The organism is Sphingomonas lycopersici, from assembly GCF_026130605.1.
GTDB classification, from domain to species: domain Bacteria; phylum Pseudomonadota; class Alphaproteobacteria; order Sphingomonadales; family Sphingomonadaceae; genus Sphingomonas; species Sphingomonas lycopersici.
Window position 1 is genome coordinate 749,728 of record NZ_JANFAU010000001.1, and the last position, 45,988, is coordinate 795,715.

45 protein-coding genes (1 of these 45 cut by a window edge) are annotated in these 45,988 nt (G+C 66.9%); 19 read left to right on the top strand and 26 right to left on the bottom strand.

Annotated elements, in window-relative coordinates:
* Together NED98_RS02995 and desA are read left to right on the top strand one after the other, a co-directional pair.
* A protein-coding gene (locus NED98_RS02995; RefSeq protein ID WP_265311887.1) for an alpha/beta fold hydrolase crosses the window boundary here: on the top strand, positions 1-57 show its 3' portion. It extends 657 nt beyond the left edge of the window; 57 of the gene's 714 nt are visible here — the last part of the coding sequence; its start codon lies beyond the left edge, outside the window; it ends in the stop codon at positions 55-57.
* Entirely contained in the window at positions 54-1,451 is a 1,398-nt protein-coding gene (gene desA / locus NED98_RS03000; protein WP_265311888.1) for a syringate O-demethylase, read from the top strand. The genes NED98_RS02995 and desA overlap by 4 nt, the downstream gene beginning before the upstream one ends.
* A gap of 40 nt (positions 1,452-1,491) precedes the next feature.
* Here the strand turns inward: desA and NED98_RS03005 are convergent, their stop codons facing one another.
* The gene (locus NED98_RS03005) at positions 1,492-2,235 is read right to left on the bottom strand and encodes an IclR family transcriptional regulator (protein ID WP_265311889.1); all 744 of its coding nucleotides are present in this window, start codon (positions 2,233-2,235) and stop codon (positions 1,492-1,494) included.
* 64 nt (positions 2,236-2,299) lie between these two features.
* Here NED98_RS03005 and NED98_RS03010 point away from each other — a divergent pair, with 64 nt between their 5' ends.
* From NED98_RS03010 to NED98_RS03030, 5 genes are all read left to right on the top strand, one after another.
* A complete protein-coding gene (locus NED98_RS03010; protein ID WP_265311890.1) occupies positions 2,300-2,743 on the top strand; it encodes a MarR family winged helix-turn-helix transcriptional regulator in 444 nt (147 codons plus the stop codon).
* Between the two features lie 22 nt (positions 2,744-2,765).
* The gene (locus NED98_RS03015) at positions 2,766-3,164 is read left to right on the top strand and encodes a nuclear transport factor 2 family protein (protein WP_265311891.1); all 399 of its coding nucleotides are present in this window, start codon (positions 2,766-2,768) and stop codon (positions 3,162-3,164) included.
* A 77-nt stretch (positions 3,165-3,241) separates the two neighbouring features.
* Positions 3,242-3,631: a nuclear transport factor 2 family protein gene (locus tag NED98_RS03020; RefSeq protein ID WP_265311892.1), complete on the top strand. Its 390-nt coding sequence runs from the start codon at positions 3,242-3,244 to the stop codon at positions 3,629-3,631.
* Positions 3,632-3,639: 8 nt separating this feature from the next.
* Positions 3,640-4,389 (top strand): SDR family oxidoreductase, encoded by a 750-nt coding sequence (locus tag NED98_RS03025; protein ID WP_265311893.1) that lies wholly within the window; start codon positions 3,640-3,642, stop codon positions 4,387-4,389.
* Positions 4,389-4,892, top strand: coding sequence for a DUF3237 domain-containing protein (locus tag NED98_RS03030; RefSeq protein WP_265311894.1), 504 nt, complete (start codon positions 4,389-4,391; stop codon positions 4,890-4,892). Before NED98_RS03025 ends, NED98_RS03030 begins: the two co-directional genes overlap by 1 nt.
* A gap of 46 nt (positions 4,893-4,938) precedes the next feature.
* On the opposite strand, the gene NED98_RS03035 is transcribed toward NED98_RS03030, so the two are convergent.
* Positions 4,939-5,976 (bottom strand): aromatic ring-hydroxylating dioxygenase subunit alpha, encoded by a 1,038-nt coding sequence (locus NED98_RS03035; RefSeq protein WP_265311895.1) that lies wholly within the window; start codon positions 5,974-5,976, stop codon positions 4,939-4,941.
* A gap of 45 nt (positions 5,977-6,021) precedes the next feature.
* Between NED98_RS03035 and NED98_RS03040 the strand changes: the two genes are divergently transcribed.
* Positions 6,022-6,594, top strand: a complete 573-nt coding sequence (locus NED98_RS03040; RefSeq protein WP_265311896.1) for a TetR family transcriptional regulator — start codon at positions 6,022-6,024, stop codon at positions 6,592-6,594.
* Here NED98_RS03040 and NED98_RS03045 read toward each other — a convergent pair.
* Together NED98_RS03045 and nov2 are read right to left on the bottom strand one after the other, a co-directional pair.
* The gene (locus tag NED98_RS03045; RefSeq protein WP_265311897.1) at positions 6,591-8,975 is read right to left on the bottom strand and encodes a TonB-dependent receptor; all 2,385 of its coding nucleotides are present in this window, start codon (positions 8,973-8,975) and stop codon (positions 6,591-6,593) included. The two genes, NED98_RS03040 and NED98_RS03045, sit on opposite strands and share 4 nt — an antisense overlap.
* A 108-nt stretch (positions 8,976-9,083) precedes the next feature.
* Positions 9,084-10,550, bottom strand: a complete 1,467-nt coding sequence (gene nov2, locus NED98_RS03050; RefSeq protein ID WP_265311898.1) for a lignostilbene-alpha,beta-dioxygenase NOV2 — start codon at positions 10,548-10,550, stop codon at positions 9,084-9,086.
* 114 nt (positions 10,551-10,664) lie between these two features.
* On the opposite strand from nov2, the gene NED98_RS03055 reads away from it, so the two are divergent.
* Positions 10,665-11,207 carry a MarR family winged helix-turn-helix transcriptional regulator gene (locus tag NED98_RS03055; protein WP_265311899.1) on the top strand — a complete coding sequence of 181 codons (543 nt, stop codon included), beginning with the start codon at positions 10,665-10,667 and terminating at the stop codon, positions 11,205-11,207.
* A gap of 144 nt (positions 11,208-11,351) precedes the next feature.
* Here NED98_RS03055 and NED98_RS03060 read toward each other — a convergent pair whose 3' ends face one another.
* Positions 11,352-12,833: an aldehyde dehydrogenase gene (locus NED98_RS03060; RefSeq protein ID WP_265311900.1), complete on the bottom strand. Its 1,482-nt coding sequence runs from the start codon at positions 12,831-12,833 to the stop codon at positions 11,352-11,354.
* Between the two features lie 29 nt (positions 12,834-12,862).
* Positions 12,863-13,375: a nuclear transport factor 2 family protein gene (locus tag NED98_RS03065; RefSeq protein WP_265311901.1), complete on the bottom strand. Its 513-nt coding sequence runs from the start codon at positions 13,373-13,375 to the stop codon at positions 12,863-12,865.
* Positions 13,376-13,443: 68 nt separating this feature from the next.
* On the opposite strand from NED98_RS03065, the gene NED98_RS03070 reads away from it, so the two are divergent.
* Positions 13,444-14,358 carry an NAD(P)H-binding protein gene (locus NED98_RS03070; RefSeq protein WP_265311902.1) on the top strand — a complete coding sequence of 305 codons (915 nt, stop codon included), beginning with the start codon at positions 13,444-13,446 and terminating at the stop codon, positions 14,356-14,358.
* Positions 14,355-16,541 carry a PQQ-dependent dehydrogenase, methanol/ethanol family gene (locus NED98_RS03075; protein WP_265311903.1) on the top strand — a complete coding sequence of 729 codons (2,187 nt, stop codon included), beginning with the start codon at positions 14,355-14,357 and terminating at the stop codon, positions 16,539-16,541. Before NED98_RS03070 ends, NED98_RS03075 begins: the two co-directional genes overlap by 4 nt.
* A gap of 222 nt (positions 16,542-16,763) precedes the next feature.
* Here NED98_RS03075 and NED98_RS03080 read toward each other — a convergent pair whose 3' ends face one another.
* From NED98_RS03080 to NED98_RS03090, 3 genes are read right to left on the bottom strand one after another with little or no spacing between them, the layout of a single operon-like run.
* Positions 16,764-18,191, bottom strand: a complete 1,428-nt coding sequence (locus tag NED98_RS03080) for an aldehyde dehydrogenase family protein (protein ID WP_265311904.1) — start codon at positions 18,189-18,191, stop codon at positions 16,764-16,766.
* A 26-nt stretch (positions 18,192-18,217) separates the two neighbouring features.
* Positions 18,218-19,039 (bottom strand): glutathione S-transferase, encoded by an 822-nt coding sequence (locus tag NED98_RS03085; RefSeq protein ID WP_265311905.1) that lies wholly within the window; start codon positions 19,037-19,039, stop codon positions 18,218-18,220.
* A gap of 9 nt (positions 19,040-19,048) precedes the next feature.
* The gene (locus tag NED98_RS03090; protein WP_265311906.1) at positions 19,049-19,807 is read right to left on the bottom strand and encodes a glutathione S-transferase family protein; all 759 of its coding nucleotides are present in this window, start codon (positions 19,805-19,807) and stop codon (positions 19,049-19,051) included.
* Between the two features lie 158 nt (positions 19,808-19,965).
* Between NED98_RS03090 and NED98_RS03095 the strand changes: the two genes are divergently transcribed.
* Complete coding sequence (locus NED98_RS03095; RefSeq protein WP_265311907.1) at positions 19,966-20,634, top strand: glutathione S-transferase family protein; 669 nt, start codon at positions 19,966-19,968, stop codon at positions 20,632-20,634.
* Positions 20,631-21,485, top strand: coding sequence for a CmcJ/NvfI family oxidoreductase (locus NED98_RS03100; RefSeq protein ID WP_265311908.1), 855 nt, complete (start codon positions 20,631-20,633; stop codon positions 21,483-21,485). The genes NED98_RS03095 and NED98_RS03100 overlap by 4 nt, the downstream gene beginning before the upstream one ends.
* 21 nt (positions 21,486-21,506) lie before the next feature.
* Here the strand turns inward: NED98_RS03100 and NED98_RS03105 are convergent, their stop codons facing one another.
* On the bottom strand, positions 21,507-22,331 hold the full coding sequence (locus tag NED98_RS03105; protein WP_265267548.1) for a helix-turn-helix transcriptional regulator: 825 nt from the start codon (positions 22,329-22,331) through the stop codon (positions 21,507-21,509).
* A gap of 101 nt (positions 22,332-22,432) precedes the next feature.
* Between NED98_RS03105 and NED98_RS03110 the strand changes: the two genes are divergently transcribed.
* A complete protein-coding gene (locus tag NED98_RS03110; RefSeq protein ID WP_265311909.1) occupies positions 22,433-23,308 on the top strand; it encodes a beta-keto acid cleavage family enzyme in 876 nt (291 codons plus the stop codon).
* A gap of 21 nt (positions 23,309-23,329) precedes the next feature.
* Positions 23,330-24,268 carry an SDR family NAD(P)-dependent oxidoreductase gene (locus tag NED98_RS03115; RefSeq protein ID WP_265311910.1) on the top strand — a complete coding sequence of 313 codons (939 nt, stop codon included), beginning with the start codon at positions 23,330-23,332 and terminating at the stop codon, positions 24,266-24,268.
* Positions 24,269-24,335: 67 nt separating this feature from the next.
* Here the strand turns inward: NED98_RS03115 and NED98_RS03120 are convergent, their stop codons facing one another.
* The 9 genes from NED98_RS03120 to NED98_RS03160 all read right to left on the bottom strand — a co-directional run bounded on the left by NED98_RS03120 (position 24,336) and on the right by NED98_RS03160 (position 35,941).
* Entirely contained in the window at positions 24,336-25,016 is a 681-nt protein-coding gene (locus NED98_RS03120; protein WP_265311911.1) for an alpha/beta fold hydrolase, read from the bottom strand.
* A 1-nt stretch (position 25,017) separates the two neighbouring features.
* On the bottom strand, positions 25,018-26,421 hold the full coding sequence (gene ligM / locus NED98_RS03125) for a vanillate/3-O-methylgallate O-demethylase (RefSeq protein WP_265311912.1): 1,404 nt from the start codon (positions 26,419-26,421) through the stop codon (positions 25,018-25,020).
* 170 nt (positions 26,422-26,591) lie between these two features.
* The gene (locus NED98_RS03130) at positions 26,592-27,341 is read right to left on the bottom strand and encodes an SDR family NAD(P)-dependent oxidoreductase (protein ID WP_265311913.1); all 750 of its coding nucleotides are present in this window, start codon (positions 27,339-27,341) and stop codon (positions 26,592-26,594) included.
* 27 nt (positions 27,342-27,368) lie between these two features.
* Complete coding sequence (locus tag NED98_RS03135) at positions 27,369-28,241, bottom strand: amidohydrolase family protein (RefSeq protein ID WP_284699340.1); 873 nt, start codon at positions 28,239-28,241, stop codon at positions 27,369-27,371.
* Between the two features lie 19 nt (positions 28,242-28,260).
* Positions 28,261-30,393, bottom strand: coding sequence for a PQQ-dependent dehydrogenase, methanol/ethanol family (locus NED98_RS03140; protein WP_265311914.1), 2,133 nt, complete (start codon positions 30,391-30,393; stop codon positions 28,261-28,263).
* Positions 30,394-30,410: 17 nt separating this feature from the next.
* Positions 30,411-31,976, bottom strand: a complete 1,566-nt coding sequence (locus NED98_RS03145; RefSeq protein ID WP_265311915.1) for an AMP-binding protein — start codon at positions 31,974-31,976, stop codon at positions 30,411-30,413.
* Between the two features lies 1 nt (position 31,977).
* The gene (locus NED98_RS03150; protein WP_265311916.1) at positions 31,978-32,727 is read right to left on the bottom strand and encodes a glutathione S-transferase family protein; all 750 of its coding nucleotides are present in this window, start codon (positions 32,725-32,727) and stop codon (positions 31,978-31,980) included.
* The gene (locus NED98_RS03155) at positions 32,724-33,500 is read right to left on the bottom strand and encodes a glutathione S-transferase family protein (RefSeq protein WP_265311917.1); all 777 of its coding nucleotides are present in this window, start codon (positions 33,498-33,500) and stop codon (positions 32,724-32,726) included. Before NED98_RS03155 ends, NED98_RS03150 begins: the two co-directional genes overlap by 4 nt.
* 68 nt (positions 33,501-33,568) lie before the next feature.
* Entirely contained in the window at positions 33,569-35,941 is a 2,373-nt protein-coding gene (locus tag NED98_RS03160) for a TonB-dependent receptor (protein ID WP_265311918.1), read from the bottom strand.
* A 212-nt stretch (positions 35,942-36,153) separates the two neighbouring features.
* Here NED98_RS03160 and NED98_RS03165 point away from each other — a divergent pair, with 212 nt between their 5' ends.
* A complete protein-coding gene (locus NED98_RS03165; protein ID WP_265311919.1) occupies positions 36,154-36,966 on the top strand; it encodes a CmcJ/NvfI family oxidoreductase in 813 nt (270 codons plus the stop codon).
* Between the two features lie 2 nt (positions 36,967-36,968).
* On the opposite strand, the gene NED98_RS03170 is transcribed toward NED98_RS03165, so the two are convergent.
* Entirely contained in the window at positions 36,969-37,895 is a 927-nt protein-coding gene (locus NED98_RS03170) for an SDR family oxidoreductase (protein ID WP_265311920.1), read from the bottom strand.
* Between the two features lie 69 nt (positions 37,896-37,964).
* Between NED98_RS03170 and NED98_RS03175 the strand changes: the two genes are divergently transcribed.
* On the top strand, positions 37,965-38,678 hold the full coding sequence (locus NED98_RS03175) for a nuclear transport factor 2 family protein (protein ID WP_179514199.1): 714 nt from the start codon (positions 37,965-37,967) through the stop codon (positions 38,676-38,678).
* Positions 38,679-38,711: 33 nt separating this feature from the next.
* The gene (locus NED98_RS03180) at positions 38,712-40,028 is read left to right on the top strand and encodes an MFS transporter (protein ID WP_265311921.1); all 1,317 of its coding nucleotides are present in this window, start codon (positions 38,712-38,714) and stop codon (positions 40,026-40,028) included.
* A 3-nt stretch (positions 40,029-40,031) separates the two neighbouring features.
* Here NED98_RS03180 and NED98_RS03185 read toward each other — a convergent pair whose 3' ends face one another.
* The 5 genes from NED98_RS03185 to NED98_RS03205 form a co-directional block, all read right to left on the bottom strand.
* Positions 40,032-40,460 carry a pseudoazurin gene (locus NED98_RS03185; RefSeq protein WP_265311922.1) on the bottom strand — a complete coding sequence of 143 codons (429 nt, stop codon included), beginning with the start codon at positions 40,458-40,460 and terminating at the stop codon, positions 40,032-40,034.
* Between the two features lie 16 nt (positions 40,461-40,476).
* Positions 40,477-40,839 (bottom strand): hypothetical protein, encoded by a 363-nt coding sequence (locus NED98_RS03190; protein WP_265311923.1) that lies wholly within the window; start codon positions 40,837-40,839, stop codon positions 40,477-40,479.
* Positions 40,836-41,246 (bottom strand): c-type cytochrome, encoded by a 411-nt coding sequence (locus tag NED98_RS03195; protein ID WP_265311924.1) that lies wholly within the window; start codon positions 41,244-41,246, stop codon positions 40,836-40,838. The genes NED98_RS03190 and NED98_RS03195 overlap by 4 nt, the downstream gene beginning before the upstream one ends.
* Positions 41,243-42,820 carry an FAD-binding oxidoreductase gene (locus NED98_RS03200; protein WP_265311925.1) on the bottom strand — a complete coding sequence of 526 codons (1,578 nt, stop codon included), beginning with the start codon at positions 42,818-42,820 and terminating at the stop codon, positions 41,243-41,245. Before NED98_RS03200 ends, NED98_RS03195 begins: the two co-directional genes overlap by 4 nt.
* A gap of 139 nt (positions 42,821-42,959) precedes the next feature.
* The gene (locus NED98_RS03205; protein ID WP_179514193.1) at positions 42,960-43,406 is read right to left on the bottom strand and encodes a Saro_0803 family transcriptional regulator; all 447 of its coding nucleotides are present in this window, start codon (positions 43,404-43,406) and stop codon (positions 42,960-42,962) included.
* A 104-nt stretch (positions 43,407-43,510) separates the two neighbouring features.
* Here NED98_RS03205 and NED98_RS03210 point away from each other — a divergent pair, with 104 nt between their 5' ends.
* The gene (locus NED98_RS03210) at positions 43,511-44,995 is read left to right on the top strand and encodes a lignostilbene-alpha,beta-dioxygenase (RefSeq protein WP_265311926.1); all 1,485 of its coding nucleotides are present in this window, start codon (positions 43,511-43,513) and stop codon (positions 44,993-44,995) included.
* A 108-nt stretch (positions 44,996-45,103) separates the two neighbouring features.
* Here NED98_RS03210 and NED98_RS03215 read toward each other — a convergent pair.
* Positions 45,104-45,988, bottom strand: an 885-nt coding sequence (locus tag NED98_RS03215; RefSeq protein ID WP_489886380.1) for an MFS transporter, incomplete at its 5' end; no start/stop codon positions are given.

Below are 45,988 nucleotides of genomic sequence, written 5' to 3' on the forward strand. Positions count from 1 at the left end.
GCCGATTGGCTCGCCTTGCCCATCGACCCTGATCTTCCTGAAGGAGAGGAAAAGTGACTCAACAGACGCTGCAACAATTGCTCGACGCCAATGGCGATATCGTCGAGTTCCTGCGCAATCAGCAGAGCGGGCCCAACGTCTATCCCGGCGTCCCCGCGGAATATTCCAACTGGCGCAGCGAGCAGCAGGCGTGGGCGAAGACCTGCGTGCTGTTCAACCAGTCGTTCCACATGGTCGATCTGGCAGTCGAGGGGCCGGATGCCTTTGCCATGCTCAACTATCTGGGCATCAATAGCTTCAAGGGCTTCGTGCCCGATCGCGCCAAGCAATTCGTGCCGGTGACGCCGGAGGGTTATGTCATCGGCGACGTGATCCTGTTCTATCTCGACGAGCAGAAGTTCAACCTGGTCGGCCGTGCGCCGACGATCGAATGGATCGAATATCACGCCGCGACGGGCAATTGGAACGTCACCGTCACGCGCGACGAGCGCACCGCCGTCCGCCCCGATCCGGAAAACCGCCGCTCGTATCGCTTCCAGCTCCAGGGGCCGAACGCGATGAAGACGCTGGAAAAGGCGATGGGAGCGACCCCGCCGGACCTCAAATTCTTCCACATGACTCGGCTGTCGATCGCCGGGCGCGAGGTGCGCGCGCTGCGTCACGGCATGGCGGGGCAGCCGGGTTACGAGCTGTTCGGGCCGTGGGCGGATTATGACGTGGTGCGCAATGCCCTGATCGAGGCGGGGCGCGAATTCGGCCTCGCGCTGGTCGGCGGGCGGACCTATTCGTCGAACACGATCGAATCCGGCTGGATCCCGTCGCCTTTGCCGGCGACCTATAGCGGGGAAGGGACCCGCGCCTTCCGCGAATGGCTGTCGGCCAACAGCTATGAGGGCAAGGCGTCGATCGGCGGCAGCTACGTGCCCGATACGATCGAGGGCTATTATCTGACGCCGTGGGATCTGGGATATGGCCCGTTCGTCAAGTTCGACCACGATTTCATCGGCCGCGACGCGCTGGAGCGGATGGCCGGGCAGCCGCATCGCCGCAAGGTGACGCTGGCGCTCGACAATGAGGATCTGATGCGGGTGATCAGCTCGCAATTCACCAAAGGCGACCGCGCCAAATATATGGAATTCCCGTCGGCGGTCTATTCGATGCACCCTTATGACCAGGTGCTGAAGGACGGGAAGCTCGTCGGGCTATCGACGTGGATCGGCTATAGCGCCAACGAAGGCCGGATGCTGACGCTGGCGATGATGGACGCCGATCACGCCGAGGCCGGCACCGAAGTGACCTTGCTGTGGGGCGAACCCGACGGCGGCACGCGCAAGCCGACCGTCGAGCGACACGTCCAGACCGAGATCAAGGCGGTGGTCAGCCCGGTGCCTTATTCGGAGGTCGCGCGCGATTCCTATGCCGAAAGCTGGCGCACGCATCAGACCGCTTAATTGCCGGCGCGCGGCGGGGAGGGCGTTCCCTCCCTGCCGCTCAGCCTGCGAGCAATGCGCAGGTCTTGCCGAGCAATTCCACCGCGCGCTGCTCGACCGCGGCATCGAAGCGCACGGTGGGGATCGCGATGCTGAACGCCCCGACCAGCACGCCGTCGAGAAACGCGGCGCGGCCGATCCCCTGGATGCCGGGGGTATGTTCCTCGCGGGTGCGTGCGATGCCGTCGCGACGGATCGCCGCGATCTCCTTGCGCAGCGCCGCGGCCGACACGATCGTCGTCGGGGTGAAGGCCGCGCGTTCGGTTTCGGCGAGAAACGCTTCCACCTCCTCATCGGGCAGCGCGGCGAGGATCGCCTTGCCCGCCGAAAAGCCGTGAAGCGGGGTGCGGGTGCCGATCTGCACCGCATAGCGCAGCGCCTGTTCGCTCGTCTCGGTGACGAGCGCCTCGACCTCCCAGCCGTGGCGGACGAAGAAGGAGACGGTCTCGTCGAGCTGCACCCTGAGCGATCGCACCAGCGGCGCGGCGCGCTCCGCCAGCGAAAAGGCGTGGGTGCGCGATTGCAGCCGCGCGAGGCCAGGGCCGGCGGTATAGCGCCGCCCGCTCCGCGCGAGATAATCGCGCTCGACCAACGTGTTGAGCAGATAGGACAGGCTGCTGACCGGGATCGCCAGCGCGGCGGCAATCTCTTGCGCGACGACCGGCCGATCGCGCGCGACGACATATTCGATGATGTCGAGCGTGCGGGTCGCCGATTTGACGGGAGCGGGCGTTGCGTCTGCCATGAGGCGCTATACCATTGCGCGCCACAACTGCCAGTCCGCGTAGACTTCAGGGAACAACAACCGCATGAAACAGGACGAAGTTCTAGATACTTTACTCGGCTATCAGGTCCAGCGCGCCGATCTGCTGATGACGGGGGACGCGCGGCAGGCGCTCGAACCGCACGGACTAACCCCCGCCAAGCTCACCGCGCTGCTGCTGATCCGCGCCAATCCGGGATGCGATCAGACCGCGCTCGGCCGCGCGCTGAGCGTCAACCGGTCGAGCGCGATGAAGCTGGTCAATTCGCTCGTCGCGCGCGAACTGATCGAGCGGCGGCCGGGGCGCGATCTGCGGACCAACGCGCTGCATCTGCTGCCGCGCGCGGAGGAGCGGCTGGGCGTGGTGCTCGATGATCTGCGCGGATCCGATGCGCGGATGAGCGAACGGCTGACCGCGAACGAGAAAGCGACGCTGCGCGCGCTGCTGCGCAAACTCGGCCCGGGCCGCGCGCGCCGTGCGTCGGCCTGAACGTCCGGGAAGGGAAACGACGATGACGACGGAACAGCGCCACGCGATCGAATGGGAATGCGCGCGGCTCATCAACCTCTATGCCACGCTCAACGATGCGGCGCAGTGGGAAGAGGTGGCGGCGCTCTACACCGAGGATGGCGTGATGACGCGGCCGAGCGCGCCTGACGCGCCGATCGCCGGTCGCGCCGCAATCCTCGCCGCGTTCCGCGCGCGGCCGCCGCGCACCACGCGGCACCTTACCGGCAATATCGTCGTGACGGTGGAGGACGAAGCCAATGCCGCGGCGACCAGCGCGATGCTGCTGTTCACCGCCGCCGCGACCCCGCCGCTGGTCGGCGGGTTCCGCGATCGCTTCCGGCTGGTGCCCGGCGTGGGCTGGCGCTTCGCCGCGCGACACGGCTGGCTGGATTTCGCCTGACCGTCGCGGCTTGCGGCAAAAGCTAACGATCGTTATTGTTTCGCCGAATCCTTGAACAATATGGAGGGGAGCGGCGAATGGCGCGGAGCGCGCAGGAACAGCGCAATCTCGATCTGGTGCTGGCGATGTTCCGCGAGGTGCTGGTGCCGCTCGATTCCGCGGCGGTCGATCGCTTCATCGCCGCCGATTACATCCAGCACAGCCCGCTCGCCGCGCCGGGGCGCGACGCGCTGAAGGCGTTTCTCGACGAGATCCGGCCGAGCCACCCCGATGCGCAACATGACCTGAAGCGCGCCTTCGTCGATGGCGATCATGTCGTCCTGCATTATCGCGTCCGCCGCTGGCGCGACGATCCGGGGATGATGGTGTGCGATATCTTCCGCGTCGCCGACGGGTTGATCGTCGAGCATTGGGACGTGATCCAGGATATCGCGCCCGCCGGCCCCAATCCCAATCCGCCGTGGTGAGCGCCGCGATGCGTTTCCGGGACAAGACCGTGCTGGTCATCGGCGGCAACAGCGGCATCGGGCTCGCGGCGGCGTGCGCCTTCGCCGGGGAGGGCGCGCGGGTGACGCTGACCGGGCGGGACCGTGCGACGATCGACAGCGCGGTGGCGGCGATCCCCGGCGCGGTCGGCCATGCCTGCGACGTTGCCGATCTCGCCGCGACGAGTGCGCTGATCGACGCGCTGGCCGCGGCGGGCGAGCGTGTCGACGTGCTGTTCGTCAACGCCGGTGTCGGTGGGTTCGCGCCGATCAGGAATGTGACCCCGGCGCAATGGGATCAGGTTCACGGGATCAACCTGCGCGGCTGCTTCTTCGCGATCCAGCAGGCGTTGCGGCTGATGGACCGCGGCGGCGCGATCGTCGTCACCGGGTCGATCGGGGCGGATGCGGCGCTGGCCGGCAATGTCGCTTATGCCTCGGCAAAGGCCGGGCTGCGCGCGACGGTGCGGATCCTGGCGAAGGAACTGGTCGGCGACGGGATCCGCGTCAACATGGTCAGCCCCGGGCCGATCGAAACCCCGCTGATTAACCGCAATCCGGGTATGGATGCGGCGGCGGTCGAGGGATTGCGCCAAGCGATGATCGCCGCGGTTCCGATGCACCGCATGGGCGCGGCGGACGAGGTGGCCCGCGCCGTCCTGTTCCTCGCCTCCGACGAGGCTTCGTTCATCACCGGCGCCGACCTTCGCGTCGACGGCGGCACGCTGGAGCTACGCTGATGACCGCGCTTTATTCGACGATCGACAATCCCCGGCTGGAATTCGCGATGGAGGTGCGGCTCGCCTTTCCGCGCGTCCAGACGATCGTCGGCACCCCGATGGGCGGCAATCGCAGCGCGGTCTATGTCGAAAGCGGTACTTTCGAGGGGCCGCGGCTGCGCGGTCGCGCGGTGCCGGGGTCGGGCGGCGACTATGCCTATTTCCGGCCCGACGACGTGGCGGTGTTCGACGCGCGCTACATGCTGGAGGAGGAGGACGGCACGCTGATCCTCATCAACAATCGCGGCTTCCTGTGGGGGCGTAAGCCGGACACGATGCAGCGGCTGCGCGACTGGGCGTTCGGTGGCGGCGCGCCGGTCGAACAGCAGGACTATTATCTGCGCGGCAACCCCACGTTCGAAACGCCGGTGGGCAAGCACGACTGGCTGACCAAACATGTCTTCATCGGCGTGGGCGAGCGGCGGCCGGACGGCAATGTGCTGCGCTATTACGCGTTGACCTAGGGCCTAAACTCAATTGGAACGACGCCGTTCCAATTGAGTTTAGGCCCTAACGCACGCGCCCCGGCTGCTCCTCGCGCGCGAGCCGTTCGACCAGCCGCTGGTAGAGCACCACGCCCTTGTCGAACGTCGCCGGCATCGCACGCCGCGCGGGATCGAGATCGATCACCCGCTGCTGCGCCTCGATCATCGTCTTGTCCTCGGCGAAGGCCTTGTCGGCGAGCCCCATCAGCACATCGCGCAGTGCTTCGTCGCCGTGATCGCGGTGCGGCCCCCAGCTGAAGAAATAGCGGCTCGTTCGATCGGTCAGCGCGGTTACCGCCTGGCTGGTGAAGGTCACCCCGGTGCGCGGCAGGTCGGGGGGCGGCGGAGCGTCGCCGAGCCGATCCGCCGTCCCGACCGGGAAGGAGGCGGTCGGCATCAGCAGCACGCCCGGCACATGATATTCATAGCTCGACCAGACATCCACCGGCCCGCCGCGCGATCGCCCGCCCGATTGCGCGCGGACCCAGCGCTCGAACCTGATGCCGCGCGGCAATGGCGTCACCTTCGGGCGGGTGTTCGCCCATTCTGCATCCGCGCCGAAGCTCGCCGGATGGACGAACGACAGATGCGTGAAATCGCACAGATTGTCGTGGATCAATTGCGCATTGGCCTGATAGTCGAGCTGGCCGCGCCCCAGGATATAGTCCGGATCGTCGAAGCCGACCGCCGGCGGGATCAGCGCCGGATCGGCCTTCGCCGGATCGCCCGGCCACACCCAGATCCACGAGTGACGCTCCACCACCGGATAGGCGCGGACGCGCGCGGTCGCGGGGATCGTCTCCTGCCCCGGAATTTCGACGCAGGCGCCGTCTGCCGCGAAACGCAGCCCGTGGTACATGCAGCGCAACGTCTCGCCTTCGCAGCGCCCCAACGAAAGCGGGGCGAGCCGGTGGACGCAGCGATCCTCCAGCGCCGCCGGCATGCCGCTTTCCGAGCGGAAGATGACGATCGGATCGCCCGCGACGGTGATCGCGAACGGAGCCTTCGCGGCGAGGTCCATCGACCAGCAGGCGACATGCCAGGCGTTGCGGACGTGCAGCATGATCCTCTCCTCCGTCTCGATGCGACTTTACTTAACGGCGTTAAATTGTCAAACCCGCGCGACATGGCCCGGCTGCGCGACATTTCGATCGATCGGGAGACGATCCTGCGCGCGGCCTTCGGGCTGCTCGACGAGACCGGGCTGGACGGGATCACGATGCGCGCGCTTGCCGCGCGGCTGTCGGTGCAGGCGCCCGCGCTCTACTGGCATGTGAAGGACAAGGCCGAGCTGATCGCGATGATGGCGCAGGATCTCTATCTGCGCGGGCGCGAGGAATGCCGCGGCAGCGCCGATGCGCGATCATGGCTGCTCGCGCTGGGGCAGGGCTTGCGCCGCGTGCTGACCGGTCACCGCGACGCGGGGCGCCTGCTGGCGATCGCCCGCCCGCTGACCCCCGCCGACGCGGCGCTCGCCGAGAGAATGGCCGCGCCGCTCGGCGTCTTCGGCTTCAGCGTGGCGCGGGCGCTGGAGGCGCAGGCGGCGGTGCTGTCGCTGACGCTGGGCTGGGCGCTGTATCGCGAAAATGCCGCGATGGCCGAGCACCTGCTGCGGATGTTCGACCTCGACGCAAGCTATGAGAAAGGCTTGCCGCTATTGGTCGACGGCCTCGTCGCCTAGAATCTCCGCCGCACCGTGACCGACCATTCGCGCGGCCGGCCGAGGATGCCCGAATTGACGCCGTAATTGGCGATATTTTCGCTTTTCCCGACGAAGTAGAATTTGTCGAACAGGTTGGTGACCGCGGCGCTGATCTGCCACCCGTCGTCGGGCGAGGCATAAGTGACGCGCAGGTTGAACAGGCTGCGTCCCGGCACCTCGTTCCCGGCATTGTTGGTGGAGTTGAAGAAGAAGCTCGATTGGTAGTTCCAGTCGAGCCGCGGCGTCACGCTGCCGATATCGCCGAGCTCGGCGCGATATTGGATTCCGGCATTGGCCTGCCACGCGGGGTTGAACGGTGCCTTGTCCGCCAAGGTTACCAGCGTGGTGGGGTCGACGCGGGTATATTTGAAATGGAGATAGCCGAAGCCGCCGTCGAGCGTCAGCCCGTCGACCGGTTGCGCCGAAAGCTCGCCCTCCACGCCCCAGACATGCGCGTCGCCGGCATTGGCGGGTTCGGAACAGGTCCGGCTCGCGCTTTCCGGGCAGACATAGCGATTGATCTGGATATCCTTGTAATCGTTGTAGAATATCGCACCGTTTACACGGAGCCGGCGGCCGAACAGATCGGATTTGAAGCCCGCCTCATAGGCGGTCAGCGTCTCCGGCGCGAAGGCGACGATCTGATCGGGGACATAGGGGCGCGGGTTGACGCCGCCGCCCTTATAGCCGGTCGATACCTGGGCATAGGCCATCAGCGTGTCGCTGAAGCGGTAATTGGCGCCGATCCGGTAATCGACGCGGTCGCCCTCGAACGTGCCGATGCGGCCGTCGAGACCGACGAGCAGCCAATTGGTGGTAAAGGGGATGCCGCTGGGCAGCGTGCCGTCGGGGTTGCGGCGGTGGAACAGATAGGTCTTGCGGTCGTGCGTGTAGCGCAGCCCGGCGACGATGTTGAAATTGGCGAAGGGATGCAACTCGACGTGCGCGAACAGCGACTTGCTGTTGTTGGTCACCGGATCGTCGGGCAGGAAATCGAACTGCACATTGGGGATCTGGCTGCGCCCGCCCAGCCAGTCGCGCGCGTCGTAGAGGAAACCGCCCAGGGTGAAATCGGCGATCGCGCCGATCTTGCCCGACAGGCGAAGTTCCTGGGTGAACTGGCGGTGGCGATAATCGAATTGCTGGAGCAGCACGGCGAGCGGCGATCCGTCGAGATCGATCCCCGCCGTGCCGGATGCCGCGCGATAGGCGGTGATCGATTTGAGGCTCAGCGTATCGCTCAGCGCGTAATCGATCGTTCCCGAAACCCCCCAGCTCCGCGCGGTGCTTTTCGGGCTGGAGCGAAAGCCGCCCGGCGCCACCTGATAGGGCACGCAGCCGCCACCCGGCGCGCAGAACGGCGTGGTGTAGTTGCCGCCGGTGTCATAGGTGGCATAGGAGGTGTAGCTGCGCGCGCCGGTGAGGAAGCGGCTGTCCAGCGGCACCCCGGCGAACGGATCGCCCGCGACATAGCTGCGCACATTGGGATTGTTGGCGTAGAGCAATTTGGTCGCGACCTGCTCCGAATCGTTCTGCGAGAAATCGCCGCTGAGATTGAGTTCGAGCCGGCTGCCGTCGGGCGCGTAGCGCAACGCGCCGCGCACGCCCTTCACGTCGATTCCGCCTTCGCTGCCCGTCCGGCAATTGCCGCTGCGCTGCGCCGGAATGCCTTGCCCCGGATTGACGCAGCCGAAATCGAGCAAGGTCATGAAGCCGTCGGTATGTTTCGAGACGCCGGAGAGCCGCGCATAAAGCCCGTCGGCGATCGTGAAATCGGCGCTGCCGCGGAAATCGACGCGGTTGAAACGCCCCAATGTCGCCTCGACGAACCCGCCGCCGTCCGCGTCGGGTTTTTTCGAGAATAGTTTGACCGAGCCGCCGATCGAATTCTTGCCCGCCAGCGTGCCCTGCGGCCCGCGCAGCACCTCTACCCGGTCGAGATCATTGAGATCGAGGATCGCGCCGAAGGTCGTGCCGTAATAGACGTCGTCGATATAGATGCCGACGCCGGGTTCGAGCGCGAAGCTCGAATCATTCTGCCCGATGCCGCGGATATAGGCGTTGACCGCGCTGCCGTTCAGCCCGCTCGCGCTGGACAGGTTCACATTGGGTGCGGTGGCGGTGAGATCGGTGACGCTGGTCAGGCTGCGCGCTTCCAGCGCCGCGCCGGTGGTGGCGGTGATCGCGATCGGCGTATCCTGCAGCCGCTGCGCGCGGAACTGGGCGGTGACCACGATGTCGTTCACCGCCTGATCCGCCTGGCCCGCCGGCGCCGGCTCGGCGGTCTGCGCCAGCGTTGGCGTGGCGAGGCACAGCGCGGCGGTCCCGGCGCCGGTCAACAGCTTGCGAGTGAAAAGCATCGGCCCCCTCCATTGTTCGCCGGCGATGTCGGGGCGATCGCGATCGTTGCGCGTGCCCGCAAAGCCGGTCTGTATCCTTAAGCAACAATAACGATCGTTATTATTTGGTCAAGGGGCCTTGCGCTGCGAAAGCTGTGCCGCGGATACCCAGGCGCCGTGCACCTGTGCGCGCATCCGCACCGGCACGGAGATGCGGGCCACCGCCCCGGCGGGGATATCGGCGGCGTCGATCACCCATAGTTCGGAGTCGAACGCCTCCTCGCCGGTGCGACGATCGACCACCGCCAGCAGCCAGCCGTCATGGCCGTTACGCGCAGAAGGGATGTGGACAGGTTCGCTGACCGCCATATCGGGCGCCAGCGTCATCATCTCGACGCGGCCGTTGCCCGGCTCGATCCGCACCAGCGCATTGAACGCCGCGCCGACCGGCCCGCCCGGCAGCGGCGGGCCGCCGGCCGGGTTCATGCTGCAATAGAAAGCGTAGCGATACGGCCGCCCCTGATCGGCATCGCGTAGCCGCGGCAGATCGCCCGGCGGGCCGATCGGGCGCTCTTCGAACGTCTCTCCCGCGCTGGAAAGATCGAAGGTCCAGCGCGTCAGCGCGCCGTTGACCTCCCACGGCATACGGTGGATGCCGCCCGCCTCGCGCATGAAGGCGAAGGCATTGGTATCGGTGAGGCACAGATCGAGATGGACCAGATCGCCTTCGTCGAACGCGTTGACGAGGTGGAAGGCGGAAACCCCCTTCGGCCCGCGGAACCAGCGCATCTCATCGGTCTTGCCGTAACGCGGCATGATCCCGATCCAGCTTTCCAGCTCCTGCTGATGCGCCCAGTGCGGCCCACCCGCCTTGAGCCGATCGAGATCGGCGGTGGTGGGGAAGATCGGGAAGACCGCGCGCGTCTCGGTGATCGCGAAATCGTGCACGCTGGCGCAATAGGGTGCCTCGAACCATTGTTCGGAGACGAGCTTTCCGTCGCGATCGGCGATGCAATAAGCGATGTCGCGCGAACAGAGCCCGCCCGCTTCATAGCCGAAGAAGAACATCTCCCCCGTCGCCGGATCGACCCGCGGATGCGCGGTGAAGGTTTCGGAACGCAGCGCGCCATAATAATCCCAGCGGCCGATCGTCTCCAGCGAGACCGGATCGATCTCATAGGCGAGCCCGTCTTCCTTGGTCATGAACAGCCGCCCGGCGTGCCACACCGGGGTCGTATTGGCGACGGTGCGGTCGCGCCCGGCGACCGCGGGATCGTCGGTGAAGGGGTTGCGATACCGGCCGAACAATGCGCGCCGCGCCTCCCGCTCCAGCATATAGCGCTCGGTGCGGACGTAGCGGATGTCGTAATCGACATGCCCGTCGGCGATCAGGAAGCGCGAGATCATCCCGTCGCCCGACAGCACGATATCGTCCGCGAACATCGGCGGATGCGCGGGATCGGGCACCGCGCGGAAGAATGCGCCGGATATTTCGGGCGGGATCGTGCCGATCACCTCCAGATCGCGGATCGCGCATTCGGTGCGGACGGGGGTGTTGAGTCCGGTGAAGTGAATCGTCGTCGGGAACGCGCCCATCTGGCTCTCCTAATCTCCGCCGAACGATAACACTCGTTATAATTCGCGCCAAGATGCTTTGGAGCCGCCAGGAGTGGTTGACGCCCGCGTCGTCACATGCGTTAGAGTGTGCTTATGGCTGATCCTACCGCCCCGCGCGATCGTCCCGCGCCCACGCTCGCGCAATATGGCATCGACTCGGCCGATACGCTGCACCGTATCCTCAAGCTGTCGAACAAGCTGATGGCGCCCTTCTCGGCCAATCTGGAGCGGCAATATCGCATCAGCATCAACGAATTCCGGCTGCTGATGATGATCGGCCGCTATGGCAGCGCCGCGGGCCACGAGCTTGCGGCGATGACCGGGGTGAACATCATGAGCGTCTCGCGCGCCGTCTCCGCGCTCGAGCGGCACGGGCGGATCACCGTGACGCGCGATCCCGCCAACCGCCGGCGCAAGACGCTGCGGCTGACCGAGGAGGGCGAGCGGCTCTATGCGATCATGCGGCCGCAAAGCGATCTGGTCGGCGATTATCTGCTGTCCGCGCTGCGCCCCGACGAAGTGATGGCGCTCGACCGCTTTCTCGATACGCTGATCGACACGCTGGAGGCGACCGACGAAAAGGGCCGCTCGCTGTTCATGGAGCGTACTCGGCCCGCGGAGGGGGATCGCCCCTGATATCGAAATCCGCGCCGTCGCCGCGCAACATACAAGCCGTTCGCCCTGAGCCTGTCGAAGGGCGTCCGTTCGAGCGTTGGGGCCGCCCTTCGACAGGCCCAGGGCGAACGGGGAGGGGGGATTTCGATTTAAGCCGCGACGCCGCTAAGCCGCCGCCTCGCTCTCGATCTGCATCACCTTCGTCTCCAGATACGGCATCAATCCTTCGACGCCGCCCTCGCGACCGACGCCAGACTGCTTGAATCCGCCGAACGGCAGGCTGAAATCGGCCTTCATGCCGTTGTGCCCGACATTGCCCGCGCGCAGCCGCCGGCCGATGCGATAGACCGCGTCGCGATCATTGGTGAGCACCGCGGAATTGAGGCCATAATCGCTGTCGTTGGCGATCTCGATCGCATGGTCGGCGTCGCGCGCGGCGATCAGCGTGAGGACGGGGCCGAAAATCTCTTCCCGCGCAATCGTCATCTGATTGTCGACCTCGGCGAACAGCGTCGGCTCGAAATAATAGCCGGTGGAAAGATGCGCGGGTCGCCCGCCGCCGGTCACCAGCCGCGCACCCTCGCGCTTGCCGGTTTCGACATAATGTTCGATCCGTTCGAGCTGGCGCTTCATCGCGATCGGCCCCATTTCGGTCGCCGGGTCGAGCGGGGAGCCGATCCGCACCCGCTGCATCTCCGCCGCGATCGCCGCCGCGATGGCGTCGACGCGATGCGCCGGGACGATCGCGCGGCTCAGCATCGCGCAGACCTGGCCGGAAAGCACGGTGATCGTCCGCGCCAGGATCGCGCCCGCGGCTTCGGCGGGCATGTCGTCGAGCACGATCGCGGGGGATTTCCCGCCCAGTTCCAGCGTGACGCGTGCGATCCGTTCCCCCGCGACGCTGGCGATGCGGCGGCCCGCGACGGTCGAGCCGGTGAAGCTGATCTTGTCGACGCCGCGATGCCGCACGAGGTGATCCGCCGCGTCGCGATGCGCCGGCACGAGATTGAGTACGCCCGGCGGCAGTCCCGCCGCTGCCGCCGCCTCGGCGATCAGATAGGCCTCGAGCGGGGTTTCCGGCGCGGGCTTCATGATGACGGTGCAGCCGCAGATCAGCGCCGGGGCGATCTTCTGGATCATGATCGAATAGGGCATGTTCCACGGCGCGATCGCCGCGACCACGCCGACCGGTTCGCGCACCAGCACCGACAGATTGCCCGGGAGCGTAGAGGGGCGGCGCGTCTCCCATTCGTAACGCTCGCCGATATCGGCATAGCCGGCCAGCGTCTCGGTCCCCTGTGCGGCGGCGACCGGCGCGAACGAGGCGAGCGCGCCGATCTGCGCGACGAAGGCGGCGGCGAGCTCGGCCTGCCGGCCGCGCAAATGGTCGGCCATCCGGCGCAAAACGGCGGCGCGCTCGGCGACCGGCATCCGCGGCCACGGCCCGGCGTCGAACGCGTGACGCGCCGCGTCGACCGCCGCATCCATATCGGCCTCGCGCGCCTCGGCGACGATCGCGGCGAGCTGCTCGTTATGCGGGGAGACGATCGCGATCGTCCCGCCCGCGGCCGGCGCGATCCATTCGCCGTCGATGAACAGGCGGTCGGGGTGGGCGAGGCGGACGCCGTCGGGCTGGGTGTTGGCCATGCTGTCTCCGTGGGATCGGGTAATGCGTGTCAGTTGGCGGGCTGCTGCTGTCTGATCCGCAGCGATTCGGGGCGCTTGCGCGGAGTCCACTCGCCCCGGCCGGGGAAGTTCTTCAGCACCTCACCGTCCCACAGCCGCACGGTGCGGCTGCGGAAGCGCCAGCGGCCGTCGGCGCCCTTCACCGCATGATCCTGATACCAGCCGGTGAAGCGCAGCAGATAGGGCGGCTCGCCGTCGCATTCGGTGACGAAGGCGAAGGCGCGCAGCCGCACGCTGCCGTCGTCCTGCGGCAGATATTGCACCTGCGTCACATGATGCTGGCGGCCGGGAAAGCCGGGGGCGTTGAAATAATGCGCGGCGAGCGCGCGGATGCCGTCATGCCCCTCCCACACGTCGGGGTCCTCGAACACTTCCTCCACCATCCGCGCATCGGCGGTGAAGCAGGCGACCAGCCCCTCGACATCGCCGGTATCGAGCGCCCAGCTATAGGCGGCGATCAGATCCTGCAGCGCGATACGATCTTCCAATGCCATGTCGGCCATCATCCTCTCCCTTGCCACAACAATAACAATCGTTAGTATTGTCGGCAAGAGTGGCAGGAGGGGATAACGTGAAGATCGTGGTCACCGGCGCGTCCGGCGCCTTTGGCGGGGCGGCGGCGGCAATGTTGCTGGAACGGATCGCGCCGGGCGATCTGATCCTGCTGTCGCGCACCCCGGCGCGGCTGGCGGATTTCGCGGCGCGCGGCGCATCGGTGCGGCACGCCGATTTCGACGATCCGGCGACCTTGCCCGCCGCCTTCGCAGGCGCGGAACGGATGCTGCTGATCAGCACCGCGCGGGTCGGGAGCCGCGTCGGCCAGCATCGCAGCGCGGTGGCGGCGGCGGTCGCCGCCGGCGTGCGGCATATCGTCTACACCTCGCTCCTCGGGGCCGACGCGCCCGACAATCCGGCGATCGTCAAGAACGATCACCGCGCGACCGAGGAAATCATCGAGGCATCCGGCGCGACGTGGACCTTCCTGCGCGACAGCCAATATGCCGAGGCGGTCGCGGGGCCGATGGTGATCCCCGTGTTGCTGTCGGGCCAGCCCAAGCCGGACAATTGCGGGGCGGGGCGGGTGGCGTTCGTGTCGCGCGACGATTGCGTCGCCACCGCGGTCGGGGTGCTGACGCAGGGCGGCCACGAGAACCGCGCCTATGATCTCACCGGCCCCGAGCTGTTCACGATTCCCGAGGCGCTGGCGCTGGCGGGCGAGATTGCCGGGCGGCCGCTGGCGGTGGCGCCGACCGACGATCGGGGGATGTTCGCCTATTTCGATTCGCTCGGCGTGCCGCGGCATGCGTCGGACATCGTACCCGACGGCCCGATCCCGTGGAGCAGCGACGATATGGTGACGTTCGGCCAGTCGATCCGCGAGGGCTTCTTCGACCGCGTGACCGATCATGTCGCGCGGATCACCGGCCGCGCGCCCAAGACGCTGCGCGAGGTGATGCTGGCGCATCGCGCGAGCTGGCCGGCATGAGGCGGGGGTGGATCGCCGCGCTGGCGCTGATCGCCCTCGCCGGCTGCGCGCGGACCGGCACCGACACCGCCGCCGGGGCGGGGGACGACTGGCCCACCCCGGGCGGGGATGCGGGGAAGACGCATTTCTCCCGCCTCGGCGAGATCACCCCGGCGAATGTCGGCACGCTCGGCTTCGCCTGGGCCTATGATCTCGGCACCGGGCGCGGGCAGGAAGCGACCCCGGTGGTGATCGACGGGGTGATGTACACCAGCGGCCAGGCCGGGCGCGTCTATGCGCTCGATGCGACGAGCGGGCGGGAATTGTGGAGCTTCACCCCCGATCTCGACATGCAGGCGGCGCGCGCCGCGTGTTGCGACATGGTCAATCGCGGGGTCGCGGTGGCGGCGGGCAAGGTGATCGTCGGGGCGCTCGACGGCTGGCTCTATGCGCTCGACGCCAAGACGGGGAAGGTCGCGTGGAAGGCCGATACGATCACCGATCGTACGCGCGGCTATACGATCACCGGCGCGCCCGAAGTGGCCGGCGATCTGGTGGTGATCGGCAATGCCGGCGCGGAATATGACACGCGCGGCTATGTCACCGCCTATCGCATCGCCGACGGCAAGACGGCGTGGCGTTTCTTCACCGTCCCGCACGATCCGAAACAGGGGCCGCAGGAAAGCCCCGCGCTGGATGCCGCTCTCAAGACATGGGATCCGGCGAGCCGCTGGGATATCGGCGGCGGCGGCACCGCCTGGGATGCGATCGCTTATGATGCGGCGGCCGACACGCTCTATGTCGGCGTGGGCAACGGCGGGCCATATTCGATCGCCGAGCGGTCGCCGAAGGGCGGGGACAATCTCTATCTCTCCTCGATCGTCGCGCTCGACCGCAAGAGCGGGCGGCTGAAATGGCATTATCAGGAGACGCCCGGCGACAGCTGGGACTATACCGCGACCCAGCCGATGATCCTCACCGAGCTGACGGTGGACGGGCGCCGTCGCCCGGTGATCATCCACGCGCCGAAGAACGGCTTCCTCTATGTGATCGATCGCGAGACGGGAAAGCCGCTGGCGGCCAATGCGCTGGTGCGGACGAGCTGGGCATCGGGCTATGACCTTAAGACCGGGCGGCCGCGGCTGACCCCGGCGGGATCGGCATATTGGCAGGGGCCGAAGATCGTCTTCCCCGGCTCGCCCGGTGCGCGCAACTGGATGCCGGGGGCGTGGGATCCGGCGCGCAGGCTGTATTTCGCCTCGGTGCTCGACATGGGCAATCTGATCTTCCCGACGGTCAGCGGCGCGCCGCCGCGCCGCGCGAAGGCGCTCAACACCGGCGCGGCGCTGATCTTCACCCCCGATCTCGTCGAGGCGCTCCCCACGCTGCCGCCGCCGGTGCGCGCCGCGGTGGAGGCATTGCCGGAGATGAAATGGGTGCGCGAAAAGCCCTATTCGGCGGAAATCCGCGCGATCGACCCGCTCACCGGCAAGACACGCTGGGCGGTGCCCACCGGCGGGTGGCAGGATCGCGGCGGCGTGCTCGCCACCGCGAGCGGGCTGGTGTTCCACGGCATGCTCGACGGCCGGCTGGTCGCGCGCGATGCCGGCACCGGGCGGGCGCTGAAGGCGATCGATACCGGCAGCTCGATCATGGCCGCGCCGATGACCTATCGCGTAAAGGGGGTGCAATATGTCGCGGTCGCGACCGGCTTCGGTGGCGGGGGCTGGCCTTATGTGCCCGATTATTCGGCGGCCTATCGCTACGGCAATGCCAATCGGCTGATCGTCTTCAAGCTCGGCGGCGGGGCGGTGCCCAAGCCAGCGCCCTCACCGCCGCTGGAGGTCGCGCCCGCGCCGCCGCCGCAGGCCGCCGGCACCACCCCGGCGGTGATCGCGCACGGGCAGCAAATATTCTTCCAGAATTGCGCGATCTGCCATTCCAACCAGCCGCGCTCCACCGCCCCCGATCTGCGGCGGCTGGACGGCGCAGTGCATGCGATGTTCGACCGCATCGTGCTGGAAGGCGCGCTCAAGGACGCCGGGATGCCGCGCTGGGACGACGTGCTGACGAAGGCGGACGCCGCCGCCGTCCACGCTTATCTCAAGGAGATGCAGGCCAAGACCCGCATGCGCGAACTCGCGCTGAAACGCGCCGGCAAACCGCTCGACAGCCGCAGCCTCGCGATCCTGTCGAATTATTAGCGTACCGTGGCGAGGGCTTAATCGGGGTCACGTCCAGTCCTCGCTGGGCTCCCGCCTTCGCGGGGACACAAGATGCAGACTACCACCCCGGCGAAGGCCGGGGTCCAGCATCGGGCCGGTCGTGACTGGCCCCCGGCCTGCGCCGGGGAGGATCCACATTCCGCACATGATCTCCGGTCGAACCGATACCCGTCCTCTTCAGGGGAGGGGTTCTCGCGCCGGCTACGCCGGCAGTTTCCCGATCACCGATTTCACCTCGAGGAATTCCTCCAGCCCGAATTTGCCGAATTCGCGCCCGTTGCCCGATTGCTTATACCCGCCGAACGGCATGTCGAAGGCGAGCCCGCCGGCGTTGACGAACACCGCGCCGGCGCGCAGCTTGCCGACGATCGTCTTCGCCTTCGCCGGATCGCCCGCGATATAGGCGCCGAGCCCGTAAGGCGTATCGTTGGCGATGCGGATCGCGTCGGCCTCGTCCTCATAGGGCATGATCACCAGCACCGGGCCGAAAATCTCCTCGCGCGCGACGGTCATCTCGGGGGTGACATTGGCGAAGACGGTGGGCTTCACATAATAGCCGATGTCGTGCCCGTCGGGCCGGCCGGGGCCGCCGGCCGCGACGGTCGCGCCCTCGTCGATGCCCTGCTGGATCAGGCGCTGGATGCGTTCCCATTGGCGCTGGTTGACCAACGGGCCGATATGGTCGCCCTCGGCCAGCGGATCGCCGACCGGCTTGGCGGCGAATATCTCGCCCACGATCCGCGCCGCCTCGTCATGCTGCGAGCGGTGGACCAGCATCCGCGTCGGCGCGACGCAGCTTTGCCCCGAGTTGAGCAGCACCCCGCCCGCGCCGCCGGGCAGCGCCTGATCGAGCGGCGCGCCTTCGAGGATGATATTGGGGGATTTGCCGCCCAGCTCCTGCGCGACGCGCTTCACCGTGTCGGCGGCGTTCTTGGCCACCGCGATTCCGGCGCGGGTCGAGCCGGTGAAGCTCACCATATCGATATCGGGATGCCGCGCCAGTGCGGTGCCGACACCCTCGCCGTCGCCCTGCACCAGGTTGAAGACGCCCGCCGGCACCCCCGCCGCGTCGATCACCTCGGCGAAGATCGCGGCGGAGCCGGGGGCTTCCTCGGAGGGCTTGAGGATCATCGTGCAGCCGGCGGCGAGCGCCGGGCCGACCTTGGCGACGATCTGGTTCATCGGCCAGTTCCACGGCGTGATCAGCGCCACCACCCCGATCGGCTCGCGCACCACCAGATTGTCGCCGATCGCCTCGGCGAAGTCATATTCCTCGAGCGCCTTGAGCGCATTGGCGAGATGCCCCAGCCCCGAGCCGGCCTGCGCCGTCCGCGCCACGCTGATCGGGCATCCCATCTCGATCGCGATCGCCTCGGCGATGTCGGGGATGCGCTTCTGATATTCCTCGATCACCCGCTGGAGCAGCGCGATGCGATCGGCCTTGCTCGTCTGGCTGAAGCTGTCGAAGGCGCGGCGCGCGGCGACGACCGCATCGTCGACATCGGCCGCGGTGCCGAGCACGATCTCGCTCGCAGGCTGCTCGGTCGCGGGGTTGATGACGATGTGGCGGCGCCCGCCCTTGCTGTCGGTCCAGCGGCCGTCGATATAAAGCTGCGGATAGCTCTTCATGTCATGGTCCTCGAAAAGAAAAGGGATCAGGCCGGGAGCAGGCCAAGCTCGGCGTCGGTGGCGGGCGGGCCCCATTTGTCGCGCGGCGGCATCGGGCGCGTGTCCCACGCCGGATCGAGCGTGAAGCTCGATAGCGCGCGGCCCTCGGGGATGCGGCCGTTGCCGCAACCCTGGGTGTAATCGTAATAGAGCGTCATCAACTCGCGGTGGCTGTGGTGCCGCTGCGCCGCGGGATGCGAAAGGCACGCCTCGCGCCAGCGCAGGACGCGCGTCAACTGTGCGGGGACCGCGTATTCCTCATAATATTCCAGGAACCACAGCCGCTTGAACATCGGCGTGAATGCCACCTCGGCCCAGCCGAAGCGATCGAACAGGAAATCGCGATCGGGGGCATAATGGCGGAGGAAATCGTCCAGCCGGGCATATTGCGCATCCACCTCGGCGCGATGCTCGGCGCGCTTCGCCGCATCGCGGTTGAGGATCATGCGATAGCCCGCGCCGGTGAATTGCCCGTCGGTCGCGCACAGCATCGCCTCGACGGCATGTTCGAAGGGATCGCGCCGCGCCACCGGGCGCTCGGGGAAGCGATCCTCGATATAGCGCATGATGACCATGCTTTCCTTCAGCGTCTCGCCATTCTCCAGCTCGAGCGCGGGCAGCGCGGTGGTGCCGCGCGTGCGGCGCAGCAGCCAGTCGGGGCGCGGGCGGGAGATGTCGATCTCGTGATCGGCCATCACGTCGCCCAGCCCCTTGAGATCGAGCAGCAGCTCGACCCGCTCGGAAAAGGGGCAGCCGGGGATGTGATACATGCGCAGCGCGCCGGTCGCGGGTTCGTCGTTCCAGGCCATCGTCGCTCCTCAGGCAGCAGGCGCGGGCGCCGGCCGGCGATCGGGCATTTCGGTCTGCGAGCGGGCGAACATCTCGCGCGCGGCAGGGCGCGCGTTGATCCGCTCGATCCACGCCACCAGATGCGGCGTCGCCTCGCGGTTGACGATATCGGCATAGCCGTGCTGCATCCCGTTGGCGACCGCGAAATTGCAGATATCGGCGAGCGTATATTGGTCGCCCGCCAGCCATTCGCTTTCCGACAGGCGCTTCTCCAGCCGGTCGATCGAGAAGCGGATCTTGCGCATCTCCTCGTCGAGCACCTCTTTGGGAAAACCGGCGCGCGCGTTGCGCCATTTCACCTGCTGCTCGACGACGGGGATGCGCTTCACCTTCTCCTCGAATTCCTCGTCGGACAAGGCGCGCGCCATCGGGCCGATCATCCGTTCCCAGCCGATCGTCGAGACGCACCAGCAGAAATATTCGTCGACCCATTTGGTCCACACGCGCATCTCGGCGATCGCCAGCGGGTCGGTCGGGCGCAGCCGCGGCGCATCGGGGAAGGCGTCTTCCAGATATTCGCAGATCACGGTCGATTCGGTGACGATATGGCCATCGTGATCGAGCGCCGGCACCTGCCCGCGCGGGTTGATCCGCTTGAACCAATCCTCGTGATGCTCGAACCGGCGCGGATCGATGAAGCGCGGCGTGAATGCCAGCCCCTTCTCGTAGAGCGCGAGCAGCGGCTTCAACGAATTGGCCGCCGGCCCGAAGCTGTAGAGCGTCAACATCGGCGCTTGTTCCTCTCCAATTATCGGCACCGGGGTGGCGGGCAGGCGCGCGTGCCGCAAGTCATGTGGCGATACTATCAGCCCCAATGACAGCATATCCGCTGCGCTTGCCCGGGCCCTGGGGGGATGCTTCATCGTGACGACTTGCGGAGAGAAACATGCTCGAACTGCTGACCTCGGAAACGCCGAACGGCTGGAAGGCCGCGATCATGCTGGAGGAGCTCGGCGTGCCTTATAAGGTGACGCCGATCTCGCTCACCGATCGCGTGCAGAAAGAGGATTGGTATGTCGCGCTCAATCCCAATGGGCGCATCCCGACCCTGGTCGATCACGATGCGGGCGGCTTCGCGGTGTTCGAATCCGGGGCGATCCTGATCTATCTGGCGGAAAAGTTCGGCCGCTTCCTGCCCGCCGACGCGCAAGGACGCAGCACCGTCATCCAATGGGTGATGTGGCAGATGGCGGGGCTCGGGCCGATGATGGGGCAGGCGACCGTCTTCAACCGCTATTTCGAGGAAAAGCTGCCGGCGGTGATCGATCGCTATGTGCGCGAGAGCCGGCGGTTGCTGGAGGTGATGGATGCGCGGCTCGCCACCCGCGACTATCTCGCGGGGGAATATTCGATCGCCGACATCGCCTGTTTCCCCTGGGTGCGCGGGGCGGACTGGGCACAGATACCGATCGACGGGCTCGATCATCTGCAACGCTGGCGCGATACGATCGCGGCGCGTCCCGCGGTCCAGCGCGGGCTCAACGTCCCCGAACCGCCCAAGCCCGAGGAGATGGAGGCGAAAACGGTGAAACAGGGCCGGAATATCCTGGCGTGATCACCGACCGGAGCCGCGCGGGCGACGCGATCGAGACCGTGATCGACTATCTGGTCCCGACGTCGCGCATCAACCGGCGGTTCTGGGCGCCGGGGCGGGAGGTGAATACCGGGGTCTATGCCCCCTATCCGGTCACGATCCGCAACGCGCGGCTCGCACCGGAACCGTTCACGCTCGACACCCATGGCTTCGCGATCGCGCGGCATCGCAGCGCGGTCCGCGATTTTCGCGATGCGGCGGCGGTGCGCGATTATCCCGACGAAGTGGCGGCGGTGGCGAAGGCGCTCACCGGCTGCGATCTGGTGCTGCCGATGGGCGGACAATTGCGCTCTCCGATCATCAGCGGCGCGAGCGTCCAGCCGCCCGCCGCCGAGGCGCATGTCGATTTCAACACCGCGACCGCGCACCGCGTGGCGCGCGCGCTCTATGACCGCGCCGTGCCCGGCGGCGCCGGCTACAGCCGCTTCATCTGCTTCAGCCTGTGGCGCACCTTCTCCCCGCCGCCGCAGGATTGGCCGCTCGCGCTATGCGATTGCCGCAGCGTCGGGGACGAGGATGCGGTCGCCAACGTCAAGGTCGATGTCGACGAGATACCCGAGGAGGACGCGCTCTACGCCCCGATCGAGGGCGAGGAGGCGATGAGCGCGGCGACGATCTTCCACCACAATCCCGCGCATCGCTGGTGGTATTTCCCCGACATGACTGCAGACGAGGTGATTTTCATCAAGTTCCACGACAGCGATCACGGCCGCGCGTGGCGCGCGCCGCACACCGCATTCCACGATAGTACGCGGCCCGATGCCGTGACCCGCGAAAGCTACGAATTCCGCGCGATCGCCTATTTCCGATGATCCTGCGATAGGGGGCGGGGCTCACCGCCGCACGCTCTCCGCGAGCCGCGCCAGCCGCGCCGCGCTGGCCGGATCGCGCGGGGCGAACAGGATCAGCCGCTGCCCCGGCGCGCCTTCCACCGCATAGGATGAATGCCAGAAGGTGATGTCCCCCACCTCGGGCATCATCGCGATGTTGACATGCTCGAAATAGGGCAGGATTTCGGACTCCTGCCAATATTCGCGGAACAGGGCGGAGCCTTCCATCATCTCGGCGATGATCTCGTCGAATATCTCCGGTTTGGAGGTGCGGCTGTAATCCCATTTGAACCGTGCGACGAGCCGACGCGCCATTTCGCGAAAATGATCGGCGTCGGTGCGGTAGCGCTCGTCGAGCAGCAGGATCTTGAACAGATTGCGCTCCGCGCGCGGCAACGGGCCGTAATCGCGGAAGGCGCGCGCGATCAGCTGGTTCCAGCCGATCACCGTCCAATCCTCGACGATCACCAGCGCCGGGATCGACAGGCTGTCCATCATATGCTGGGTCGCCGGGCGGATCTCCTCGTCGATCTGGGTTTCCAGCGGCGGCGGGCGATGCTGCGCCAGCGCGAACAGGAATTCGCGCTCGTTGGTGTCGAGCCGCAGCGTGCGGCCGAGCCGTTCGAGCATCGGCACCGATAGCTGGACGTCGCGGCCCTGCTCGAACCAGGTGTACCAGGTGACGCTCATCCCGGCGAGCGCGGCGACTTCCTCACGGCGCAGCCCCTTGGTCCGCCGTCGCTCGCCCGCCGGCAGCCCGACGTCGCCCGGCGACAGGCGCGACCGCGCCGCCTTCAGGAACCGCGATAATTCCTCCCTATGCGCCATGCTTATCCCGTTACTTCCAATGATGGCAGATGGAACCGTCTAGTCGCATCCGCCGGCTTCTGCGACTCCCCGCGAAACGGCGGTTCGACAGGAGAGCGTTTTTGGCCGAGAAGACCTTCATCACCTGTGCCGTCACCGGCAGCTCGCCGTTGCCCGATCATCCCAATTTCCCGTTCCGCCCCGATCATGTCGCGGCGGAGGCGCTGGCGGCGGCGGAGGCGGGGGCGTCGATCATCCACCTGCATGTGCGCGATCGCGAGACGGGCGCGCCGAGCCAGTCGCTCGACGATTATCGCGAGGTGGTCGGGCTGATCCGCGCCGGCAACGACGCAGTGATCCTCAACGTCACCACCGGCCCCGGCTGCACCTGGATGCAGAGCCCGGACGATCCGGCGGTGTGCGGGCCGGGGACGCTGATGTTCACCGCCGAGCGCCGGCTGGAGCATATCCTCGATCTCAAGCCCGATATGTGTACGCTCGATATCTGCACGATGAACCTGTGGGGCGGGGTGGCGATTAACCTCGATCCGATGATCACCCGCATGGGGCAGATGATCCAGGATGCCGGCGTGCTGCCCGAGATCGAATGTTTCGAGGCGGGCGATTTCGTCTTCGCCGACGATCTGATGGCGAAGCGCGCGCTGCCGGCGCATGCGCCTTATTCCTTCGTGCTCGGCACCAAATACGGCCTTCCTGCGACCACCGAGGCGATGGTCTATGCCCGCAACCAGATTCCGCGCGGCGCGCGCTGGACGGGGTTCGGGGTCAGCCGCCACTCCTTCCCGATGGCGGCGCAGGCGGTGCTTCTCGGCGGCAATGTCCGCGTCGGGTTCGAGGATACGATCTATCTGCGGCGCGGGCGGCTCGCCGAGGACAATGCCGCGCAGGTGCGCTGGGCGGTCGAACTGATCGAGCGGCTGGGCGGCGATGTCGCGAGCGTCGGGGAGACGCGGGCGATGCTCGGGCTGAAACACTGAGAAAAAACGGAGAGGAAGCGAATGACTGGAGAGGCTGAGGCAAAGCGCGCGCCGATGGCGGAGGTGCGCGGGCGGACGGCGTTCATCACCGGCGGCGCGAACGGCATCGGGCTGGGCATCGCCCGCGCGCTGGTGACCGCGGGCGCGAATGTGGTGATCGCCGACATTCGCGAAAGCGCGCTGGACGAGGCGCGCGCCTCGCTCGGCGCGGATGCGCAGGTGGAGACCGTCCAGCTCGATGTCACCGATCGCGAGGGTTATGCGCGCGCCGCGGACCGCGCCGAGGCGCGTTTCGGCGCTATCCACATGCTGATCGGCAATGCCGGCGTCGGCGTCATGGGGCCGATCACCGAGACCAAATATGACGATTGGGATTGGGCGATGGGGGTCAATTTCGGGGGCGTGGTCAACGGCCTCGTCACGATCCTGCCGCGCATCCGCGCGCATGGCGAGGGCGGGCAGATCGTCACCACCTCTTCGCAATCGGCGCTGATCCCGATCTCCTTCTCCGCGACCTATACCGCGGCCAAGGCCGCGGTGCTCGGCTTGTCGGAGGCGATCCGCGGGGAGCTGGCGCCGGACAATATCGGCGTCTCCGCCTTCCTGCCCGGTCCGGTGCAGAGCAATATCGCCGCCTCGGGCGAGCTGCGCCCGGATCGTTACCGGCACGACAGCGGCTATATCGCGCGCGAGCAGCAGCTCGGGAAGCGCGAGGTCTCGCCCTTGTGGATGAGCGCGGACGAAGTGGGGGAGCGCGTGCTCGCCGGCATCCGCCGCAACGATCTTTATATCCTCACCCATCCCGAATTCGCCCCCGGTATGCGCACCCGTTTCGACGCGATCCTCGCCTCGATGCCCGACGAACCGGTCAATGCAGCGCGCGCGGAAGCGATCGGCTTCCTGCTCGGCAATCCGGTGTTCGATGAGCAGCTGGCGCAGCATGGAGCGGAGCGGGGATAGCGCGTCGCGCGCAAACATGACCGGTTCGCCTTGAGCTTATCGAAGGACGAACCGGTCACCCGTCGGTTTACGACGGCTCGCCCGCGCCCAGCATGATCCGCAGCAATTGTGCGGGCTGATCGGCCATGACGTCGTGCCCCGCATCGGCGCGATGGACTTCCCAGCCAGGATCGGCGGCCACCATATCGTGGAAGCGCACGAAGGGCGTCGGGGACCAGCTTTCGGCGAACACATAGAGGCGCCGCTTCACCGCCGCCTCCGCGCCCGTGAAGCGCACCGGCTCGAGCAAGGTGAGCAGCGGGTGCCGCCCGAGCCGCGCATCGCGCTCCAGCCCCGGCAGCGGCGCGACGCATCCCGGCCGATCGCGCTGGCCGTCGATATACTGTTTATGCTCCCAGTCGCCGGTGATGTCCCACAGCGACTGGCCGTCTCCCGGCAGGAAGGCGTCGATATAGACCAAGGCATCGATCCGCGCGCCGAGCCGGGTGGCGACGCCGGTCGCCACCATCCCGCCATAGCTGTGCGCGGCGAGCACGAACCGGTCGAACCCCGCCGCCTCGACTTGCTCCACCACATCGCCGATGTGGCGGGACAAGTCGATCGCCGGCGTCAGCTCATCGGCGCGCGTACCGAGCCCGGTCAGCGCGGCGACGAGAACGCGATGGCCCGCGCCGCGCAGGTCGGCGGCCAGCCGGTCGTAACTCCAGCCGCCGCCCCACGCGCCGTGGACCAGGACGTAATCGGTCACCTCATGCCTCGGCGGCGGTGCGCCAGCCTTGGTGATAGGTCTCGCGCGCGACGCGCGAATAGGGCACCGGGCTGACGATCGCGCGCACCTCGATCTGCTTGTGCGGTTCGACCGTGGTCTTGCGCGTCCCACCATTCTCTTCGCCCCACACGACGCGAAGCTCGGTGCCGACCGGGATCGTCGGATCGATCGTCGCGAGGCTCAGGGCTTGCTTTTCGTTGTAGCTGTAGCCGGTAAACATCGACACGCCGACCGTCCGCCCGCTCGCATCGATCACGCGATCGTAGTTCGACGAGGCGTAATTGGCGAGCGGCACGTCGAAGAACTTATATTGCTCGCCATCGGGATCGAACAGCGAGGCCATGATCTTCGCCATGTCCTCGGGATGCCAGGCGAGCGTCACCTTGGTGCGCTGCGCCGCCGGATCGAGCTTTTCCAGCGCCTCGCGGCCGTGGAAATCATGGTCGAACTTGACGAACGGGCCATAGCCCAATTCCCACGGGTTGAGATAATAATCCTCGATATTGTCGGAGACGAAGCTGCCGCCGATCGACCCGGTCGCCTCATAGCTGTCGGCGCCGAGCCACTCGCGATAGCCCTTCAGCTTGTCGCCGGTGTAGATCGCCGGGAGCGGGGAGGGGATCCAGCCCGATTCCAGCGTGTTCGACGGATAGGCCCGGCTGCCGCACGGCACGATGCCGAATTCACGCCCTGCCTCGAGGATCGCGGCGCGGATCTCCTCCTGCTCGGCATAGGGACCCCAGATCTCGAGCCCCGGCGCGCCCGACATGCCGTGGCGCAGCGTGCGCACGGTGTGGCCGGCGATGTTCATCGTGCTCATGTTGAAGAATTTGAGCTTTTCGAGCGGGCCGCCGTTGAGCTTCTCGATGATCGCCCAGGCGTTCGGCCCCTGAATCTGGAAGCGCCACACCGAGCGGCTGACCGGCTTGCCCATCGGCCGCATCGGCGAGCGGTCGTCGAGCTCGACCGCGACGTCATAGCCGCCCGTCTCGGCATGATAGCGCAGCCAGTTCGAGGCTGGCGCGCGGCCGACGTAGCAGAATTCCTCCGGCTCCTGCCAGAAGATGATGCCGTCGCCGATGACATGGCCGTAAGGCGTCGTCGGCACATATTGCTTGGCCTTGTTGAGTTCCCACCCCTTGGGCGAGTTGATCATCGTATCGGTAAGCAATTTCAGCGCATCGCGGCCGCGCAGATACAGGTTCACCATATGGTGCGACTGATCGAACAGCACCGCCGAATGCTGCCACGCCCATTGTTCGGAGCGCCAGTTGTGAAACTCCGGGGCGACGACGGGATAGACATAGGCGCCGAGCTGCGAGTTGCGCAGCATGTCGACGGTATTGCCCGCCGCGTTGAGCACGTCTTCGAGATTCCTGGCCATCAAATCCTCTCCTGCGAGGCCCCCGCACGCTGGCCGGGGCCGGTTCCTACCCGGCGGACCATAATCGAATTAGTATGTAACGCAAACGATTCGCGCGCGGCTGATCGTGGCGGGCGCGGCCCGGCGCCCCGGTGCGAGACCGAGTGGCGCTGAAGTAAAGCAGCCGATCCCTAAAGCGTCAGCGTATCGAGAATGCCGCCGTCGACCGCCCAGCTCTGCCCGGTGACGTGGCTCGCCGCGTCGGAGAGGAGGAAGGCGGCGACCTCGGCCAATTCCGCCGCAGTGCCGGTGCGGCCTTGCGGGGTGCGCGCGCGCATCGCGTCGTGCGCATCAGGGCCGAGGTTCGCGAGCATCTCGGTTTCGATGAAGCCGGGGATGATGCAATTGACGCGCACCCCGTGCGGCGCGGCTTCCAGCGCGGCGGCGCGGGCGAGCCCGAGCAGCCCGTGCTTGGCCGCGACATAGCCCGGGTTGTGCGCCATGCCGCGCACGCTCGCGAGGCTGCCGGTGACGAGGATCGCGCCGCGCCGCCGCGCGATCATCCCCGGCAGCACGCGCTTCGTCGCGCGGAACGGGGCGAGCAGGTTGATGCGCAGCACCTCCTCGAAGGCCGCATCGTCATAATCGGCGAAGGGAGCGAAGGCGCCCCCGGTGCCGGCATTCGCGAACAACCCGTCGACCGGGCCGAGCGCGCGTTCCGCCGCATCGATCGCGGCAAGCAACGCCGCGGGGTCGCCGACATCGGCGGGCGCGGCGAAGCTCTCGCCTTCGATCGCCGCGCGCACCGCCGCGAGCGCGGCGGCGCGGCGCGCGATCAGCGATACGCGCGCACCGCGTTCCGCCAGCAGCAGCGCGGTCGCGCGCCCGATCCCCGAGGAGGCGCCGGTGACGAGGATGTGGCGGCCGGCGAGATCGTTCATCGCCGCTGCCAATCGAACGGCGCCATCTCAGCCGAGCCCCAGTACCCGCGCGGCATTATCCTTCATGATCAGCGGCAGCACCTCGTCGCGGAAGCCGGCCTCACGCGCGGCGTCGATCCATTTTTCCGGGCGGATCAGCGGCCAGTCCGATCCGAACATCATCTTATGTTTGAGCTGGGTGTTGGCATATTGGATCACCTGCTTGGGGAAATATTTCGGCGACCAGCCGGACAAGTCGATAAATACATTGTCCTTGTGCAGCGCCATCGACAGGCTTTCGTCGGTCCACGGCCAGCTCGGGTGCGCGAGAATGAATTTGATCGTCGGGAAATCGACCGCAACGTCGTCGATCAGCATCGGCTGGCCATATTTGAGCCGCAGCCCGCCGCCCGCCGGCATCCCGGTGCCCATCCCCGAATGCCCGGTGTGGAAGATCGCGGGCAGGCCATATTCGGCGATCACCTCATAGATCGGATAGGCGATGTGATCGGCGGGGTGCGCATTCTGCGCGATGCCGTGGAACTTGAAGCCCTTGACCCCATAATTCTCGATCAGGTCGCGCGCCTCGCGCGCGCCATATTTGCCTTTGTGCGGATCGATCGAGGCAAAGGGGATGACGATATCGTCGTGCTGCGCGGCGATTTCCGCGACTTCGTAATTGCTGATCCGCTTGGCCCCCATGCCGCATTCGGCATCGACCGTGAACAGGCAGAAGGCGATGTTCTTCTCGCGGTAATAAGCGATCGTCTCGGGGATCGTCGGGCGCTTGCGGTCGGCCTTGAAATAGGTCGAGGCCGCGTCGAAGAATTCGGCCATTACCGGGTCTTCCGGATCGTGGCACGAGACTTCGGCGTGGACGTGGACGTCGATCGCGGCGACCTTGGCGGGATCGATGGGCATTGGATATTCCTTCGTGGTTTCAGCGCGTCTTGGGCGCGGACGCGCGCTCCAGCGCCTTGTCCTCATTGGCACGCTTGATGACATATTGGCGGATCGTCTCGATCTCCGGGGCGGACATTACGCCGGCAAAGCTGACCATGCCATTGTCCTTCAGCAGCCCGTCGTGGACGATCTGCTGCCAGGTCGTCGCGTCGTTGAGCACCCCGCTGCGCCTGAGATCGGGCACCAGCGCGCCGCCGACCGCGGCATCGCCGTGGCATACGCCGCAGAAGCGGCCGAAGCGTTCGCCGCCCGCCGCGATCACATCGGGCGCGGCGGTCGAGGCGGGAGGATCGAGCGGCGCTTTCTCCAGCGCGGGCGGAGCGGGAAGCTGCGCCTTGCCGCCGACCTTGAACACCAACAGGCGGCTGATGTTGCGCACCGGCCCGCTCTTGTCGATCAGCACGCCCGGCGCGAGCGCCCAGACGCCGCCCCAGCCGGCGAGCACCGCGACATATTGCTGGCCATTGAGCTCATAGCTCATCGGCGGCGCAACGATCCCGGTCTGCGCCGGGAACGACCATAATTTCTTCCCGTCCGCCGCGGCATAGGCAGCGAATTCGCCGGCGGCATTGCCCTGGAAGACGAGTCCGCCGGCGGTGGCGAGCACCCCGCCGTTCCACGGCCCCTTGAACGAGACGCGCCAGCGCTCCTTCTGCGCCACGGGATCCCAGGCGATGAGCGCGCCGGTCGTCGCGGCGAGCGCGGCCTTGCGCGCGGCGGCATCGGCCGGCATCGCCGCCTTGCCCATATCGACCCCGACGTTGAACCCCAGCTTCGCCGGTTTCCACGCCGGATCGGGGATATAGGGGAAAGCGGCGAGATTGGCGGGGATGAAGACCAGCCCGGTCTTGGGATCGAACGCCATCGGCTGCCAGCTATGCGCGCCGGTCGCGCCGGGGGAGCCGATGAACGGCTTGCCCGTCTTGTAATAGCGCGCCGCGGGATTCTCGATCGGGCGCCCCGTCCGCATGTCGATGCCGCTGGCCCAGTTCACCGGGACGAAATTGCGCGCCGAGATCAGTTTCCCGTCGGTGCGGTCGAGCACGTAGAAGAAGCCGTTCTTGGGTGCCTGCATCAGCACCTTCCTGGGCTTTCCGTCGATCGTCACATCGGCCAGGATGATGTGCTGGGTGGCGGTGAAATCCCAGCTTTCGCCCGGCGTGGTCTGATAATGCCAGGCATATTCGCCGGTCTTGGCGTGGATCGCGACGATCGAGGACAGATAGAGATTGTCGCCTTTCCCCTCGGAGCGGTAGAGCTGGTTCCACGGGCTGCCGTTACCGACGCCGATGTAGAGCAGATCGAGCGCGGGATCATAGGCCATCGCGTCCCACACGGTGCCGCCGCCGCCCTGTTTCCACCATTGGCCGTGCCAGGTCGCGGCGGCCTTTTTCAGATATTCCGGCTCGCGCTCGGTGCCCGGCTGGGCGGGGACGGTGTAGAAACGCCACACCTGCTTGCCGGTCTGCGCATCATAAGCGGTGACATAACCGCGCGCGCCGAATTCCGCCCCGCCATTGCCGATCAGCACCATGCCGTTCACCACGCGCGGCGCGCCGGTGATCGTCTGGTTGCTCTTCGGATCGATCGTCATCATGGTCCATGCGGGTTTCCCGGTCTTGCGATCGAGCGCGATCAGGCGGCCGTCGAGCGTGCCGACGAAGAGGCGGTCGCCCCAGGCCGCGACGCCGCGGTTCACCGCGTCGCAGCACGCCTTGACCAGGGTTTCGCGCGGCACCTCCGGATCATAGGACCAGAGCGGCTTGCCGGTCGCCGCGTCATAGGCCTTCACCATGCTCCACGCGGTCGAGACATAGAGCGCGCCGTCGATCATCAGCGGGGTCGCTTCCTGCCCGCGCGCGGTATCCAGATCGGCGGACCAGGCGAGACCGAGCTGGCCGATGTTGCCCGGGTTGATCGCGCCGAGCGGGCTGAACCGCTGCTCGTCATAGGTGCGGCCGGTCGACAGCCATTCCCCCGGCGTCGCCGCGGCGATCCGCGCGCCGTCGACGCCGCCGGTTCCGGTCGCGCCGCCGCCGCCGTTCGCGCCGCAGCCGGCAAGCGCCAGCAGCGCAGCGCCCGCCAGAAATAATCCAGACGACCGGATCATGCCTCTTTCGCCTCCACTCAGTTCACCATTCGCGCGCCATCACGCCAATAGCCGGCGCGCAGCGCGTTCTTGTCCATCTTGCCGGCGGCGGTACGCGGTATCGCATCGACGAAGGAGACGCTCTTGGGGGCTTTCACCCCGCCGAGCCGGGCCTTGGCGTGGGCGATCACCGCCTGTTCGTCGGTCCCCTCGGCGACGACGATGGCGTGGACCTGCTCGCCCCATTTGTCGTGCGGGATGCCGATCACGGCGCATTCGCGGACCGCGGCGAGCTCGGTGATCGCCGCCTCCACCTCGGCGGTGAAGACGTTGAAGCCGCCGGTGACGACCATGTCCTTCTTGCGGTCGACGATATAATAATAGCCGTCCGCATCGCGATAGGCGACGTCGCCGGTATGGTGCCAGCCGAACTGGCGCGCCTCGGCAGTTGCGGCGGGCAGCTCGAAATATTCCTTCGAGACGAGCACCCCGCGCACGACAATCTCGCCGCGCTGCCCGTCGGGGAGCAGCCGGCCGTCGTCGTCCATGATCGCGACCTGCACCGAACGGGTCGGCCGGCCGCAGCTCGCCAGCCGCTCGGGATGATCGCCTGCCGCCGCGGCCGCGACCGTTTCGGGCGGTAGCCAGGTGGTGATCATCGGCGATTCGACCTGGCCATAGGCCTGGCACATGCACGGGCCGAACACCTCGACCGCACGGCGCAATTTCTCCGGCGAGACGGGGGAGCCGACGAGGATGAAGACGCGCAGCGATGAGACGTCGGGCAAGGCCTGTTCCGCCGCCTCGAGCAGCCCGTAGAGCGCGGTCGGCGGGAGGTACATATGCGTCACGCGATGCTCGGCGATCGCGCGCAGCACCGCCGGCGCGTCGAAGCCGGGCAGGATCACCTGCGTCGCGCCGAGCGCGAGCGTGCCCAGCGCGACCGGCCCGGCGGCGTGGGTGATCGGCGCGACCACCAGCGAGACCGGGGCGTGGGTGCGTCCGTCGACCGCCGCGCCGAGCGTCTCCAGCATCGTCCCCCAGCCGAGGTTGGTGACGACGACGCCCTTCGACGGCCCGGTCGTCCCGCCGGTGGGGAACAGCCCGACGACGTCGTGCGGCGCGCCGAACGGATCGGAGAAATCGGGCAGGTCGGCGTCGGGCGCACCCGCGACCAGATCGTCGAGCGAGGCGTCGCCGTCCATCGCGCGATCGAGGCAGATGCACTGCGTGAGGCTCGGCACGCGCGCGCGCAGCAGCGCGACGTCCGCCGCCATGCTTGAGTGGTAGAACAGCCAGCCGCAGCGGACATAGTTGAGATAGGCGGCATTGGCATCGATCGCGTTGCGCGTGTTGACCGGCACCCATTGGCCGTTGGCGCGCCAGATCGCGAGCAGCGCGATCATGATCGCCGCGCTGTTCGGACCATAGAGCGCGGCGGGCTGCTGGCTGGAGAAACCCGCGGCATGCATCGCCACCGCGATCCGCTCGGTCCGCGCCTTGACCTCGGCGAAGGTGAAGCGTTCGCCGGTCGCTGCGTCGATCAGCGCCGCGCGGCCGGGCGCGCGGTCATGCCCGCGGTCGAAATAGTCGATCGAGCGCATGTCAGCCCCAGCGGTTGATTTCAGGGCCCGGCGCCCACATTGTTTCCGGCGCGGCGACCGTGGCGAGCGCGAGCGCCCGCGCGACCGCGGGCCGTGCTCTTACCCGGGCAAGCCACGCCTCGGTCAGCGGCTTGCCGGCAAAGGCATCCGGCACCAGCGCGGGCATCCCGGCGAGCCAGGCGTAGCTTTCGAGATCGGCGATGCTGAAATCGCCCATCAGCCAGTCCCGCCCATCGGCGAGCTGCGCTTCGATCTTCTCCACCGCGAGCGTGATCTTGGTGCGGCTGTCGGCAAGCTTCGCCGGATCGAACCGCCCCGCCGTCGCGTCGCGCCAGCGTTCGGCGAGATCGGCGCTGGCGATCCCCGCGGGCACCGTTTGCGGCGGGCCGGCGGCAAGGCCGAGATAGGCAGCGGCGGGCGCCACGCGCTCGATCACATAGCGGCACCACGCCATCATCTGCCACCGCGCATAGGGATCGGCCGGGCGCAATGCCGGGCCGGTGCCGGTATCGTCGAGATAGCAGGCGAGGAACACGCTGTCGGCCATCGCCACGCCGTCCGCCACCAGCACGGGGCCTTCGCCCTCGATCGATTGCGCGACCTCGAAGGCGTGCGGCACGCGATCGCCGTGGCGCTCCCCGGCGGCGAGATCGACGCGCGCCAGCGTCACATCCGCCTCTTTCTCGAAGGCGGCGGCGAGAACGGTGAGCGACGGGCCGTTGGGCTCGCCATGATAGAGAATCGCGCTCATGCCGGTTCGCTCTCCAGGATGGTGACGCGCCGCGCCATGTCGGTGCGGCCCAATGCCCAGCACGCCTTGGTCGCCGGGCGGGCGTAGATCGCGCGCAGCCAGCGCATGATGTTGGGGGTCAGCGTGTCGTTCGACAGCGCGGGCTGCGACAGCGGCAGCGCATAAGCGAGGTTGAAGCCGTTGATGTCGGCGAGGCTGTAGTGATCGGAGGCGAGCCATTCGCGCTGCCCTAGCGCCTCCTCCAGATAGCCGATGCCCAGCGCGACGCGGCGCTGCGATTCGGCCATTTCCTCGGGCGGAAACGCACCCGAGATCGCCTTGCGCCACGCGACGCGCCGCTCGGGCATCGGGATGCGCTCGATCGCTTGCTCGAGCTCCGCCGGATCGCGGCTCCTGACCGACGGGCCGACGAACACGCTCCACCCGATCATCGAGAAGCTGGGCGCGAGCCACTGGTCCATGAACTTCATCCACCAGCGCACGCGCCACGCATCTTTCGCGTCGGCCGGCATCAGCCGCGGACCGGGAAACGCCTCGTCGACATATTCCATGATCGCGGTGGATTCGGTCAGTACGAGATCGCCGTGGGTCATCGCCGGGATCGTGCCCGCGGGGTTGATCGCCAGATAGTCGGGGCGGTGCTGGTCGAAATTGAGCAGATCGAGATAATGACTGTCGAAAGCGACGCCCTTCTCGAACAGGGCGAGCATCGGCTTGCCCGAATTCGCATTGGGTTCCCAATGGTATAATGTGACGCCGCTGGTTGCGCTCATTGCATGATCCCGAAAAGCTGCGGTGGCCGGTTCCGGCGGGGCGCGTGGTACGCCCCGCGCGGGCCGGATCAGAACGTCTTCTTCACCGTCAGCATCCATTCGCGCGGCCGGCCGATCTGCTGATAGGCGGTGCCGGAGAAGGAGTAGACCGAGGCGAACATCGAATTATAGTAATATTTGTCGAACAGATTGGTGACCGAGGCCGAGAACTCCAGGTCTTCCTTGCTATTGCGCCACGTCAGCCGCGCATTGACCAGCGAATAGGCCGGCAGATAATAAGCAAAGCCGAGCGCGCGGCCGGTGAACTGCCGGTCGTTATACGTATAATCGACGCGCGGAGTGATGCTGCCGGCATTGCCGCCGAGTTGCGCCTTATACTGGATCCCGGCGCTCGCCTGCCACGCGGGGGAGAACGTCGCCGGATCGCCGATGCGATAGTCGCTGCCCAGCGCCGCGGATACCGTGGTCAATCGCGAGTGGATGTAGCTCATCGACCCGTCGATGTTCAGCCCCGGGGTGGGGGTGGCGCTGATCTCCAGCTCGACGCCCTTGTTGCGCGCATTGCCGGCATTGGCGACCACGCCGCAAGGGCCGCCGCCATAGGCGGTGCAGTCGCGCAGCGGGAGCTGGATGTCCTTATATTCGTCGATATAGGCGGAAAGATTGAGGCGCAGCCGGCGATCGAACAGGTCGGTCTTGATGCCGATCTCGTAATTGGTCAGCGTCTCGGGCTTGAACGTGCCCTGCAGCGCCTGTTGCGCGGTGAACGGCCGCGCGCTGGTGCCGCCGCCCTTGAAGCCGGTGGAGATCGTTCCGTAGAGCAGCACCGCCGGGGAGAAGCGATAGTCGACCGAGGCGCGATAATCCACGCGGTCGCCGTCGAACTTCGCGGTCAGCCCGTTGAGCGCGCCGAGCCCGAATGCGGCGGCAAGACCGCTCAGCGGCGAGCCATCCGGGTTGACGCGGACGAACGTATAATCCTTGTGTTCCTTCGTGTAGCGGATGCCGCCGGTCAGCGTCAGCCCCTCGATACCGGGGTGGATGATCGCGGTGGCGAAGGCGGCCTTGCTGTTCGCGTTGACCGGATCATTGCCCATGAAGGTAAGATACGCGCCCGGCACGATATAGCCGATGTTCTGCAGCGTGAAATAGGTCGTCTTCTGCGACGAATAATAGCCGCCGATCGTCCATTCCACCGCGCGATCGAGGAAGGCGCCGTTGAGCCGGACTTCCTGGCTGAAGAAATGGTGGCGCAGCCGGTTGAAGCCGCCGGCTTCCTTGCGCGTATTGGGGTCGCCCGGGGTCGATTCGACGCCCGGCGAGAAATCGTCGTCGGTGCCGAAGGTCGCGGTATAGGCGCGATAGGCGGTGATCGAGTTGAGCGACAGATCGTCGGCGAGCTTGAACACCGCGTTCAGCGATCCGCCACCGCCCTTGAACTGATTGGTGTGCTGGAAATTATAGCCCTTGGTGCTGAAGTCCGCGAAAGTGCAGTAACGCCCGCAGAGATAATTGGGATTGGTCGAATAAGTGGTGACTTCGGGCGCGTTGGTCTGGTTCTGGTAGGTATAGTCGCCCGACAAGGTGATATCCACCGCGTCGCTGGGGTTCCAGCGCAACTGGCCGCGCAGGCCTTTATAATCGGTCTCGCCCAGCTTATCGACGGTGCAGGTCCCGGCGGCGCGGGTGGCCGCGATATTCTCCGGATTGCCCGGCCGGGCGCAGCCGTAGTCGACCAGATCGACGAAGCCGTCCTGCCGCTTGAAGACGCCCGCGACGCGGCCGAACAAGGTGTCGGTGATCTTGAAATCGGCGCTGCCGCGCAGGTTGATCGCGTTGCGCGCGCCATAGCCGGCCTCGACATAGCCGCCCTCATTGGCGTCGGGCCGCTTGGAATAGAGCTTGATCGCGCCACCTTCGGAATTGCGACCGGCGAGCGTGCCCTGCGGCCCGCGCAGGATTTCGACGCGGTCGAGATCGAGCAGGTCGAACACCCCGCCGGTCAGCGTCGCATAATAAACGTCGTCGATGTAGAGCCCGACGCCGGGCTCGTACGCCGGGTTGAAGTCGAACTGCCCGACGCCGCGGATCGAGGCGCCGATCGACGGGCCGAATGCGCCGCCGGCGGGGACGACGACCACGCTGGGGGCCTGTTTCGCGACCTGGGTGATGTTGTTCTGGCTGCGCGCGTCCAGCATCATGCTGTCCACGGCGGTGATCGCCAGCGGCACGTCCTGCAGGCGCTGGTTGCGGAATTGCGCGGTGACGACGATGTCCTGCTGGCCGGTCGCCGGGGCTTCCGCCGCGGCGGGAGCCGCCGGCGCGGTGCCGGCGTCCTGCGCGAAGGCGGGCGCCGCGATCGCCAGCGTGGACAGAAGGGCGGCGGTCGAGGCCGAGGCGCGCAGCCCCGCCGTCAGACGCTTGTGGGTGAGATGGTGCATCGCAGTTCCTCTCCTGATGCGGGGCGGACCCAAGCTCCACGGCCGGCCCTTCCCCCGAAGACGCGTGACGTTGCGTGCTTCGTTTGTGAGTTAGGCATACAGTTTCGTAGGTGACAAGGAGTAGGCGAACTACCACCATAACCGCTGACAGCCTGTGCGGCCGCGCTTGCGTGCTGCGCCTTCGCCCCGCACAATAGTAAGCAAAACAAACAATGGATTTGGGAGACGCGGCGATGCGGGCGGCGATCAATTATGTGGCGCGCGGGCAGGGGCGGATGCGCTATTTCGCCAACGATTCCCGGCGCGACACCGTTGTGCTGGCGCCGGAGGTGATGGCGATTACCGATTCGCGCGGGTTGGCGACAGGGCTGGACCGCGAGGGCTTCGCGCTCGTGAAGCATTGCAGCGCGGTAGCGGATTTCGCTGATAGTGAGGCGGTGGCGCGCGTCTATCCCGCGGAGATCGAGCGGTTGATCGCCGAGCTCGCCGGCGCCGACGCAGTGGTGGTGACGGGCGCGGGGGTGCTGCGTTTTGCGGAGCGTTCGGCGCAGTCCGGCGCGCTGGACAATTCGCGACCCGCACGGTTCGCGCATGTCGACGTGTCGGATGTCGCCGCCGCGCAATTCGCCGATCGCGCGCGCCCGGCGGATCGCGCCGCGCCGCGCCGGACCGCGCATTACAATGTCTGGCGTGCGATCTCCCCCGCGCCGCAGGACGTGCCGCTCGCTTTATGCGACGCGCGGACGGTGGCGGCGGGCGATCTGTTGCCGGCGGACGCGATATTCGATCGCGACGGCGCCGACGTCTGGTCGTTCGAGGGGCTGCTCGCGGCGCATTTGCCGGCGCATCGCTGGCATTGGTTCTCCGATCTCACCCGCGACGAGGCGATCGTGTTCAAGACCAACGACAGCGACGCCGGCCATGCGCATTGCGTGCCGCATGTCGCGTTCGACAACCCCGACTGCCCCGCCGAAGCGCCGCCGCGCGCGTCGATCGAGATGCGCGCGATCGCCTATTGGTTTTAGGGTCAGGTGAGATTCTCCAGCCCGATCGTCTTGCCGGCGAGCGCGGCGCGCGCGGCCTCGCGGCGGAGACGCTCGATCGCCAGCCGCGCCTCGGGTGCCGGCTCGTCGGGCAGCGCGGCGATGCTGGTTTCGTAGATCTCGCGAAAATCCTCCGCGAATTCCGGATGGGTCAGGATCAGCGCGTCGCCGCGTGACATTCCTGCCAAGACCTTCTCACCGACCTCGAGCGGATCCATCCCCGCCTCGAACGCGGTGCCGAATTGTTCGAGCGTCGCGCGATCGGCCGGGGCAAAGCCGCTGTCGCCGAAAACATCGGGCCGCTTGAGCGCGCTGCCCCAGGCGTCGGTACGGGTCAGCGCCGGGCAGACCAGCGCGCAATTGATGCCGTAAGGCGCGAGATTGTAGCGCAGGCTCTCGGTCAGCCCGCGCACCGCGAATTTGCTCGCGGTGTAGATTCCCGCCTGCGGGCCGGAGAGATAGGCGGCCATCGACGCGACGTTGACGACATGCCCGCCGGCGCCGGTGCGCTTCACCAGCGGCAGCAGCGCGACCAGCCCGTTGGCCACCCCGCCGAAATTGACCCCCATGATCCAGTCGTAATCGGCGTGGCTCGCTTCGTCGGTCGGCCCGAACACGCTGACCCCGGCGTTGTTGACCAGCACGTCGAGCCGCCCGAACGCGGCGTCGATCTCCTGCGCCACCGCGGCGAAGCGCGCGCGGTCGGTCACGTCGAGCGGCACGAATAATGGAGCTTCGCGCCCGCGCTCGGCGAACCAGCGCGCCGCCGCCGCGCGCCGTTCCTCGTCGCGATAGCTCAGCACCAGCCGCATCCCGGCGTCCGAAAAGGCGCGCGCGATGCCGAAGCCGATTCCCGATACCCCGCCCGTCACGAACGCCACCTTGCCGCGCCAGTCCTGCGTTTCGCCCATGCCGATTTCCTCTCGCCAATCCACGATTATTCGTTAGTCTTGCATACAAATACCGCGAGGGAGAGGATCATGCCAGAGACGGATATCGCCGCGCTCGCGCAGCGGCTCGATGCGCTGGAGCATCGCATCGGCGAACTGGAGGACATCAACGCGATTCGCCGGCTGCACTGGGCCTATGGCTATTATATCGATTTCAACCTGCCCGATCAGGTGGCGGAGCTGTTCACCGATGATGGCGTGGTGGTGTTCCTGTCGGGCGAATATGTCGGCCATGCCGGTATCCGGCGGCTGTACGGCGACTGGATTCAGCAGCGTTTCACCGGCGGCCGGCCGGGGCCGGTCGACGGGCTGCTGCTCGATCATTTTCAGATGCAGGACGTGATTACCGTCGCACCCGACCGGCGCACCGCCAAGGGCCGGTTCCGCGGGATGCTGTTCGGCGGCTGGCACGATGATTTCCAGGACACACGCGAGGAAGGCATGCCGCAGCAGTTCATGGAAGCGGGCATTTACGAGAATGACTATGTGCGCGAGGATGGCGTGTGGAAGATCAGCCGCCTCGATTATATGATGCAATGGCAGGCGGATTATGAGGCGGGCTGGGCGCACACCACCGCGCATCTCCAACCCGCCGCGCGCACCTTTCCGGAAGACCCGATCGGCCCGGACCGGCTGCTCCCGGCGAGCCACCACCGGCGGACCTGGCCGTATCGCCAGGACGTGCCGATGCATTTCGCGCATCCGCGCTTCGGCAAGATTCTCGCATCGGACGTGCGACGCTAGCCAGCGCCTGTATCCAAGGGGAGGAAACCAGAGATGAACCGTGATCCGCGTGCGATCGTCGACGAGGCGCCGATGAGCCGGCTGCAGATCGCGGCGGTGGCGATCACCGTCGGGCTCAACGCGCTCGACGGCTTCGACGTGCTGTCGATCAGCTTCGCCGCGCCGAGCATCGCCGCCGAATGGGGCATCGACCGCAAGGTGCTGGGGATCGTGCTGTCGATGGAATTGATCGGCATGGCGGTCGGCTCGGTGCTGCTCGGCGGGGTCGCCGATCGCATCGGGCGGCGGCGCACGATCCTGGGCTGTCTCGTCGCCATGGCGATCGGCATGGCGATGGTGACGACCGCGCATGACGTCACCACGCTCTCCGTCTGGCGGCTGCTTACCGGGCTGGGGATCGGCGGGATGCTCGCGGCGATCAATGCCGCGGCGGCGGAGTTCGCCAGCGTGCGCCGGCGCAATCTTGCGCTGGCGATCATGGTGATCGGCTATCCGATCGGCGCGGTACTCGGCGGGTTGATCGCCGCGCTGCTGCTCAAGGGCGGGGATTGGCGCGCGGTGTTCGAATTCGGCGCGATCGTCACCGCCTGTTTCATCCCGCTGGTGTGGTTCTTCGTCCCGGAGCCGGTGCAATTCCTGCTCGCCAGGCGACCCCAAGGCGCGCTGGAAAAGGTGAACCGCACGCTGGCGCGTTTCGGCCATGCGCCGATCGATGCGCTGCCGCCGGTGGAGACGGGCGCGGCGCGCGCCTCGGTCGCCGATATCCTGCGCCCCGGGCTGCTCGGCATCACATTGCTCGTCACGCTCGCCTATTTCGCGCATATCGTCAGTTTCTACTTCATCCTCAAATGGTCGCCGAAGATCGTCGTCGATCTGGGCTATCCGCCGGCGCAGGCCGCGGGGGTGCTGGTGTGGGCCAATGTCGGCGGCGCGGTGGGCGGGGCGATTTTCGGGTTGCTCGCACAGCGCTTCGCGTTGAAGCCGATGACGATCGTTGCGCTGATATTGTCTACCGTGATGGTCGCCTTGTTCGGCGCGGCGGGGGTGCGCTCGCTCGGCGGGCTCGCGGCGCTGGCGTGCATTTCCGGGCTGTTCACCAACAGCGCGGTCGTCGGGCTCTATACGATCTTCGCGCGCGCCTTCCCCGCACATGTGCGCGCGACCGGCACCGGCTTTGCGATCGGCATCGGGCGGGGCGGGGCGGCGCTGTCGCCGATCCTCGCCGGCGTGCTGTTCAGCGCCGGCCTGCCGCTCGCCGGCGTGGCGATCGCGCTCGCCGCCGGATCACTGATCGCGGCGATCGCGCTCGGCGCGCTCAAGCTGCGCTTCGCGGACGAGAAAGCGGCGTAGCGCCTATCGGATCGCCGCCAGCGCGGGCTTCAACCGCTTCGCGGCGAGCGGCGGCAGCGTGGCGGCTTGTGCCGCCGCGCGATTGGCGTTCCCGGCGATGACGAGCGCGACCATCCCCATCGCATAATGCGGCTGGCATTTGATGCCGTAGATGCCGGCCTTGGTGACCGAAAGCGTCACCTCCTTGTTGATCGCGCCCTTGATCGGCGGCGCGCCGGCGGGCCAGATCGCGGGGATCGTCTCGGCATTGTGCGAGGCGTCGGTCGGGACGAAGCGCACGGTGTCGCCGGGTTTCGCATTCACCACCATCGGCTCGAACGCCATCATCCCCGCCGCGCCGCTGTTCTTCATGTGGACGACATATTCCTTCGCCGCCGCCGGCGCGGCAGCGAGCGCGGCAAGGGCAAAAATGAGCGGGGACAGGCGGATCATGCGGCGATACTCCAACTCAGGACATTTCCCAGAAAAACGCGCGCGCCACGGCGAGCGGGCGTTCGGCGCGGACCCTGAGCCCGCGTTCGATCAACAGGCCACGCACCGCGATCCAGTCACTCCACCGCGTCACCCCGATGACGCGCGCGCCGCCGGGGACGAAGCCGCGCATCTCGCGCCAGAGATCGGCATGCGCGGCGGACAGGTCGATCAGGCGGGCGGGGCGATATCCGGCGGTCAGCCGCCGTACTGCAGGCAAGCGGAGATCTGCCACGATCACCGTCTGTGCATCGCGCGCAGCCGCCCGCGCCGCGGGCGCACCGCTCAGCGCCGCCCCCGCGATCAACCCGGTGAGCGCCTGCCGACGGTCGACGATCACCGTGCTTTCCCTTTGGCGAGATAGGCGGCGACCGCCTTGAGTTCGGCATCGGTGATGTCGACGCGCGTCTGCGGCGGCATCGCGCCTTTGCCGTTGCGCGCCACCGCGATCACATAATCCACCGCCAGATCGTTGCGATTGGTGAGCAACCCCATCGCCGGCGGATTGCCCGCCAGAACCTGCTGCTTGGTCAGCAAATTGGTGCCCATTCCCGCCGGTAGATGGCAATAGCCGCAACGGTGCGAGAAAATTGCCGCCGCATCCTGCGACGCGGCGAGCCTGTCCCCGCCGCTTTCCGGCGCGCGCATCTGATAGGTCGGCGGGCCTGCGTCATGCGGGCCGCCCTGCGCCAGTGCGGCGCCGAAGCCGGCCACCGCGACGACCAGCGCGATCGCGCCGTTCCTCATGCCTTTCCTCCCCCCGAAAGATCGCGATAGGCGGCGGGCCACACGCCCTGCTTGCCCGGCGCGAGGATGCCGTTGGGATCCAGCGCGGTCTTCACCCGCTCGTTGAGCCGGCGCATCGCGTGGTCGTTGAAGTCGAAGGTGGCGTTGACCTTGTCCATCCAGCCGAGATGCGTGCGATATTCGGCATAGCCTGCCTTCGCCGTCTCGGTGATCAGCACGTCGAACAGCTGGCGCATCTTTGCGATCCCCGCCGCATCGTCGCGATCGTACATCAGCATGTTGACGTTGTTGGCGAAACGCCCGCCGATCGTGAAGCTTGCGTAGAAATCCACATCGGCGTCGCCGATGATCTTCCGGCTGCGCTTCAACTGATCGGTCACCGCCGCCCCGGTCGCCGGGACGACCGGGGAGAAGCCGAGATGCGCGCCGCGCCCGCCGATCCAGTCGCTCATCTGCAGCGGCACCGCGGAGGGCACCCCCATCGTGATGTCCATCGCGTTGACCGGATCGCCCTGGCGCCACCAATTTTCGACCGGCGGGGTCTTGAGGTGGCGCGCCATCGCCGCTTTCACCACATCGGCGCGCGCCTTGACGATGCCCTCGTCGCCGTAGAGCCGCAACGCGACCTGCCAGTAACCGAGCTTATATTGCGTCAGCAGTTCCTTGACGCGCCATTCGGGGATCGCACCGGGCTTGTCCCAGAAATCGCGGCGCTGCCCCTTGAGCACGATCTTGCCCAGCCATGAGGGGATGAAGATCGACTGATCGACCACGCCGGCGATCTTGAGCGGCGCGAGCGTATCGATCACCCAGCCGATATCGCCTTCCTCGGGAATGTCCCAGATCAGTTCCAGCGAGGTTTCCGGCGCGGGCATCAGCCACACGCCGGCCTTGGTGACGATCCCCATATTGGATTGCGAGAACATCAGATCCCAGGTCGGGCCATAGCCGAAGGGGAAGACGTGCCACGCCTTGTTGTTGGCCATCGCGCCGAGCCCGGTGCGGACGAGATCGCCGTCGGGCAACACCGCCTCTATCCCGCACAGATTGCGGGCGTTGAGGCCATAAGGGGTGTAGCCGATCCCGTGATCCAGCGCATTGCCGATCACCGAGCCCCAGGCGTTGCCGGGCACCGACATCCAGAGCGGGGTTTTGGTGCGCTGGAGATGCTCGTACAGGTCGAAGAAGCCGACCCCCGGCTCGAGCACGGCATAGCCGAGCGCGGCATCCACCTCGAGGATGCGGTTCATCCGGCCCAGATCGAGCACGATCGATCCGGGCAGGCGCGGCGCGGCGGTGCCATAGCCGAGGTTCTTGCCGCGGCTGACCGGCCATAGCGGCGTCTTGTAGCGGTTGGCGAGGCGAACGATCGCGCGCACTTCCTCCACGCTCGCCGGGGATATTGCGGCGGAGGGCGGCCATTGCGCGGCGTCGCCGGGCGCATAGACGTCCGAATAAGCGTCGCGATCCTCGTCGCTGGACAGCACCCAGCCGGGGCCGACCACCGAGGCGAAATCCTTCAGCGCGGTCTGGAACTGCGCGGGCGTCAGATGGGGAGGGAGCTTGAGCTCCACGGTCGATCCTCTCGCTAACAGTAACGGTCGTTATAATTGACGTGACCGTTGCGGCGGCGCTTGTCAAGCGGGCGTGCGTCGACCGCGACAGGAATCCCTACCGTGCGATAACGATATCTGAGGAGCGCCGGCGGCGTCGCTATTCGTGGATCAGGCGCAGCAACCGCACGAGCGTTGCGGTTTCTTCCTTCGTGAAGCGCGCTTTCAACCACGCTTCATGCTCGAGGATGCAGTTGCGCGCGGCGAGCAGCGCATCGCGGCCCGCATCGGTGAGATGCAGCTGCAGCCGCCGCCGGTCGCCCTGCGCCCCGCCGCGCTCGACGAAGCCGCGTTTTTGCAGCCGATTGATGATCGCCATCACCGTCGCGCGGTCCATCTGCAGCCGGCGGCCGATATCCGCCTGCGCGATATCGGGATTGTCGTCGATCAGCCACAGCGCCGAAACCTGCTTCTGCGTCAGCCCCAGATCGCCGAAGGTTTCGGTGAAGTGCCGATAGACTGCGCCATGAGCCAGCCGGATATGGAATCCGACGATCTCGTCGATTTCCCCCAGCGCGCCACTCTCCGTCCCAACCAGGTGATTCATCCTAACAGGATGGGCTTGCACCGGGGCACGGTCAATCGGCGCGGTTGAAAAAATGTTTGTCTTGCATACAATGCCGTGGACAACAGCAATGGAGAGGATCGGCCGTGGCGCATTTCCCGGACACGCCGTCGTTCACCGGATTCAACACGCCGTCGCGGATCGAGGCGGATATCGCCGATCTCGACGTGACGGGCGCGATCCCGCCCGAGCTCGACGGGGCCTTTTATCGCGTCCAGCCCGATCCGCAGTTCCCGCCGCGGCTGGGGGACGATATCGCTTTCAACGGCGACGGCATGATCACGATGTTTCACTTCAGGCACGGCCGCGTCGATTTCCGCCAGCGCTGGGCGCGGACCGACAAGTGGAAGCTGGAGCATGACGCCGGCGAGGGGCTGTTCGGCGCCTATCGCAATCCGCTGACCGACGACGCGCGGGTGAAAGGCCGTATCCGCGGCACCGCCAACACCAATGCCTTCATCTACGGCGGCAAATTATATGCGTTGAAGGAGGATTCGCCCGCGCTGGTGATGGACCCGGCAACGCTGGAGACCGAGGGATATACCTGGTTCAACGGCGCGATGACCGGCCAGACCTTCACCGCGCATCCCAAGATCGATCCTGAGACGGGCGACATGATCGCCTTCGGCTACGCGGCGAAGGGCGTGCTGACGCGCGAGATGACCTATTATGTCGTCTCGCCCGAGGGCGAATTGAAGCAGGAGCTATGGTTCGAGCCGCCTTATTACGCGATGATGCACGATTTCGCGATCACCCCCGATTACGCGCTGTTCCATGTCGTGCCGTCGACCTCGAACTGGGAGCGGCTGGAAAAGGGGCTGCCGCATTTCGGCTTCGACACGACGCTGCCGGTCTATCTCGGCGTCCTGCCGCGCCGGCCGGGTACGACCGCCGCCGACATACGCTGGTTCAAGCGCGATAATTGCTTCGCCAGCCATGTGATGAACGCGTTTCAGGAGGGGACAAAGATCCACTTCGACACCCCCGAGGCGAAGAACAACATGTTCCCGTTCTTCCCGGACATCCACGGCGCGCCGTTCAAGCCGATGGAGGCGGCGAGCTATCTTACGCGCTGGACGGTGGATATGGCGTCGAACGGCGACGCGTTCGAAAAGGTCGAGCGGCTGACCGATATGATCGGCGAATTCCCGCGGATCGACGATCGCCGCACCGGGCTTTCCTACCGCTACGGCTGGATGCTGGTGATCGACCCCGCCAAGCCGGTCGAGCTCAAGGGCGGCAGCGCGGCAGGGATGGTGATGAACACGCTGGGGCTGATCGATCACGAAACGGGGCGTGAGCAGAAATGGTGGTGCGGCGCGTCGTCGTCGTTGCAGGAGCCATGCTTCATCCCGCGCCACAAGGATGCGGCGGAGGGCGACGGCTGGATCGTCCAGGTGTGCAACCGGCTGGAGGAGCACCGATCCGATCTGCTGCTGTTCGACGCGCTTGATATCGAAAAGGGGCCGATCGCCGAAATCCATATCCCGATCCGGCTGCGCTTCGGGCTGCACGGCAATTGGGCCGATGCCGCAGAGATCGGGGTGGCCGGCCAGGGCGGACAACATTGAGCCGTTCGGGCCTCGCAATCCGTCACCCCCCCCGGCCCAGGGCGGGGGTGACGGGGGAGGTTGGCGGCGTTCTACCCGAAATAACTGACGTCGATCGACCCTAGGGGTCTAAACCGGCTCGCCCGCGGCACGGGTCCGTTCCAGCAGCCGCGCCTGATCGCGCGCGACGCGCCACCCGAGCGCGATCAGCATCGCGACGATCGCCGGCGCGACCCAGTTGATCGAGAGGATCGCGGCGCCGAGATCGCCGTGGTTCGCGTCGCTGATCAGCCCCACCGCATAAGGCCCGATTCCGAGCCCGGTGATCGTCGACACGACGATATAGGTGCTGGAGGTGATCCCGCGCATCCGCGGCAGCACCTGTTCGAACATCACCGCATAGAGCGGCGGCAGCCACATCGTCAGCACGACGCTGTACAGCGTGAAGCGCAGGTAGAAGGTGGCGGCATCGGGCGCGCGATAGACCCAGAGCGCAATGAGCGGCGACAGGCCGAGCGAGAACAAGGTCACCCACACCCGCCGCGCGGGCCGCCCGCCGCTCAGCCGATCCGACAAAGGACCCGATATCAGCGGCCCGGCGACCCCGATCGCGGCGCTGAGCAGCCCGAACTGGAGCCCGGTCATCGCGGGCGACAGGCCATAGGATTTCATCAGGAACGAGGGCGTGAAGCCCATCACCCCGTAATTGATCACCCCCTGGAGCGAGCCGATCGCGATGCACAGAAGCAGCGACGGGGACGAGAAAGCGGCGAAGGTCGGCGGATCGTCGCGGTGCAGCGCCTGCGCCAGGTTGACGAGGACGAACAAGCCGAAGCCGATCACGCTCCATTGCAGCATATGCGCGCTGACGGTCACGCCGCCGAGCACCAGCGGCGGGCGCGGCGACAATGTTTCGGTCCAGCGGATCGCGGTGATCGCCCCGGCGACGATCAGCGCCAACGCGACGAGGTTGATCAGCCAGTCGCGCGGCGCCGCGCGCCGCCGGCCGAGCGC

Excerpts from the sequence above, each read along its gene's own strand:
- NED98_RS03140 (WP_265311914.1), bottom strand. The coding sequence starts at position 30,393 with ATGATCCGGTCGTCTGGATTATTTCTGGCGGGCGCTGCGCTGCTGGCG.
- NED98_RS03135 (WP_284699340.1), bottom strand. The coding sequence starts at position 28,241 with ATGCCCATCGATCCCGCCAAGGTCGCCGCGATCGACGTCCACGTCCAC.
- NED98_RS03085 (WP_265311905.1), bottom strand. The coding sequence starts at position 19,039 with ATGGCCTGGAACGACGAACCCGCGACCGGCGCGCTGCGCATGTATCAC.
- NED98_RS03060 (WP_265311900.1), bottom strand. The coding sequence starts at position 12,833 with ATGGCCAACACCCAGCCCGACGGCGTCCGCCTCGCCCACCCCGACCGC.
- NED98_RS03145 (WP_265311915.1), bottom strand. The coding sequence starts at position 31,976 with ATGCGCTCGATCGACTATTTCGACCGCGGGCATGACCGCGCGCCCGGC.
- NED98_RS03185 (WP_265311922.1), bottom strand. The coding sequence starts at position 40,460 with ATGATCCGCCTGTCCCCGCTCATTTTTGCCCTTGCCGCGCTCGCTGCC.
- NED98_RS03175 (WP_179514199.1), top strand. The coding sequence starts at position 37,965 with ATGCCAGAGACGGATATCGCCGCGCTCGCGCAGCGGCTCGATGCGCTG.
- NED98_RS03170 (WP_265311920.1), bottom strand. The coding sequence starts at position 37,895 with ATGGGCGAAACGCAGGACTGGCGCGGCAAGGTGGCGTTCGTGACGGGC.
- NED98_RS03130 (WP_265311913.1), bottom strand. The coding sequence starts at position 27,341 with ATGAACGATCTCGCCGGCCGCCACATCCTCGTCACCGGCGCCTCCTCG.
- NED98_RS03015 (WP_265311891.1), top strand. The coding sequence starts at position 2,766 with ATGACGACGGAACAGCGCCACGCGATCGAATGGGAATGCGCGCGGCTC.
- NED98_RS03115 (WP_265311910.1), top strand. The coding sequence starts at position 23,330 with ATGACTGGAGAGGCTGAGGCAAAGCGCGCGCCGATGGCGGAGGTGCGC.
- NED98_RS03180 (WP_265311921.1), top strand. The coding sequence starts at position 38,712 with ATGAACCGTGATCCGCGTGCGATCGTCGACGAGGCGCCGATGAGCCGG.
- NED98_RS03030 (WP_265311894.1), top strand. The coding sequence starts at position 4,389 with ATGACCGCGCTTTATTCGACGATCGACAATCCCCGGCTGGAATTCGCG.
- NED98_RS03205 (WP_179514193.1), bottom strand. The coding sequence starts at position 43,406 with ATGAATCACCTGGTTGGGACGGAGAGTGGCGCGCTGGGGGAAATCGAC.
- nov2 (WP_265311898.1), bottom strand. The coding sequence starts at position 10,550 with ATGGGCGCGTTCCCGACGACGATTCACTTCACCGGACTCAACACCCCC.
- NED98_RS03155 (WP_265311917.1), bottom strand. The coding sequence starts at position 33,500 with ATGAGCGCAACCAGCGGCGTCACATTATACCATTGGGAACCCAATGCG.
- NED98_RS03055 (WP_265311899.1), top strand. The coding sequence starts at position 10,665 with ATGGCTGATCCTACCGCCCCGCGCGATCGTCCCGCGCCCACGCTCGCG.
- NED98_RS03165 (WP_265311919.1), top strand. The coding sequence starts at position 36,154 with ATGGATTTGGGAGACGCGGCGATGCGGGCGGCGATCAATTATGTGGCG.
- NED98_RS03195 (WP_265311924.1), bottom strand. The coding sequence starts at position 41,246 with ATGAGGAACGGCGCGATCGCGCTGGTCGTCGCGGTGGCCGGCTTCGGC.
- NED98_RS03025 (WP_265311893.1), top strand. The coding sequence starts at position 3,640 with ATGCGTTTCCGGGACAAGACCGTGCTGGTCATCGGCGGCAACAGCGGC.
- NED98_RS03010 (WP_265311890.1), top strand. The coding sequence starts at position 2,300 with ATGAAACAGGACGAAGTTCTAGATACTTTACTCGGCTATCAGGTCCAG.
- NED98_RS03065 (WP_265311901.1), bottom strand. The coding sequence starts at position 13,375 with ATGGCCGACATGGCATTGGAAGATCGTATCGCGCTGCAGGATCTGATC.
- NED98_RS03095 (WP_265311907.1), top strand. The coding sequence starts at position 19,966 with ATGCTCGAACTGCTGACCTCGGAAACGCCGAACGGCTGGAAGGCCGCG.
- NED98_RS03090 (WP_265311906.1), bottom strand. The coding sequence starts at position 19,807 with ATGTTGACGCTCTACAGCTTCGGGCCGGCGGCCAATTCGTTGAAGCCG.
- NED98_RS03035 (WP_265311895.1), bottom strand. The coding sequence starts at position 5,976 with ATGCTGCACGTCCGCAACGCCTGGCATGTCGCCTGCTGGTCGATGGAC.
- NED98_RS03005 (WP_265311889.1), bottom strand. The coding sequence starts at position 2,235 with ATGGCAGACGCAACGCCCGCTCCCGTCAAATCGGCGACCCGCACGCTC.
- NED98_RS03160 (WP_265311918.1), bottom strand. The coding sequence starts at position 35,941 with ATGCACCATCTCACCCACAAGCGTCTGACGGCGGGGCTGCGCGCCTCG.
- NED98_RS03075 (WP_265311903.1), top strand. The coding sequence starts at position 14,355 with ATGAGGCGGGGGTGGATCGCCGCGCTGGCGCTGATCGCCCTCGCCGGC.
- NED98_RS03080 (WP_265311904.1), bottom strand. The coding sequence starts at position 18,191 with ATGAAGAGCTATCCGCAGCTTTATATCGACGGCCGCTGGACCGACAGC.
- NED98_RS03105 (WP_265267548.1), bottom strand. The coding sequence starts at position 22,331 with ATGGCGCATAGGGAGGAATTATCGCGGTTCCTGAAGGCGGCGCGGTCG.
- NED98_RS03150 (WP_265311916.1), bottom strand. The coding sequence starts at position 32,727 with ATGAGCGCGATTCTCTATCATGGCGAGCCCAACGGCCCGTCGCTCACC.
- NED98_RS03020 (WP_265311892.1), top strand. The coding sequence starts at position 3,242 with ATGGCGCGGAGCGCGCAGGAACAGCGCAATCTCGATCTGGTGCTGGCG.
- NED98_RS03045 (WP_265311897.1), bottom strand. The coding sequence starts at position 8,975 with ATGCTTTTCACTCGCAAGCTGTTGACCGGCGCCGGGACCGCCGCGCTG.
- ligM (WP_265311912.1), bottom strand. The coding sequence starts at position 26,421 with ATGGCCAGGAATCTCGAAGACGTGCTCAACGCGGCGGGCAATACCGTC.